Origin of the sequence: Mesorhizobium kowhaii (assembly GCF_042431665.1) — a bacterium.
Lineage (GTDB): Bacteria > Pseudomonadota > Alphaproteobacteria > Rhizobiales > Rhizobiaceae > Mesorhizobium > Mesorhizobium kowhaii.
The window spans coordinates 112,170-169,232 of record NZ_JBHLYT010000052.1; the positions used below are offsets into that span (position 1 = coordinate 112,170).

The 57,063-nt window shown below is 62.7% G+C and carries 52 protein-coding genes and 1 pseudogene (2 of these 53 running past the window's edge); 23 read left to right on the forward strand and 30 right to left on the reverse strand.

What is annotated here, in order from left to right; all coding sequences use genetic code 11:
* Window positions 1-107: the 5' portion of a bifunctional helix-turn-helix transcriptional regulator/GNAT family N-acetyltransferase gene (locus ACFFNA_RS26950; protein WP_378922969.1), read on the reverse strand. The gene continues 889 nt to the left of window position 1, outside the view; 107 of the gene's 996 nt are visible here — the first part of the coding sequence; the start codon lies at window positions 105-107; its stop codon lies off the left edge, out of view.
* Between the two features lie 167 nt (window positions 108-274).
* Between ACFFNA_RS26950 and ACFFNA_RS26955 the strand changes: the two genes are divergently transcribed.
* From ACFFNA_RS26955 to ACFFNA_RS26985, 7 genes are all read left to right on the forward strand, one after another.
* On the forward strand, window positions 275-559 hold the full coding sequence (locus ACFFNA_RS26955) for an acylphosphatase (protein WP_378922971.1): 285 nt from the start codon (window positions 275-277) through the stop codon (window positions 557-559).
* Between the two features lie 72 nt (window positions 560-631).
* Window positions 632-1,291 (forward strand): TetR/AcrR family transcriptional regulator, encoded by a 660-nt coding sequence (locus tag ACFFNA_RS26960; RefSeq protein WP_378922973.1) that lies wholly within the window; start codon window positions 632-634, stop codon window positions 1,289-1,291.
* A 63-nt stretch (window positions 1,292-1,354) separates the two neighbouring features.
* Complete coding sequence (locus tag ACFFNA_RS26965; RefSeq protein ID WP_378922975.1) at window positions 1,355-2,518, forward strand: isovaleryl-CoA dehydrogenase; 1,164 nt, start codon at window positions 1,355-1,357, stop codon at window positions 2,516-2,518.
* 1 nt (window position 2,519) lies between these two features.
* Window positions 2,520-4,127, forward strand: coding sequence for a carboxyl transferase domain-containing protein (locus ACFFNA_RS26970; RefSeq protein ID WP_378922977.1), 1,608 nt, complete (start codon window positions 2,520-2,522; stop codon window positions 4,125-4,127).
* Between the two features lies 1 nt (window position 4,128).
* Window positions 4,129-4,656 carry an O-acetyl-ADP-ribose deacetylase gene (locus ACFFNA_RS26975; RefSeq protein WP_378922979.1) on the forward strand — a complete coding sequence of 176 codons (528 nt, stop codon included), beginning with the start codon at window positions 4,129-4,131 and terminating at the stop codon, window positions 4,654-4,656.
* A 120-nt stretch (window positions 4,657-4,776) separates the two neighbouring features.
* The gene (locus tag ACFFNA_RS26980; protein ID WP_378922981.1) at window positions 4,777-5,154 is read left to right on the forward strand and encodes a hypothetical protein; all 378 of its coding nucleotides are present in this window, start codon (window positions 4,777-4,779) and stop codon (window positions 5,152-5,154) included.
* A 46-nt stretch (window positions 5,155-5,200) separates the two neighbouring features.
* On the forward strand, window positions 5,201-7,183 hold the full coding sequence (locus ACFFNA_RS26985) for an acetyl/propionyl/methylcrotonyl-CoA carboxylase subunit alpha (protein ID WP_378922983.1): 1,983 nt from the start codon (window positions 5,201-5,203) through the stop codon (window positions 7,181-7,183).
* A 231-nt stretch (window positions 7,184-7,414) separates the two neighbouring features.
* Here the strand turns inward: ACFFNA_RS26985 and ACFFNA_RS26990 are convergent, their stop codons facing one another.
* Both ACFFNA_RS26990 and ACFFNA_RS26995 read right to left on the reverse strand, forming a co-directional pair.
* Entirely contained in the window at window positions 7,415-7,837 is a 423-nt protein-coding gene (locus tag ACFFNA_RS26990) for a CBS domain-containing protein (RefSeq protein ID WP_111549151.1), read from the reverse strand.
* Between the two features lie 1,002 nt (window positions 7,838-8,839).
* The gene (locus ACFFNA_RS26995) at window positions 8,840-9,043 is read right to left on the reverse strand and encodes a hypothetical protein (protein WP_184871240.1); all 204 of its coding nucleotides are present in this window, start codon (window positions 9,041-9,043) and stop codon (window positions 8,840-8,842) included.
* A 474-nt stretch (window positions 9,044-9,517) separates the two neighbouring features.
* Here ACFFNA_RS26995 and ACFFNA_RS27000 point away from each other — a divergent pair, with 474 nt between their 5' ends.
* From ACFFNA_RS27000 to ACFFNA_RS27015, 4 genes are read left to right on the forward strand one after another with little or no spacing between them, the layout of a single operon-like run.
* Window positions 9,518-10,015, forward strand: coding sequence for a Csu type fimbrial protein (locus ACFFNA_RS27000; protein WP_111549147.1), 498 nt, complete (start codon window positions 9,518-9,520; stop codon window positions 10,013-10,015).
* Window positions 10,016-10,040: 25 nt separating this feature from the next.
* Entirely contained in the window at window positions 10,041-10,757 is a 717-nt protein-coding gene (locus ACFFNA_RS27005; protein ID WP_378922986.1) for a fimbrial biogenesis chaperone, read from the forward strand.
* Window positions 10,729-13,152: a fimbria/pilus outer membrane usher protein gene (locus ACFFNA_RS27010; RefSeq protein ID WP_378922988.1), complete on the forward strand. Its 2,424-nt coding sequence runs from the start codon at window positions 10,729-10,731 to the stop codon at window positions 13,150-13,152. Before ACFFNA_RS27005 ends, ACFFNA_RS27010 begins: the two co-directional genes overlap by 29 nt.
* Window positions 13,153-13,166: 14 nt before the next feature.
* Entirely contained in the window at window positions 13,167-14,108 is a 942-nt protein-coding gene (locus tag ACFFNA_RS27015) for a Csu type fimbrial protein (RefSeq protein ID WP_111549144.1), read from the forward strand.
* A gap of 76 nt (window positions 14,109-14,184) precedes the next feature.
* Here ACFFNA_RS27015 and ACFFNA_RS27020 read toward each other — a convergent pair whose 3' ends face one another.
* Entirely contained in the window at window positions 14,185-15,306 is a 1,122-nt protein-coding gene (locus ACFFNA_RS27020) for an ABC transporter substrate-binding protein (protein WP_378922990.1), read from the reverse strand.
* A gap of 444 nt (window positions 15,307-15,750) precedes the next feature.
* The gene (locus ACFFNA_RS27025) at window positions 15,751-16,017 is read right to left on the reverse strand and encodes a sel1 repeat family protein (RefSeq protein ID WP_111549142.1); all 267 of its coding nucleotides are present in this window, start codon (window positions 16,015-16,017) and stop codon (window positions 15,751-15,753) included.
* A gap of 450 nt (window positions 16,018-16,467) precedes the next feature.
* On the opposite strand from ACFFNA_RS27025, the gene ACFFNA_RS27030 reads away from it, so the two are divergent.
* The 6 genes from ACFFNA_RS27030 to ACFFNA_RS27055 all read left to right on the forward strand — a co-directional run bounded on the left by ACFFNA_RS27030 (window position 16,468) and on the right by ACFFNA_RS27055 (window position 20,994).
* Window positions 16,468-16,809, forward strand: a complete 342-nt coding sequence (locus tag ACFFNA_RS27030) for a DUF2147 domain-containing protein (protein ID WP_378922992.1) — start codon at window positions 16,468-16,470, stop codon at window positions 16,807-16,809.
* Between the two features lie 224 nt (window positions 16,810-17,033).
* Window positions 17,034-17,192: a hypothetical protein gene (locus ACFFNA_RS27035; protein ID WP_167458833.1), complete on the forward strand. Its 159-nt coding sequence runs from the start codon at window positions 17,034-17,036 to the stop codon at window positions 17,190-17,192.
* Between the two features lie 38 nt (window positions 17,193-17,230).
* Window positions 17,231-17,425 (forward strand): hypothetical protein, encoded by a 195-nt coding sequence (locus ACFFNA_RS27040; protein WP_111549141.1) that lies wholly within the window; start codon window positions 17,231-17,233, stop codon window positions 17,423-17,425.
* A gap of 116 nt (window positions 17,426-17,541) precedes the next feature.
* Window positions 17,542-19,005 (forward strand): AMP nucleosidase, encoded by a 1,464-nt coding sequence (locus tag ACFFNA_RS27045; RefSeq protein ID WP_245446392.1) that lies wholly within the window; start codon window positions 17,542-17,544, stop codon window positions 19,003-19,005.
* 282 nt (window positions 19,006-19,287) lie between these two features.
* Complete coding sequence (locus ACFFNA_RS27050; protein ID WP_378922995.1) at window positions 19,288-20,310, forward strand: endonuclease/exonuclease/phosphatase family protein; 1,023 nt, start codon at window positions 19,288-19,290, stop codon at window positions 20,308-20,310.
* A gap of 177 nt (window positions 20,311-20,487) precedes the next feature.
* Window positions 20,488-20,994 (forward strand): GNAT family N-acetyltransferase, encoded by a 507-nt coding sequence (locus ACFFNA_RS27055; protein WP_378922997.1) that lies wholly within the window; start codon window positions 20,488-20,490, stop codon window positions 20,992-20,994.
* A gap of 175 nt (window positions 20,995-21,169) precedes the next feature.
* Here ACFFNA_RS27055 and ACFFNA_RS27060 read toward each other — a convergent pair whose 3' ends face one another.
* Window positions 21,170-21,769, reverse strand: coding sequence for a DUF922 domain-containing protein (locus ACFFNA_RS27060; RefSeq protein WP_378922999.1), 600 nt, complete (start codon window positions 21,767-21,769; stop codon window positions 21,170-21,172).
* A gap of 57 nt (window positions 21,770-21,826) precedes the next feature.
* Complete coding sequence (locus ACFFNA_RS27065; protein WP_378923001.1) at window positions 21,827-23,506, reverse strand: electron transfer flavoprotein-ubiquinone oxidoreductase; 1,680 nt, start codon at window positions 23,504-23,506, stop codon at window positions 21,827-21,829.
* Window positions 23,507-23,725: 219 nt separating this feature from the next.
* Here ACFFNA_RS27065 and ACFFNA_RS27070 point away from each other — a divergent pair, with 219 nt between their 5' ends.
* Window positions 23,726-24,370, forward strand: a complete 645-nt coding sequence (locus ACFFNA_RS27070; RefSeq protein ID WP_378923003.1) for a hypothetical protein — start codon at window positions 23,726-23,728, stop codon at window positions 24,368-24,370.
* Window positions 24,371-24,383: 13 nt separating this feature from the next.
* Here ACFFNA_RS27070 and ACFFNA_RS27075 read toward each other — a convergent pair whose 3' ends face one another.
* The gene (locus ACFFNA_RS27075) at window positions 24,384-24,887 is read right to left on the reverse strand and encodes a hypothetical protein (RefSeq protein ID WP_378923005.1); all 504 of its coding nucleotides are present in this window, start codon (window positions 24,885-24,887) and stop codon (window positions 24,384-24,386) included.
* Window positions 24,888-25,031: 144 nt separating this feature from the next.
* Window positions 25,032-25,409, reverse strand: coding sequence for a hypothetical protein (locus ACFFNA_RS27080; protein WP_378923007.1), 378 nt, complete (start codon window positions 25,407-25,409; stop codon window positions 25,032-25,034).
* A 387-nt stretch (window positions 25,410-25,796) separates the two neighbouring features.
* Between ACFFNA_RS27080 and ACFFNA_RS27085 the strand changes: the two genes are divergently transcribed.
* Both ACFFNA_RS27085 and ACFFNA_RS27090 read left to right on the forward strand, forming a co-directional pair.
* Window positions 25,797-26,669, forward strand: coding sequence for a uracil-DNA glycosylase (locus ACFFNA_RS27085; RefSeq protein WP_378923009.1), 873 nt, complete (start codon window positions 25,797-25,799; stop codon window positions 26,667-26,669).
* 53 nt (window positions 26,670-26,722) lie between these two features.
* Window positions 26,723-27,535: a helix-turn-helix domain-containing protein gene (locus ACFFNA_RS27090; protein WP_378923011.1), complete on the forward strand. Its 813-nt coding sequence runs from the start codon at window positions 26,723-26,725 to the stop codon at window positions 27,533-27,535.
* Here the strand turns inward: ACFFNA_RS27090 and ACFFNA_RS27095 are convergent.
* Together ACFFNA_RS27095 and ACFFNA_RS27100 are read right to left on the reverse strand one after the other, a co-directional pair.
* Window positions 27,536-28,509, reverse strand: a pseudogene (locus ACFFNA_RS27095) (DMT family transporter).
* Window positions 28,506-30,812 (reverse strand): xanthine dehydrogenase family protein molybdopterin-binding subunit, encoded by a 2,307-nt coding sequence (locus ACFFNA_RS27100; RefSeq protein ID WP_378923013.1) that lies wholly within the window; start codon window positions 30,810-30,812, stop codon window positions 28,506-28,508. Before ACFFNA_RS27100 ends, ACFFNA_RS27095 begins: the two are co-directional and overlap by 4 nt.
* 156 nt (window positions 30,813-30,968) lie before the next feature.
* On the opposite strand from ACFFNA_RS27100, the gene pepN reads away from it, so the two are divergent.
* Together pepN and ACFFNA_RS27110 are read left to right on the forward strand one after the other, a co-directional pair.
* Window positions 30,969-33,614, forward strand: a complete 2,646-nt coding sequence (gene pepN, locus ACFFNA_RS27105; protein ID WP_378923014.1) for an aminopeptidase N — start codon at window positions 30,969-30,971, stop codon at window positions 33,612-33,614.
* Between the two features lie 170 nt (window positions 33,615-33,784).
* Entirely contained in the window at window positions 33,785-36,106 is a 2,322-nt protein-coding gene (locus tag ACFFNA_RS27110) for a PAS domain-containing sensor histidine kinase (protein WP_378923016.1), read from the forward strand.
* A gap of 48 nt (window positions 36,107-36,154) precedes the next feature.
* Here the strand turns inward: ACFFNA_RS27110 and ACFFNA_RS27115 are convergent, their stop codons facing one another.
* From ACFFNA_RS27115 to ACFFNA_RS27205, 19 genes are all read right to left on the reverse strand, one after another.
* Complete coding sequence (locus ACFFNA_RS27115; RefSeq protein ID WP_378923018.1) at window positions 36,155-36,634, reverse strand: EF-hand domain-containing protein; 480 nt, start codon at window positions 36,632-36,634, stop codon at window positions 36,155-36,157.
* A gap of 139 nt (window positions 36,635-36,773) precedes the next feature.
* Entirely contained in the window at window positions 36,774-39,806 is a 3,033-nt protein-coding gene (locus ACFFNA_RS27120) for a bifunctional [glutamine synthetase] adenylyltransferase/[glutamine synthetase]-adenylyl-L-tyrosine phosphorylase (protein WP_378923020.1), read from the reverse strand.
* Complete coding sequence (locus tag ACFFNA_RS27125; RefSeq protein WP_378923022.1) at window positions 39,803-41,281, reverse strand: sensor histidine kinase; 1,479 nt, start codon at window positions 41,279-41,281, stop codon at window positions 39,803-39,805. The genes ACFFNA_RS27120 and ACFFNA_RS27125 overlap by 4 nt, the downstream gene beginning before the upstream one ends.
* A 7-nt stretch (window positions 41,282-41,288) precedes the next feature.
* Entirely contained in the window at window positions 41,289-41,963 is a 675-nt protein-coding gene (locus tag ACFFNA_RS27130; protein ID WP_378923024.1) for a response regulator transcription factor, read from the reverse strand.
* Between the two features lie 358 nt (window positions 41,964-42,321).
* Window positions 42,322-43,875, reverse strand: a complete 1,554-nt coding sequence (locus tag ACFFNA_RS27135) for a Do family serine endopeptidase (protein ID WP_378923026.1) — start codon at window positions 43,873-43,875, stop codon at window positions 42,322-42,324.
* Window positions 43,876-44,006: 131 nt separating this feature from the next.
* Window positions 44,007-44,474, reverse strand: a complete 468-nt coding sequence (locus ACFFNA_RS27140; protein WP_378923028.1) for a cytochrome c-type biogenesis protein — start codon at window positions 44,472-44,474, stop codon at window positions 44,007-44,009.
* Window positions 44,471-46,462, reverse strand: a complete 1,992-nt coding sequence (locus tag ACFFNA_RS27145; RefSeq protein ID WP_378923030.1) for a heme lyase CcmF/NrfE family subunit — start codon at window positions 46,460-46,462, stop codon at window positions 44,471-44,473. The genes ACFFNA_RS27140 and ACFFNA_RS27145 overlap by 4 nt, the downstream gene beginning before the upstream one ends.
* Window positions 46,463-46,494: 32 nt before the next feature.
* Window positions 46,495-46,938: a cytochrome c maturation protein CcmE gene (ccmE, locus tag ACFFNA_RS27150; RefSeq protein ID WP_111549121.1), complete on the reverse strand. Its 444-nt coding sequence runs from the start codon at window positions 46,936-46,938 to the stop codon at window positions 46,495-46,497.
* Between the two features lie 8 nt (window positions 46,939-46,946).
* Window positions 46,947-48,086 carry a c-type cytochrome biogenesis protein CcmI gene (ccmI, locus tag ACFFNA_RS27155; protein WP_378923032.1) on the reverse strand — a complete coding sequence of 380 codons (1,140 nt, stop codon included), beginning with the start codon at window positions 48,084-48,086 and terminating at the stop codon, window positions 46,947-46,949.
* 126 nt (window positions 48,087-48,212) lie between these two features.
* Window positions 48,213-48,650 (reverse strand): RT0821/Lpp0805 family surface protein, encoded by a 438-nt coding sequence (locus tag ACFFNA_RS27160; protein WP_111549383.1) that lies wholly within the window; start codon window positions 48,648-48,650, stop codon window positions 48,213-48,215.
* Window positions 48,651-48,838: 188 nt separating this feature from the next.
* Entirely contained in the window at window positions 48,839-50,272 is a 1,434-nt protein-coding gene (locus ACFFNA_RS27165; protein WP_111549119.1) for an ATP-binding protein, read from the reverse strand.
* Window positions 50,256-50,921, reverse strand: coding sequence for a response regulator transcription factor (locus tag ACFFNA_RS27170; protein ID WP_023812809.1), 666 nt, complete (start codon window positions 50,919-50,921; stop codon window positions 50,256-50,258). Before ACFFNA_RS27170 ends, ACFFNA_RS27165 begins: the two co-directional genes overlap by 17 nt.
* A gap of 73 nt (window positions 50,922-50,994) precedes the next feature.
* Window positions 50,995-51,294 (reverse strand): hypothetical protein, encoded by a 300-nt coding sequence (locus ACFFNA_RS27175; protein WP_111549118.1) that lies wholly within the window; start codon window positions 51,292-51,294, stop codon window positions 50,995-50,997.
* A gap of 170 nt (window positions 51,295-51,464) precedes the next feature.
* The gene (locus tag ACFFNA_RS27180) at window positions 51,465-51,872 is read right to left on the reverse strand and encodes a DUF3168 domain-containing protein (protein ID WP_111549117.1); all 408 of its coding nucleotides are present in this window, start codon (window positions 51,870-51,872) and stop codon (window positions 51,465-51,467) included.
* Between the two features lie 82 nt (window positions 51,873-51,954).
* Complete coding sequence (locus ACFFNA_RS27185; RefSeq protein WP_378923037.1) at window positions 51,955-52,761, reverse strand: ABC transporter permease; 807 nt, start codon at window positions 52,759-52,761, stop codon at window positions 51,955-51,957.
* Window positions 52,761-53,594, reverse strand: a complete 834-nt coding sequence (locus tag ACFFNA_RS27190) for an ABC transporter permease (RefSeq protein ID WP_111549115.1) — start codon at window positions 53,592-53,594, stop codon at window positions 52,761-52,763. The genes ACFFNA_RS27185 and ACFFNA_RS27190 overlap by 1 nt, the downstream gene beginning before the upstream one ends.
* 24 nt (window positions 53,595-53,618) lie before the next feature.
* On the reverse strand, window positions 53,619-54,734 hold the full coding sequence (locus ACFFNA_RS27195) for an ABC transporter substrate-binding protein (RefSeq protein ID WP_111549114.1): 1,116 nt from the start codon (window positions 54,732-54,734) through the stop codon (window positions 53,619-53,621).
* Window positions 54,735-54,803: 69 nt separating this feature from the next.
* Window positions 54,804-55,898 carry an ABC transporter ATP-binding protein gene (locus ACFFNA_RS27200; RefSeq protein ID WP_111549113.1) on the reverse strand — a complete coding sequence of 365 codons (1,095 nt, stop codon included), beginning with the start codon at window positions 55,896-55,898 and terminating at the stop codon, window positions 54,804-54,806.
* 91 nt (window positions 55,899-55,989) lie between these two features.
* Window positions 55,990-56,916, reverse strand: coding sequence for a LysR substrate-binding domain-containing protein (locus ACFFNA_RS27205; RefSeq protein WP_111549112.1), 927 nt, complete (start codon window positions 56,914-56,916; stop codon window positions 55,990-55,992).
* Window positions 56,917-56,999: 83 nt separating this feature from the next.
* On the opposite strand from ACFFNA_RS27205, the gene ACFFNA_RS27210 reads away from it, so the two are divergent.
* Window positions 57,000-57,063 carry the 5' end (the start) of a zinc-binding metallopeptidase family protein gene (locus tag ACFFNA_RS27210; RefSeq protein WP_378923041.1) on the forward strand. It continues 1,535 nt past the right edge of the window, so 64 of the gene's 1,599 nt are visible here — the first part of the coding sequence; its start codon is at window positions 57,000-57,002; its stop codon lies beyond the right edge, outside the window.

Sequence of the window (57,063 nt, forward strand, 5' to 3'; positions counted from 1 at the left end):
GTGAACGCGCTCTGGGTCAAGGTCTCGTCGAGAAGGCCGACGGTGCGGGTATAGAATCGGTTGAAGTGGCGGATCTGCGCCACCAATGCGTTGCGTTCGTCCAACATTTGCATCCAACTCCCGACAAGGCAGCTCCATTTTCCAAAAATTAATGGACTGAGTCAATTAATTTTCAAAGGCCAGAGAGCCCAGCTATTGCATCGTTCGCTCAATTCTCAGGTTGCATTCCCTGCGCCATGCGCCAGATTCCAAGGAGACAGGCTTGGAGAGATTCATGGCTGGTCATCGCAGGGAAGTGCGGGCGCGCGTCTACGGCCATGTGCAAGGCGTCGGCTTCAGACTCTGGGCTCGGGGCGAAGCCACAAACCTTGGTCTTGCGGGCTGGGTTCGCAATGAAGCGGACGGGTCGGTAACGGCCCAGATTGCAGGCCTCGATGAAGCGGTCTCGACAATGATCGAGCGTCTCTGGAAAGGGCCGTCAGAGGCTTCGGTTTCCAGGGTCGACGTCGAGGAGTTGGCAGCCGGAAACGCTTTTGTTGGGTTCAGGATTGTTGCATGACGATGGATTTGGTTCGGGTGCCCTTGAATTAATTGAACGTTCGTTTTATTATAGTCCCGCGAAGGGGCTGACATGGCGCGTACGACCGGATCCGATGGCGAAAAGACCGAGGCAGCCGTTCGCGAGGCGGCAGTCAATCTGATCGCGCGTTTTGGCTACGAGGCGATGTCGATGCGTCAGCTCGCCGCCGAAGTCGGTGTGCAGGCAGCCGCGCTCTATCGCTATTTTCCGACCAAGGAAGAGCTTCTGTTCACGCTTATGCGCGAGCATATGGAAGGTCTGACCGACGCCTGGGAAACAGCCCGCCCTATCAGTGCGGATCCCGTGCAGCGGCTCTCCGCCTATGTCGAAAACCACATCGCTTTTCATATCGAGCGTCGACACGCCACGCATGTGTCGAACATGGAATTGCGTAGCCTGTCGCCCGAAAGGCTGACACAGATATTGCGGATGCGCACGGCTTACGAAAAGGAGCTGCGCGCCATCCTGCGCGATGGCGCCGAGGCATGCGTCTTCAGCATCGACGACACCGGACTGACGGCCATGGCGCTGATCCAGATGATGACCGGCGTCATCGTCTGGTTTCGCCCCGGCGAGCGACTGTCGATAACTGAGGTGACGGCGACATATCTTTCAATGACAATGCGTCTCGTTGGAGCAGGAACCGACGGCGAGACGACCCATGACAGCGCGCGCGCCCTCGGACGCGCAAGAGACGCCGCAGCACTTTGATTTCGCGTATGCTCCTTCGAAGATCGAGAGGGATCTTCGGGGTCATGCGGGCAGGAGGAAAGCATGTACACGAACACGCTCAGCTTCGGGCATGACGAGGATATCGAGGCGCTGCGCGATATGGTGCGGCGCTTCGCCCAGGACAGGATCGCGCCGATCGCCGCCGACATCGATCGCTCGAACGAATTCCCGGCGCATCTGTGGGGCGAACTCGGCGCACTTGGCTTGCTCGGCATCACCGCCGACCCCGATTTCGGCGGCAGCGGCATGGGCTATCTTGCGCATGTGATCGCGGTGGAAGAGATCTCTCGCGCCTCGGCGTCGGTCGGCCTCTCCTACGGCGCCCATTCCAACCTCTGCGTCAACCAGATCAACCGCTGGGCAACGCCGGCGCAGAAGGAGAAATATCTCCCTGCCCTGTGCTCGGGCGAGTGTGTCGGTGCGCTGGCGATGTCGGAATCCGGCGCCGGCTCGGACGTCGTGTCGCTCAAGCTGCGCGCCGAAAAGCGCAATGACCGCTATGTGCTCAACGGCACCAAGATGTGGATCACCAACGGGCCGGACGCCGAAACGCTGGTCGTCTATGCCAAGACCGATCCGGAACGGAAATCACGCGGCATCACCGCCTTCATCGTCGAGAAAGCGATGGCCGGTTTCTCCGTGGCGCAGAAACTCGACAAGCTCGGCATGCGCGGCTCCAACACCGGCGAACTGGTTTTTTCGGATGTCGAAGTGCCGTTCGAAAACGTGCTGCACGAGGAAGGCCGCGGCGTCGAAGTGCTGATGTCGGGCCTCGACTATGAGCGCACCGTGCTCGCCGGCGGCCCGATCGGCCTGATGGCGGCGTGCCTCGACGTGGTGATCCCCTATGTGCACGAGCGCAAGCAGTTCGGCCAGCCGATCGGCGAGTTCCAGCTGGTGCAAGGCAAGCTTGCCGACATGTACACGACGATGAACGCCGCGCGCGCCTACGTCTATGCCGTCGCCGCCGCCTGCGATCGCGGCCAGACGTCGCGCAAGGATGCCGCCGGCTGCGTGCTGTTCGCTGCAGAAAAGGCAACGCTGATGGCCCTCGACGCTCTCCAGTTGCTCGGCGGCAATGGCTATATCAACGACTATCCGACCGGCAGGCTGTTGCGCGACGCCAAGCTCTACGAAATCGGCGCCGGCACCAGCGAAATCCGCCGCTGGCTGATCGGACGCGAGATCATGGCGGAGGGGGTGTAGTATGGCCGTACTCCAGTCCCAGATCTCCCCCTCCTCCGACAGCTTTCGCGCCAATGCCGAGCGCATGCGAGCACTGGTCGCCGACATTGCGGACAAGGCGGCAAGCGTCGAGCGCGGTGGCTCGGACGAGGCGCGTGAGCGCCACGTTTCCCGCGGCAAACTCCTGCCGCGCGACCGCCTTGCGCAGTTGCTGGATGTCGGCTCGCCCTTCCTCGAGATAGGCCAGTTCGCCGCATGGTCGATGTATGGCGAGGAGATCTCGTCGGCCGGCATGATCGCCGGCGTCGGCCGCGTCGAAGGCACCGAGGTGATGGTCGTCGTCAACGACGCCACGGTGAAGGGCGGCACTTATTATCCGCTGACCGTGAAGAAGCATTTGCGGGCGCAGGAGATCGCGCTGCAGAACAATTTGCCTTGCATCTATCTGGTCGACAGCGGCGGCGCCAATCTGCCCAACCAGGACGAGGTGTTTCCCGATCGCGAGCATTTCGGCCGTATCTTCTACAACCAGGCCAACATGTCGGCGGCCGGCATCCCGCAGATCGCCTGCGTCATGGGTTCCTGCACGGCGGGCGGCGCCTATGTGCCGGCGATGTCCGACGAGACGATCATGGTGCGCAACCAGGCGACCATCTTCCTTGGTGGACCGCCGCTGGTGAAGGCCGCCACGGGTGAAGACGTCAGCGCCGAGGACCTCGGCGGCGCGGACGTGCACACGCGGCTTTCCGGCGTTGCCGACCACTATGCCCTGGACGACGACCATGCGCTCGCCATTTGTCGTCGCATCGTCAAAAACCTGAATCGGAACAAGACCGTAAGCCTTAACTTACAGAAACCGATTCCGCCGCTTCACGCTGCGGATGAGCTCTACGGCATCGTGTCGACGGACCTGCGCCAGCCCTATGACGCGCGCGAGGTGATTGCGCGCATCGTCGACGGCTCCGAATTCGACGAATTCAAGCAGAACTACGGCACCACGCTGATCACCGGCTTTGCCCATCTCCATGGCATGCCGGTCGGCATCATCGCCAACAACGGCGTGCTGTTTTCCGAAAGCGCATTGAAGGGCGCGCACTTCATCGAATTATGCTGCCAGCGCAAGATCCCGCTTGTTTTCCTGCAGAACATCACCGGCTTCATGGTCGGCAGAAAATACGAAGCGGGCGGCATCGCCAAGGATGGCGCCAAGCTGGTGATGGCGGTTGCCACCGCCAGGGTGCCGAAGGTGACTGTCATCATTGGCGGTTCGTTCGGCGCCGGCAATTACGGCATGTGCGGCCGCGCCTATTCACCGCGCTTCCTGTGGATGTGGCCGAACGCCCGCATCTCGGTGATGGGCGGCGAACAGGCGGCGACGGTGCTCGCCATGGTCAAGCGCGAAGGCATCGAGCGCAAGGGTGGCGAATGGAGCGCCGAAGAGGAAGCGAAATTCAAGAAGCCGATCCTGATGAAATACGAGCATGAGGGCCATCCGCTCTACTCGTCCGCCCGCCTTTGGGACGACGGCATCATCGACCCGGCGAAGACGCGCGAGGTGCTGGCGCTGAGCCTGTCCGCCGCGCTCAACGCCGAGATCGAGGAGACGCGCTTCGGCGTGTTCAGGATGTGACATGAACGACCGTGCGCGGATTGAGGTTCACACCGGCGACATCACCAAACTGGCCGTCGATGCCATCGTCAACGCCGCCAACACCTCGCTTCTCGGCGGTGGCGGGGTCGATGGCGCCATTCACCGCGCGGCCGGCGGCGAGCTCGAGTTCGAATGCCGCATGCTGAATGGATGCAAGGTCGGCGAAGCCAAGATCACCAAGGGCTATAAACTGCCTGCGCGATACATCATCCACACGGTCGGGCCGGTCTGGCAAGGCGGCGGCAAAGGCGAAGCCGAATTGCTGGCCTCCTGCTATTTCAGTTCGCTCGAACTCGCCGCCGCCAATGACTGCCGCACGGTGGCGTTTCCGGCGATCTCGACGGGTGTCTACCGCTACCCGAAAGATGAGGCGACGCAGATCGCTGTCGACACGGTCGGCGCGTTTATCGATGAGCGAACAATGCCGGAAACCGTCATTTTTTGCTGCTTCGACGACCAAATGGCGGAACTATACCGGCAGGCCGTTGCTGCCCTGCGAAAAAGCTGAACTGTATGGACCAACCGATTCACCAGCATAGGCAGCATCGAAACACCGCCAGAGAGCTGGCGGCGAGGCAAAATATTCGCTATCGCTCATCCTGCACAGTGCAATGGGGACAGGGCGGAAATGAAACTGAAATATTACCAGCGAACAACTGCTTCGATACTTGCGAGTTTGCTCATATTCGCAACACATGGCGCCGGCTCGGCGGAATCGCTGGCAGGCAAGATGGGCGACAAGCGGTTTTCTCCGACCTTGTCGCTCGATCCGAAGGAAGCCTGCTACAAATCCTACCTCGCCTATATCGCGGCGAGCGGCCATTCAGCCTACGCCACGACGTTCTATTCGCGCGTCGTCGATCTCCACATTTTCTGCAGCGTGAAGCTGAACGCACCTTCGCAGAAGGCTGCGGAGGAAACTGCGTTGCGCGCCTGTCAGAGCGGCTTCGCCAGGTGGAAGGTCAAGACCGCAAGCGGCGGCTGCGCGATCGCTGCGTCGAAGTAAGCCGGCGGCCAGACTGGCGCCGCCCGCGGCAAACCCGGGAGGCTCCATGTTCGCCAAGATCCTGATCGCCAATCGCGGCGAGATCGCTTGTCGGGTGATCCGCACGGCGCGCAAACTGGGCGTGCGCACCGTCGCCGTCTATTCGGATGCCGATGCGAAATCCCTGCATGTCGAGATGGCCGACGAGGCCGTGCACATCGGCGCCTCACCCGTTGGCGAGAGTTATCTGCGCGGCGACAAGATTGTCGCTGCGGCGCTGGCGACGGGCGCGCAAGCCATTCATCCCGGCTACGGCTTCCTGTCGGAAAACCCCGATTTCGTTGACCAGGTGGTGGCGGCGGGGCTCATCTTCATCGGCCCGTCGGCGGCCTCGATCCGTGCCATGGGACTGAAGGACGCCGCCAAGCGGCTGATGGAAAAGGCCGGCGTGCCGGTGGTGCCGGGCTACCATGGCGAGGCGCAAGAGATCGTGCTGCTGGCCTCCAAGGCGCGCGAGATCGGCTATCCCGTGCTGATCAAGGCGCGCGCCGGCGGCGGCGGCAAGGGCATGCGCCGGGTCGAGCATCCCGATGCGTTTTCCGAGGCACTGTCCGGCGCGCGACGCGAGGCAAAGGCTGCTTTCGGTGATGACCACGTGCTGGTCGAGAAATATGTCGACAAACCGCGACATATCGAAGTGCAGGTGTTCGGCGATAATTTCGGCAATGCGGTGCATCTTTATGAGCGCGACTGTTCGGCGCAGCGCCGCCACCAGAAGGTGATCGAGGAAGCGCCCGCCCCCGGCATGACGCCGGCACTGCGCAAGGCGATGACGGATGCGGCGGTGAAAGCCGCCAAGGCGATCAATTATTCCGGCGCCGGCACCATCGAGTTCATCGTCGACGCCTCGCAGGGCCTGAAGGCCGACCGCTTCTGGTTCATGGAAATGAACACCCGCTTGCAGGTCGAACACCCGGTCACCGAAATGGTGACCGGCACCGACCTGGTCGAGTGGCAGTTGCGGGTCGCCAGCGGCGAAAAGCTGCCGAAGACGCAGAGCGAGATAACGCTTGCCGGCCATGCCTTCGAAGCGCGCATCTATGCCGAGGATGCGGCAAAGGGGTTCCTGCCGGCGACTGGCACGCTGCATCACCTGAAGTTTCCGGACTCGAGCCCCGAAGGCGCCACGATGCGCATCGAGACCGGCGTGCGGGCCGGTGATGCCATCTCGCCCTATTACGACCCGATGATCGCCAAGCTGATCGTCCACGCAAAGGATAGGCAGGCGGCGCTGGAAGCGCTCGGCGCGGCACTGTCGCAAACCGAAATCGCCGGCTCGACCGTCAACACCGCCTTTCTTGCCGCTCTGGCCGCCGATCCGGACTTCGCCGCGGGCGATGTCGACACCGGCCTGATCGCCAGGCATCAACCGGCACTGACCGAAGTCGTGCCGCCGAGCGGCGAAACCGTTGCAGCAGCCGCGCTTGCGGCCTCAGGTGCCGGAGCATCGCCGCCATCCGACGATCCATGGTCGTCGCTTGCCGGCTATGCGCATTTCCACAGCGTGGCGCGGCGCACACGGCTGAAGTTCGGCGAAATCGATATCGCGGCAAGGGTTTCGATGCGGCTGGACGGGCGGTTCCAGGTGGCGCTGGACAAGCCTTATGATGACACCAACTCGCATGATCTTCGCGCCACACCACGCCTCGCCCGCTGGCCGGGCCACATCACCGTGTTCGAAGGCGCCGTTGGCTATACCTTCGCCGTGCCGGACCCGCTGGCGCGGGCCGATGAGGCGGCAGCAGGCGCCGGCAGCCTGCGCGCGCCGATGCCGGGGCTGGTCAAGCTGGTGCGTGCGGCAAAGGGCGATGCGGTGATCAAGGGCCAGCCGCTGCTGATCCTCGAAGCGATGAAGATGGAGCACACCATCGCCGCGCCGCATGACGGAGTGATCGCCGAGATCGCCACCGAAGGAGCGCAGGTCACCGACGGGACGGTGCTGGTGCGGTTCGTCGAGGACCAGAGCGCCCCGACCGCGGCCGCAAGCTGACAGCCGAAAGCGGACGATGGATTGCAAAGAAAAATGGCCGGGACGCCGGCGGGCATGGCGCTGGCCACAGGCGGGCACCAGGACGCGCGACGCGCCCCTGGGTCCCGCCAGCGCGCGTTTCGGTGAAGCGATGGCGGGACCGCGTAGCATGAAGTGTCGGCGTCGCCCTCGTTGACCGGACATCTCTGCCGCCGCTCTGGCTGCAGCGCGCCGGCACGGGCGAGCCGCCCTTCAGTGGTGATGGGCGGAAACGCTCTTGACGTATTCGGACACCATTTCCCTCGGTGCCGACTGACTGACGTCGCCGACGCTAAGGATGCCGACCATCCGCATATTCTTGTTGATCACCGGCAACCTGCGGATTTTCAGTTCTTCCATGTGCTGTACGGCCTTGGCCAGATCGTCGTCTTCGCGGCAGCAGTGAATGCCGGTCGTCATGACATCGCGCGCCGTTGCCGTGCGGCCGTCGAAACCATCGTCCGCAAGTCCTTTGCAGACAATATCGCGGTCGGTCACCATTCCGATCAGTCGGTCGTTCTCTCCAATGGGAATCGACCCGATATCCTGGGCTCGCATAATTTTCGCCAGTTCGGTGACATCGGTTTCGGGGCTGACCCAGTCGACACCCTTATGCATTGCGTCTTTGACTTTCATGGCGGACCTCCCTTGCTGGGTTGGTGAATGTCCCCCTGTCCCATTTTAACGCGGGCGGGGTTTGACTGCCAGAGGCCATCATCCGGACCCGCATTTTAGAATGGTTATCGGTGTCGCCGATGACCATTTTTTGCGGTTTGGTTGTCATGCGTCCATCTCCAGCCAACAGAGCCGCTTGGTGAGATCATGGCGTGGCGAGGAAGACCTCCGCCATGCTTCGCTGCAGGATTTTCGTGACGAAGGCTAGCGCACCGATTGTTTCTTGGCGTATGCGGCGACTGCGCAGAGGAACGCCAATGCGGCGGCATCGCACGCCGTCCGAGACGGGCCTTTGGCGAAAAGAACCGCGTCCGCAGCCGGTATCGTCAGGCCATGCTTTTTGGCGAAAGAGGTAACGTCGTAAGGCTGATCGTCAGATCGAATGGCGATCCCAAAATCATAATTCATGGACTACATCCTCCCAGTTCGCGGCCTTTTCCCCCTTTTGGCCTGACGCAGAAATTAAACTGCCGGCGCATCGCGCGAGTCCAGCAATTCAGGATTGTGTAAAACGATACACTCCGCAATCGCGCCTACATCTCGTTGTTTTCGATGATGCCGGCTTCGCCTCCTCGCCGATATATCTTTCAGCCGACGGAACGTTTGTACTCGCCCGGTGTTATCACCATGATCCCCGCATAGGGATCATAAAGGGCCTTGCCCCCTCCAGGCCCTGGTTTGAGTCCGCTGTCTCCCCGGCAGCGGACCCGACACATTCAGTGATCGCCGCCATCCCTCCAAACGCAAAATGCCTTACGACTTAGCTGCCTCCGGCTCGACTGAATACAACCGTGTCGTCGTCTTTGCGTATTTCGACCGCTACGATACCGTCATCCCGCTTCCGAGCAGGAAAGGTCGCAAAGACGTGGTCCCTCGCAGCCTTCTCGGCATCGAATGGCGTCTTTTCAACGACGCCCTGTTTCCCATACCAAATCACTGTGTAGGCCACCGCTGCGATGCTCCTTACTCCGCCGACCCATTGTCGGCAAAGGGTGAGGCGCTCGGGACGCACTGCAGTGACCAGCCGGCCGGTGTCGGCTGCTTCTGATATTCGGTGATGGCGGCGGTGCATTGTTCGCGCTTGTCGAAGGTGCTGGGCAGCACGACCATTCCGCCTTGCGGACCGGCGATTACTAGATACCAGATCAACGCTGCGGTCGAAGCCATGGGAAATTCCTTCTTCCGCCCGCTCGGGAGCCGCGGATGGGTCGGACGATGTCAATTAGACTTCGGCCGGGTGGCGAAAGCATGGCCGGCGCGCAAGCTTCGCCCTCGCAAGGGCGTGCTTGACGATTTCAGTAGGAGGAAGAAGGCCGGCGCCAGGAGGCGCCCGGCCAAAATGAGCATCGCCGCGACGAGGTGGCTTCTGGCGGCGTCTGGCCGCCAATAAAATATAAAGCGCAATCCCAGCTCATAATATCGAGATTATCATTTCTACCTTGATGATTATGCGATCCGCCGGAACAGAAAAACATATATATACACTTTTACTTAAAGACCCTTTTCCCGTCAATCTGCCTGAAATTTGCTTTAAGTTTATTTATAGCCTATTCTTTCTCCAGGGTTTGATATCTGCAAACAATGGGTTAGCGTTGACGGGATCGGGCGGATTTCCTTACGCGGCCTTTCGGGGGAAAACCCATGAAGACTTCAATCAAAGCGCTCGCTTTGACCGCCGCATTTCCGTTGCTGTGGTTCAGTCCCGCACAGGCAGCGACCGCTACCGGCAACATGACAGTCCGGATAACCATCCAGGCGGAGTGCAAGGTTCAGACCGCGACCGATATGGATTTCGGCACGAACGGTGTCATTGACGCCAATGTCGACCAGACGAGCACCATTTCAGTGCAATGCACCAGCAGTACGCCCTACAATGTGGGCCTGAGCGCCGGCGCCGGCGCCGGGGCGACGATCGCCGTCCGCAAGATGACTGGCCCAGCGGCCGCGGTCGTCAACTACTCGCTTTATCGTGACGTGGCGCGAGCCCAGCTATGGGGCACCACCATAGGCACCGACACGGTGGCTGGCACCGGCAATGGCGCCGCGCAACCGCTGACGGTCTATGGGCGCGTGCCGCCGCAAACAACGCCTGGCGCGGGTGTCTACACAGACACGGTTGCGATCACCGTCACCTATTAAGGTGCTCTCAAACAAGGAGGACGCCATGCGTTCCATGCTCAGAAGCATTGGCGCGATCGCGCTTTTACTGCTCGCGGCCGGTTCGGCGCAAGCAGCGTCGCTTCGGGTGGCGCCGACCAACATCGAGATGATAGCGCCGGACAGCGCGGCGGTCTTGACCCTGCGCAATGAGGCGAAGCAGCCCATCAACGTACAGATGAGAGTGTTTCGCTGGACGCAAGAGGGCGGCATCGAACGGCTTGAGCCGACCAGTGATGTTGTTGCCAGTCCCCCGGCTGCGAAGCTTGGCCCCGGCGCCAACTATACGGTGCGGGTTGTGCGGGTATCGAAATCGGCCGTTGCGGGCGAGGAAAGTTATCGTGTCATCATCGACGAACTTCCTGATCCGTCGAGAAAGAAGGCCGGAACCGTCAGTCTGGTACTGCGCTATTCAGTTCCGGTGTTCTTTCGCAATCCCGATGCGGCTGCTCCAAATGTTTCCTGGAGCCTCTCGGGCAAGGGTCGCAGGCTGGTCCTGACAGCAAGAAACACCGGCGAAAGTCGCTTGAGATTGTCCGATTTGATGCTGACTCAAAGCGGACGAAAACTCGGCAGCCGCAACGGTCTTGTCGGCTACGTGCTCGGCGGTGCGACCATGCAATGGCCGGTCGCGGGGAAGGCGCTTTCGGGCGGGGCAGTTTCGTTGTCGGCCCAGAGCGATTTTGGACCGTTCGATGCCAACGTTGCGATCAAAGGCCAGTAGGGTCGCGATCACCGCTGTCGTGGCCGCATTTCCCACCATGCAGGTCAAAGCCCAAGATATGTTGCCGTCCGCCTCGGTGACGGATTCCGCAGCGGCCCCGGCCGACGGCCGCGATCTGTATCTGGAAGTCTTCGTCAACGACGTCTCGACGGGGCTGATCGGCGCTTTCAAGCAGCTATCGGATGGCGGCCTGGCCTCCACGCCGGACGAATTGCAGCAGGTTGGGCTGGAGCCTGTCGAAAGTGCGATGGGTGGCGATCACCTGGTGCGGGTCGATCGGCTCCCGGACGTCTCCTATCGTATCGATGAAGCGACCCAACGTCTCTATGTGACGGCCACCAATGCGGCACGCTCCGCCCACGTCATCGACATTGCCCTGCAGGGCAAGCGGGACAGGATCGAGCCGCAATCCGGTTTTGGCGGTGTGCTGAACTACTCCCTGTTCGCCAGCACCAACGATCTGAAGGATCGCACCTCGCAGCTCTTTCGCGGCGTCTCAGGCGGTTTCGATGCGCGGCTTTTCAGCCCCTACGGAACGTTGAGCCAAGGCTTTATCGCCAGCCTGTCCGACGGCGAACTCGACGGCTTCACTCGGCTGAACACGACCTGGAGTTATTCCGATCCCGAGCGGTTGCTAACCTACAAAGCGGGTGACTTTGTCTCGGGTGGACTGGCGTGGACCAGGCCTGTGTATCTCGGCGGCTTTCAGATCCAGCGCAATTTTTCCCTGCGTTCCGATCTGGTCACCTTGCCGCTTCCAAGCTTTTCAGGAACCGCTGCTGTCCCCTCGACGCTCGAGGTCTACACACAGAATGCGCGGACCTATAGCAGCGACGTCCCGGCCGGGCCGTTTCAGGTGACAAACCTGCCAATATTCACCGGAGCTGGCCAAGCCCAAATTGTCCTGCGCGACAGCCTCGGCCGTGAAACCACCGTGACGTTGCCATTCTACAATTCCAACATGCTTCTGAAGCGGGGCCTGCTCGATTTCACCGCCGAGGTCGGCTCTCCACGGCGCAATTTCGGTGTCGAATCCTATGATTATGACGGGGCCATTTATGGCTCGGCAAGCACGCGCTACGGGCTGACCAACTGGCTGACACTGGAAGGCCACGTCGAGGGTGGCGAGGATCTTGTGAATGGCGGCGCCGGCATGGCGTTTCCGCTCGGCTATTTCGGCGCAGCCTCCATCGCGGCGGCAGGCAGCCATCACGAAGGCCAGACGGGTGCGCTCGTCAACGCCTCGCTTGAGCTGAGCCACGATGGATGGTCCCTCTATGGCCGCATACAACGCGCGTTCGGCGGCTACGAGGACATTGCATCGGTCACCGCCGACATCGACGCTGTCCCGGGCCCGGACGAATTCCCGATCTTCAGCGCCGGCGTTCCTCGCGCGCTCGACCAGGTGACGCTGAGCGTGCCGATGCCACTTGATTTTTCAAACCTCAACCTTTCCTACGCGCACATAAAGAGCGCCGAGGGAGAGAGCAGCCAGATCGTCGGCGTTTCGTACAGCCAGACAGTGTTCAAGGACAGCAGCTTCTATGCCACTGCCTTCACCGACCTTGACGACAAAAACAGTTTTGGCGTGTTTGCAGGCATCTCCATGCCGCTCGGCGATGATGTCACCGCCTCGACCGGGGTCGCAGACGGCCCTGATGGCGTGTCGGTGTTCGCCGACATCGCCAAATCCGAACGGCTGGAGAACGGCAGCATCGGCTGGCGCGCGAGGACGTCCGAGGGCGGCACGCCCAATCGGTCGGCTGCCGTCAGCTACCGTTCACCATGGGCACGAGTGGAGACCGGCATCCAGCAATTCGACAAGAGCGTTCGTGGAACCGCAGAGGTCGATGGGGCAATCGCCGTCGCCGGCGGCGGCATTTTTGCCACCAACCGTATCGACGACGCGTTTGCTGTTGTCGACGTCGGCGTTGCTGGCGTGGAAGTCCAGCACCAGAACAGGCCGGTCGGCGTCAGCAACCGGCAGGGAAAGATCCTGGTTCCCGATCTGAACTCCTACGAAGACAACACCATTTCCATCGATCCAAGGAACTTGACGGTCGATGCCGACGTGCCGGAGACGCGCAAAATCGTCGTGCCGGCCGATCGAAGTGGCGTCGTCCTTGATTTCGGCGTTTCAAAGGCCGCCGATGCGGCGCTTGTCTCCCTGGTCGACCGCAAAGGCACGCCGATCGCCGTCGGCGCCAAGGGCCGCGTCGAGGGCGCCGACGAGGAATTTGTGATCGGGTACGACGGCGAGGCCTATATCCGCACCCTTCATCGACAAAATGCCGTGGCCATTGAATTGCCGGATGGCAGCTCGTGTCGAGCTGAATTCGCCTATCGGGCAGTGCCCGGCCAACAGGTAATCATCAAGCAGGTCACCTGTTTTTGAGGCGAGGACGAACCATGCTCCGTTTCGCTATGCTGTCGGCCGCCCTGCTCTTGCCGACCGTTGCCTGGGCCCAAAGCTGCAGCTTTGGCGTATCGGCGATGAATTTCGGGCTGGTCGATACGCTTTCCGGTTCGTCAAGCAATTCAACAGCCGCACTCAGCGTAAACTGCACTGGATTGACGTTGCAGCGCATCCTCGTCTGCCCAAATCTGGGTACGGGCACCGGCGGCGCCACGGCTTCGGCCCGTCAAATGCTGAGCGGCGCCAATCATCTCGACTACCAGCTTTATTCGGATTCCGCGCGCTCGGCGGTGTGGGGCTCCTATGCGTGGCCGTATCCGCCTATGGCGCCGGCCTTTGCCCTGACGCTGAACGCGTTCGGCAGCGGTTCCAGCAGCCAGACGATCTATGGCGCCGTGTTGGGCGGACAGGCGATGACCGCGGTGCCGGCGACCTATCTCTCCACATTCTCCGGGAGCCACGTCGAGTTCCGCTATCGATACAGCCTGCTCAACGATTGCAGCACCAGCGCCGGCTCCGTCGACAGACCCACATTCACGATCAATGCGACCGTTCCGGCCAATTGTCTGCTGGCAATCCAGAACATCGATTTCGGATCAAACGGCATTCTGGGCGCCAATGTCGATGCGACCGGTGAAGTTTCCGTCAGATGCACTCCGGGCACGCCTTACACAGTGTCGCTTAACGGCGGAACGAGCGGTTCGCCCCCGACCTCGCGCAAGATGTCCAAGGGCGCGGAAACCGTAACCTACGGCCTCTACAAGGATGTCGCACGCAGCCAGCCATGGGGCGATGCGTCGACGCCAGGAAGTACCGTGGCGGGAAGCGGCGACGGTGCGGCGCATGATCTCACCGTCTACGGCCGTGTTCCCCCGCAGACGACACCCTCGGCCGGCGTCTATACCGATACTGTTGTCGTTACCGTGACGTATTAGGTCGTTGCATCAAAGCGCCGCGCATCCAGAAGAACGCGCGGCGCTGCAATGCCTTGCCTCCAGGCGACGTCAGCGATTACTGCGCGATCGGCGCGTACTTGCCGTCATGCCACTGGTTGATGTCATAGCTGGCATTCTTGAGGTCGCCCTTTTCGTCGAAGGTGACGTCGCCGACAACGGTGCTGATCGGCGTGCCGTTCTTCAACGCTTCGGCGACCTTGCCCGGGTCATCGCTGCCGGCGCGCTTGACGCCTTCGGCGAAGGCCTGGACCACCGCGTAGGAGAACAGCGTGAAGCCTTCCGGTACAAAGCCGCCCGCCTTGATCTTCTCGACCGCGGCCTTGGCTTCAGGCTTTGCCTGCGGATCCGACGGGAAGACGAACATGGTGCCCTCGCCGGCCGGGCCGGCAACCTGCCAGAACTCCGGCGAAGCGATGGAGTCCGGCATGATCAGCTGGAACTTGAGGTTCTGTTCCGCCGACTGGCGCAGGATCAGACCGGCTTCAGGATGGTAACCGCCGAAATAGACGACGTCGGCCTTCAAGTCCTTTAGCTTGGTGACGAGAGCCGAATAGTCCTTCTCGCCGGCATTGATGCCGTCATAATACACTTCCTTGAGGCCGCCGGCATTCATGGTCGCCCTGACGGCGTCGGCCACGCCCTGTCCGTAGGCGCTCTTGTCGTGCAGGACGACGACATTCTTGCCGGCAAACTTCTTGGCGATCCATGGGCCGATGAAGGCGCCCTGCGCATCGTCACGCGTATAAAGGCGCATGATCGTCGGCCAACCGGCCTTGGCGGCCGCGTCGGTCAGCACCGGGTTGGACGAGGCCGGGCTCATCATCAGGGCGCCGGCTTCGGCATAGACGGCAGAGGCCGGAATGCTCGAACCCGAGCAGGCGTGGCCATCGATGAACTTGACGCCATCGGCGACGATCCGGTTGGCGACCGACACGGCCTGCTTGGGATCGCACTGGTCGTCCTGGATACTCAACTTGATCTGGCGACCGTCGACACCACCCGCCGCGTTGATCGCGTCAGCAGCGGCCTGTGCGCCCTGCTTGAACTGATCGCCGATGGTGGCGAGCTGTCCGGTCATCGGACCGACCACCGCAAAGGTGATGTCGTCGGCGAATGCGACCGGCGCACTCATCATCAGGCCAAAAACGGCCGCGCTCAAAATACTCATTTTTTTCATGGTGATAGAACTCCTCCACTCACGCGCGGTCGTCCGGCCGCGCTTCTTCCAGAGAGGCGGGACAATTTCATCCTTCACTGGGCCTGTCTAGGCGCATCGGCGGCACTCGATTGGGCCTGCAAGACCTCTTCCACGCAAAAAGCCACGCCAGCCTTGTTCCGGCTGGTCGTGGCTTTTTGCTCGTCAAGCGGTCCCCAAGCGCCCCCGCGCCCCGAAATCCAACTCGCCTTCCCCGCATCGCGCGACTGAGCCTAGCTGGCCTGTCGCGTTCTTTTTATCTCTTTGTTTGAGCCTGATTCCGAAAACCGGATTCCATTTTTCGGGATCATGCTCTAGGTCGTCGACCGTCTTGCGCGGCCTTCTATTTCACCGGGTCTGGCCGTCTGTGCGGTCTTGATCCCGAGCTTCCCTGTCTTCGATAGGTCTATCCGCGGTTGGCAGATCTCAGTGCATGGTCATCCATTCGCGGGCTTCGCGAAGCGCCTTGGCGATCTCGACCTTGGACATCGCTGCCGACAGTTCCGAGCGCAGTTCCGCAGCGCGGGCCGACCCCTTGATCGCGGCGATGTTGAACCATTTGTGGGCGGCAATGACATCGGTCTCGCAATCGCGGCCGGTCGCATACATCATGCCCAGTTCGAAAAGGATGTCGGCCTGGGCAGTTGCCCCCATGGCGCCGAAGCCTGCTTCAAGCATTTCAAAACGTGCCATTTCAAATCCCCTGTTTCTGGCCCCTGTCAGGCTCCCGAGAGCTGCCTTCTTTCGTCCTTGCGGGCTGCTCTTCCGATGCTTTCGAGAATGCCGTGGAGGCTTGAATCCGTCGTTAAGTGGCGTGCTTAATTTGAGGAAAACAAAGCTAAAACAAGAGGTAAACGCCGAAATTCGTTAAGGATACAAAGCCAGCAATCGCGCCGGTTTTCCTCAAATTCGACGAAAATTTTCGCGGCGGGAATCAACACTCCGCTAACCACGGGAAACAAACACGATCCGCCGATGCTTTCTTTCCTTGCCCGCACGGCCCGCATTGGCGCCTTTCAAAATCCCAAAGTCTTCCGCTGCGGCACCGCTTTTGTTTTGCCAGGAGCTGGATTAGCTTACGTTTGCGTAAGCGGCAGACCGGCGAGGCGGAGCATCCGGCCGGATATCCAAAGGGAGAAGACCATGTTTCGAAAAGTGAGCCTGGCCCTGGCGGCCACATTGATCATGGCGGGTGCGGCGTGGGCCGATCCGATCGAGGGCGACTGGAAGACGCAGGCCGGCGATACCGCAGCCATCGCTGGCGGCGGCACGTTTTCCATCACGCTCAAGTCCGGCAAATATGCCGGCAAGACCATCGGTTCGCTCAAGGCCGCCGGCGACAACAAATATGCCGGCAACATCACCGATCCGGCAAACGACAAGACCTATTCGGGCAAGGCGACGTTGTCGGGCGCCTCGCTCAAAATGAGCGGCTGCGTGCTCGGCGGACTGATCTGCAAGAGCCAAACCTGGCACAAGCTCTGATCGACCGCATCCTTGTGACTTGATGGCGGGGCCTCGACGGGCCCCGTTTTCGTTTTGTTGAGGGCACGTGCCCTCGCCTCGCCGCCTCCTGCTGGAACCTGTCGAAGCTGACACCGGCGCCGTCAAAACTCGTCAATCAATTTGAACCGCAGATGAACGCCGGCATCAGAGCCGGTTCAGTCGCGCTCGGGCATTCTCCAGCGTGTTGAAGGAGACACGACCCAATGCTTGCTCGCCGCTTCACCATCGTCTGCCTGCTGATGAGCCTGTTTGGAATGTTCTTCGCCATCCTCGTCGCCGAAACGGGGCGCCCGGCCCGCGCCTGGGACGAAGCCAGTTCCCGGACCTGCCGCCTCGCCTGCCCCACCCATCTTCGCAACTGAACAAAGAAACCAGACCTCGAAAAGAAAAGCAGAACACCATGAACCGCATCGCCGCCAACGCTCTCAAGACCCTCCGGCTTCTGCCGCGGGCGGCGCTTATCCTGATGGTTCTGGCCGCTCCGGTTCTGGCCGTGCCGATGATGCGCGCCGATGCCGGCTCGACGATCGAAGCGCCAGCTTTGAGGAAGTCCGGCGTCGGCTTTGTGCTCCTGGTCAGCCTGCAGCGCGGTTAAAGAAAAACGACGCTTTGGCCGCCTTCGGTCGTGACACCCCTCCCAAGTGCCGATCCAAGTCTCTATATTGAGCCATGGAAAAGCGAATCTACCCACAAGCCATCGAATCTGTCGTCATGCCCGAGCCTTTTGGCCGGCAAAGCTTTAACAGCGCCGAAAAGGCCGTGGCGGCGCTGCAGACGCTGTACAACCGCAACACCAAGTTCCTGCGCGACTCCTTTGCGGCACTGGCGGCAGCGGGCGGCGATAACAGCAAGCGCTACCGCGCCTTCTACCCGGAGATCGGCGTCACCACCAACTCGTTCACCCAGATCGACTCGCGCCAGGCCTATGGCCATATGCCAACGCCGGGGCATTTTTCGACCACGATCACCCAGCCGGGCCTGTTCGAGAGCTATTTGGTCGCGCAGCTGCGCCTGATCATGCGCAATCATGGTGTCGCGGTCACCGTGTCGGAATCGACCACCCCCATACCGCTGCATTTCGCCTTTCTCGAAGGTACCCATGTCGACGGCGCGGCCGCCGAGCGCATCAAGCGGCCGATCCGCGACCTGTTCGACGTCCCGGACCTCGATGGCACCGACGACCAGATTGCCAACGGCACTTTCGAAGTGGCCTTCGGCGAACCACGGCCGTTGGCGCCGTTCACGGCGCAGCGCATCGACTATTCGCTGCACCGCCTGTCGCACTACACGGCGACCACGCCGCAGCAGTTCCAGAACTTCGTGCTGTTCACCAACTACCAGTTCTACATCGACGAGTTCGTCGCCCGTGCGCGTGACCTGATGGCCAATGGCGGCGGCGGTTATGCCGAGTTCGTCGAGCCAGGCAATGTCATCACCAAGGTTGGACAAAGCGCGCCCAGCGAAGGGGTCGCACCGCCACGCCTGCCACAGATGCCGGCCTATCATCTGAAGAAACCGAACCATGGCGGCATCACCATGGTCAATATCGGCGTCGGGCCTTCCAACGCCAAGACGATCACCGACCATATCGCGGTGCTGAGGCCGCATGCCTGGGTCATGCTTGGCCACTGCGCCGGGCTGCGCAACACCCAGGCGCTCGGCGACTATGTGCTGGCGCATGCCTATGTGCGCGAGGATCACGTTCTGGACGACGATCTGCCGGTCTGGGTGCCGATCCCGCCGCTGGCCGAGATTCAGGTGGCGCTGCAGGAAGCTGTCGCAGAGGTCACCGGCCTGTCCGGCTATGACCTCAAGCGCATCATGCGCACGGGTACTGTCGCCACCATCGACAACCGCAACTGGGAACTGCGCGACCAGCGCGGGCCGGTGCAGCGTCTGTCACAGTCGCGCGCCATCGCACTCGACATGGAATCGGCGACGATCGCCGCCAACGGCTTCCGCTTCCGCGTGCCCTACGGCACGCTGCTGTGCGTTTCGGACAAACCCCTGCATGGCGAGCTGAAGCTGCCCGGCATGGCGACCGAGTTCTACAAGCGCCAGGTGGCGCAGCACCTGACCATCGGCATCCGAGCGATGGAGAAGCTTGCGGAAATGCCGATGGAGCGACTGCATTCGCGCAAGCTGAGAAGTTTTTCGGAGACGGCGTTCCAATAGGCCGGATTGACGCATCGCCTAAAGCGTATCGCGTTGAAACGGATACACGCGACCCGCTTTAGGTCTTTGTCTTTTGCATGTCGTTGCCCCAGAACCGCTGCGCACTTTTGGGCGACATGCATTTGTTTTATGCATGTCGTTGCCCCAAAACCGCTGGGCACTTTTGGGCGACATGCATTGGGCATTTCGTCATCTTGATTGAGCCGCATTTTTGCCGATAACCGTGCCAGCACCACCTTTGGCAACCCGTGCAGACCTGACCCGATGAGACGCAGTCGAGACATGGCAGCTTCACTGGCATTCATCGCGATGATGATGTTCTCGGTTGCCCTGGTCGCCGGGTTCTTCGGCGCCTTGCATCCCGCCTTCGATTCCTTCTCGCATTTCCGCGTCCATCTCGCCGTGCTGATGGCGCTTTGCGCGCTGCCGCTGCTGGCCACGACATTTCGCCTGCAAGCAGCCGCGGCGCTGCTTTTTGCCGTGGCGGCCTTTGCCACGACAATGAGCGCGCTGCCGCAACTGTGGCCGGTACAAGCGGTCGCCAGACCCGCTGGCCAGATGGTCTACAAGCTGCTGCAGATGAACCTGCGCTACGACAATCCAACCCCGAAGAAGGTGCTGTCGCTGATCGGCCGGACCAATCCCGACGTCATCACCCTCGACGAGGTGTCGGCGATGTGGACGACCGAGCTTGGCTATATTACCAGAGCCTATCCATACCGGATCCTCTGTCCCTACCCCAACGGCATATTCGGCGTCGCGCTGCTCTCGCGGCGACCCTTTGCCGCCGGCACCGAGCCGCGTTGCGAGCGGCGCGGCGCCATGGCGACAGCGACCGTCGATTTCGGCGGCATTGGCGTCGATGTCGCCGCGATCCATCTCAGCTGGCCGTGGCCACGCGAGCAGCACTGGCAGATCGGTGAGCTTACCGAATCGCTCTCCTCGCTCGGCGAGACGGCCATCATGGCGGGCGACTGCAACGCCGTGCCATGGAGTGCCGCAGTGCACCGCGTCGCCGCGCTCGGCGGGCTGACCGTCATGCCATCAGCCGGACCGACCTGGATACACATCAAGCTGCCGGATTTCCTGCGGCGTTTCGCCGGCCTGCCGATCGACCAGGTTTTCAGCAAGGGCGGGGTGACCATTCATTCCGCGACACGGCTGGAGGAAACCGGCTCGGACCATCTGCCGGTGCTGGTGGAGTTCTCGCTCAGGCTGAACGAGCAAAAGCCGACTGACGAACACGAGACCGCGACCGTGTCGCTGACATCGGCCGGAAAGACGCGAAACGGTTATAGAGGTTAGAGCCTGTTCGTTTGAACATGATCTTTCCGAAAAACCGGATTCCACTTTTCAGGATCATGCTCCAGGGTCAAAAACCCATCCCGCCGAATGACCGAGTTCGGACCCTTGGCGTGTTCTATTTGACATGGCCGGGTGGTCCACCGAAGATCGACCCGCTCAACACACGGGGCGCTGTGCATGTCCCCCACCTTCACCGTCAGACGCGCCACGCCAGAGGACGAGTCTGGGGTAAGCGAGTTGCTTCTCGCTTCCTACCCGGGCCTGATGCGCACAGTATACGATCAGACCATTCTTGAAGCCGCGCTGCCCTTGATCACCCGCGCAAACCCTGCGCTGCTTTCTGCTGGCACCTATTATCTCGCGGTAGATCAAAATGGCTTTGCTGTCGGCTGCGGCGGTTGGTCCCGCGAACGGCCGGGAAGCTCCGAGGTGACGCTCGAACTCGCGCATATCCGACATTTCGCCACTCGTCCCGAGTGGTTGGGCCGCGGGATCGGGCGCCAGCTTTACCGGCGTTGCGAAGAAGATGCACGGTCGTCGGGTGTGCGCCGTTTCGAATGCCAGGCGAGTCTCAACGCAGAGGGGTTCTATGCGGCCTTGGGCTTCAGGTCGGTGGGGCGGATCGAAGTGCGCATCGGCCCTGGGCCGATGTTGCCCTCCGTCCTGATGGAACGCACCATTTGATGTCAAGCCGCGCCGTGCTGTGACGCCCCGACAACCGTTCGGCGGTGAAAAGCGGTCGTTCGCTCGAAGCAAACCAAACGTCCGAGACTGGCGCTCTGTGCTCGTCCCGCCGGACGGGTTCAAATGGTTCACTCGTCTCGACCATTGACTGCAGCCAGCTGATTGAGTTTTGACCCTATAGCTGCTCCAGCGCATCGACGAGATACTCTACGTGACCGCCTTCGCGATGTTCACGCGCGTCGAAGGCGTTCTGCCTGGCCTCGTATTCGTCAAAGATAGCGTCGATCCGCCGCCGCGTCTCGCGCAGTATCTTGGAACATTGCGCGTCATCGGGGACTGTCAGGCCCCTAAGCGATTTCTCGGTCGCTCTCATCATCTCCTCGGCAATGCGGCCATGCGTTTCCTCATGCGCGGTGACGCCGGCAAAAAACCGCTTCCAGCGTCTGTCGAGGGCCGGCGGGAGGGTGGACGCGACACGGGGGTAGGTGAAATTCAGGTTGAGCGTTCCGTTGGCCTGGCTGACGCGGCAAGTGCCCTTGACCTGAACAAGGTCGAAGTCCCAAGCCTTTGTATAGCTGGTCTGTGCGATGGCGCGAGTCATGAAGCCATGCCTCGGCCCGTTGCGGTCCATGGACTCGATCAGAGCCTCTCCAGTCTTGCCGGAGATGTCGTATGTCTGCGTCTTGACCAGGACTTTGACGCCGGCCGACGCGGCGGGTGCGAAACCGCACAAGGCGCCGATGATCGCCAGACTTGAAAGCGTGAGCAAGCGCATATCCGCTTCCTTTCAACGACGAGAGGACCGGCGGCAGGGTGCCGCCGGCTCGGTCACTCACATACCCTGATAGACTGGGCCCTCGCCGCCCTGCGGCGGCACCCAGTTGATGTTCTGGTTCGGATCCTTGATGTCGCATGTCTTGCAGTGGACGCAGTTCTGCGCGTTGATGACGAAGCGCACGTCCTTCGCAGCTGGATCGGCGGCGGCATTGCCGTCCTTGTCGACCCACTCATAGACCCCGGCCGGACAGTAACGCGTCGAAGGCCCGGCAAAAACATCGTGCTCGGAGCGCTTCTGCAGCTCCATGTCACCGACAAGCAGGTGGACCGGCTCGTTTTCCTCGTGGTTGGTGTTGGACAGGAACACCGAAGACAGCCGGTCGAAGGTCAAAACGCCATCAGGCTTCGGATATACGATCTTGTTGTGCTGGGCGGCAGGCTCGAGCGTTGCATAGTCCGCCTTGCCATGTTTCAGCGTGCCGAAAGGTGAGAAGCCGAACAGCGTGTTCATCCACATGTCGAGCCCGCCAATGCCGACACCAATGATGGTGCCGAAGCGCGACCATAGCGGCTTGACGTTGCGCACCTTCTTGAGGTCCTTGCCGATGTCGGTCGCCCGCCATGCCGCCTCATAGGAGGAAAGCTCGTCATTGGCGCGGCCTGCGCCGACTGCCTCGGCGACATGTTCGGCCGCCAGCATGCCGGACAGCACGGCGTTGTGCGAGCCCTTGATGCGCGGCACGTTGACGAAACCGGCCGCGCAGCCCATCAGCGCGCCGCCGGGGAAGGACAGTTTCGGCACCGACTGCCAGCCGCCCTCGGTGATGGCACGGGCGCCGTAGCCCAGGCGCTTGGCGCCCTCGAAGGTGCCTCTGATTGCCGGATGGGTCTTGAAGCGCTGGAATTCCTCGAACGGCGACAGCCAGGGGTTCTTGTAATTGAGGTGGAGGACGAAGCCGACCGCCACCTGATTGTCCTCGAGATGGTAGAGGAACGAGCCGCCGCCGGTCTTCATGTCGAGCGGCCAGCCGAAGGAATGCTGGACCAGGCCCGGCCGGTGGTTCTCCGGCTTGACCTGCCAGAGTTCCTTGAGGCCGATGCCGTATTTGCCGGGCTCGCGGCCATCGGAAAGCTTGTATTTGGCGATCAATTGCTTGGCGAGCGAGCCGCGCGCGCCCTCGCCGATCAGTACATATTTGCCCATCAGCGCCATGCCGGGCGCAAAGCCCGGGCCGTGCGTGCCGTCCTTCTCGACGCCCATGTCGCCGGTGACGACGCCGGTGACGGCGCCTTCCTCATTGTAGAGCAAGCCGGCCGCGGCAAAGCCCGGATAGATCTCGACGCCAAGCGCCTCGGCCTTGGTCGCCAGCCAGCGGCAGACATTGCCCAGCGAGACGATGTAGTTGCCGTGATTGTTCATCAGCGGCGGCATCAGGATATTGGGCAGACGGAACGAACCGGCAGGGCCAAGCACAAGGAAATGGTCCGCGGTGACCGGCGTCTTGAAAGGATGGCCTTCCTCGTCGCGCCAGCCCGGCAGCAGCCGGTCGATGCCGATCGGATCGACGACGGCGCCGGAGAGGATGTGGGCGCCGACCTCGCCGCCCTTTTCAAGGACGACAACCGAGAGTTCGGGATTGACCTGTTTGAGGCGGATGGCGGCGGCGAGGCCGGCCGGGCCGGCGCCGACGATAACCACGTCGAATTCCATGCTTTCGCGTTCGATGTCGCTCATCTACCCCTCCGCACTGGCTTATCCCATTCGGGTATCTTGCTGGCTCCTGCGCTGCATAGCGCATCAATTGGCGACAGGAAACCGGCGCATACGTGACAATGCCGTTTTGGCCAAAAAGTCGCGCATCGCGAGGGCTGGGCGGCTGTTTTCGCCTGGCAGGGCCTCGGCGCTCACGTTTTTAATTGTTCGACGGCTCGCTTATCGGCCATACTTCACACTATGCGCATTCCTGGGCCAGCCGGCTTTTCATCGACGCGCTTTCCATCGACGCCCGGCCGGGTCTGCCGGGCGCTTCTTTTGGCCCTTCTGATGCTGGCACCGGGTTACGCCGCCGCGGACGAGGTGAAAGTCTGGGCGACGGGCGCTTACTCCTTCTCCGACGAGCTTGGCGGCTTCCGCATCACCGGCGCTTCGGGCATCGGAACGAAGGACGACCCGCTGGTCATCACCGAAGAGCTGAATTCGTCAACGCCGGTGACGCTAACCATCCGCACGACAAAGCCGATCCAGGCATTCGGTCCGTCTGGCGAATTCGCCAATGGCATCATGTATATGCGCATCGATGTGCTCAACAACAGCGGCCAGGCCTGGATCGAATTCCAGTTTGAGTTGCAGGAGATCCTGAACCAGCCGAGCGTGTTCGGCGACGGACTTTCGTTCGACCAGCGCAACAAGACACCGGACAATATCTGGTCGAGCAATTTCGCCGATTTCGATCGCGATTTCGAACCCTATGACCGGCTGTTGTTCAGGAATGGCAAGGTCGATCCGATGAAAACCGCCAGGTTCGAATTCCTGATGACCGATTACACGCCGCGCTGGACCTTCTATCTGGTGCAGGATCCGCGCATACCGACGGGCTGAAATACGCCGACATTCAGGCGATCCCGGCCTGCAAACGACGGCGCCCTGCGCTTCCGGCCGCGGCAAAGATGCTGGCGCCGCTGCGCGAATATTCGACCGCGATCGCAAGCCAGTTGGACATGTCCGGATCGACGCCGAGCGAGGCGAATCCCTGGGCAAGCAGATTGTGGTCGGCGGCGTCGAGGTCGATCAAATCCGAATGCCCCTGCAGTCGCGTCACGACAGTCAGACCGCCGGCCACGCAGGAGACAGGCTCGAAATTCAGCGGCAGCCCGATGTCCGGCCCGGCGCTGGAGAGCCGCGCGGCCAGCACATTGGTCAGCCCTTCGGCGAGCAGGCCGAGCCGCTCACTTTCGGCCTCGTTCGACGCGATTTTCAGACGCGTCCAGGCGGTCAGGGCGAAGGTCGAGGTGACGGCGGAGACAATGAGGAGGAAGATGAGCACGGCGGCGAGGGCGAGGCGGGAGGATTGGTGCTCCTGAAAGGCCGATAGATCAGGGAGCTTTGCTTTAGCCACAGTCCATCCTCAGGAATAAAAGTGCACTGTCGCCGTAATTCCTCCCGCATCTCGTTGGCGAAGGCCGTGGCCAGGCGTGGGCCGAAGGGTGTGGTTCCGATCCATTCGGTGAGATAGACTCCCGTGGCGGTAGGGGGTGGGCAATTACATGTCGGCTATTTCAAGAGTTTTAAACATAAACCTAATACTGCCACGATCTCGTCCCCAGCTAGAGCTGCCACCCCCAAGATTAAGATTAATATTTGCCAAAATCGAGTCGCCTATGATATTTGCGCTTATGTCTCCTATTCTTACTCCTTCTAAATCAATAACATCTATGAAATACGCGGTCGTCCCTCCAAATATTAAGCTGCACGGTCTCTTAACATATCCGTAGCTGCCTTCGTAATTCCAATTCATGTCCGGTGTAACCAGCTTCGCAGTCTGACTATCGAAATCGATATTTATTCGGTCGAAACTAACATCGTGGAATGAAAAAGAATTTATGAAATCCTCTGGTTTGTCGATTTTCTCCGTCGCCATTACAATATCCGATCTCTGTAAGTGCAGACACCCGCACACCTGTCTTTTACTCCGAATCTCAGCCTACCACCAGCGCGCCGCCCAGAATGAACAATGGGTATGCGGTGACAGTGCACTATTTCTTTTGACCGCTGTCCAGCAATTCCGTTGTTCGACTCATGTTTGGAACGCATACATTCGGTGAAGGTGCGCCATTCCGGGTTCCACTCTTGATGCATGGACGCGTGGGATAAAAGTACACTGTCACCGTATTACTCGCCACCATCAGCTTCGAATTCCTGATGACCCGACCACACCTTATCTGGTGCAGGACCCGCGCATACCGACGGGGGTGAAGAAGGCGGCAACAGTCTTGCAAATTATCGTCTTGCGGACGAATGTGCCGCAATGACCGCCGCTTCCCCACTCAGCCGATCGGACCTTGCCGACCTGCTGGCCTTTTATGCCAGCGCCGGTGTCGACGACGCGCTTGAAGACCAGCCGGTGAACCGGTTCGCCGAGGCGCCCAAACCGGTAGAGCGGGCGGTGGTGCCGTCCGCCGACACCGTTGCGCCACACCGCTCGACGAGCGCGTCGCGCCCCGAGCCGGCCGACAGAGCAAATGTGCCACCCGTTGCACGCGCACCGTCCACAACCGCTACGGTTCCCGACGAAGCGCAGGCGGCACTGGCGCGCCAATTGGCAACGACGGCAACGACCCTGGACGAGCTTCGCCAGCACATGGCGGCCTTCGACGGCTGCAATCTCAAGGCCACGGCCAAGAACCTGGTGTTCGCCGACGGCAACCCGGAGGCCGCCGTCATGCTGGTTGGCGAAGCGCCCGGCCGCGACGAGGACATCGAGGGCCTGCCTTTCGTCGGCCGCTCGGGCCGGTTGCTCGACCGCATGCTGGCCGCGATCGGGCTCGACCGGACATCGGTCTACATCGCCAATGTCATTCCGTGGCGGCCACCGGGCAATCGCACGCCGACGCCGCACGAGACCGAGATCTGCCGGCCGTTCATCGAGCGGCAGATCGAGCTGGTCAATCCGAAGGTGCTGATCAATCTCGGCGGCCCGTCAGCCAAGACCTTGCTCAACACCTCGGAAGGCATCCTGCGGCTGCGCGGCAACTGGCGCGTCCACACAACCGCTTCCGGCATCACCATTCCCGCCATGCCGACGCTGCATCCTGCCTATCTCTTGCGGACGCCTGCGCACAAGAAGCTGGCTTGGCGGGATTTTCTCGAAGTGAAGGCGAAGCTGCGGGCGCTCACCTAGCGATTACCTCGCAGGTAATTGAAATGCGCCTCACGGCGGCCTAGTCATGCCCCATGACAACAGCCCAAAATTCCGCCGGCAGCCTCATCCGGGAATGGCGCACCCGCCGCCGCATGAGCCAGCTCGACCTCGCCATGGAAGCCGAAATCTCGCAGCGGCATCTGAGCTTCGTCGAGAGCGGTCGTGCTGCGCCGTCGCGCGACATGGTGCTGCATCTGGCCGAACAGCTGTCGATCCCGCTCCGGCAGCGCAACCAGTTGCTGCTCGCCGCGGGCTTTGCCCCGAGCTTCGGCGAACGCTCGCTCAGCGACGCGACGCTGGCGCCGGCGCTGGCAGCGGTCGAGATCGTGCTCAAGGGACACGAGCCCTTCCCGGCGCTCGCTGTCGACCGGCACTGGAACCTGGTTTCGGCCAACACCGCCATCGCTCCCTTCCTTGCCGATGTCAGTGAGGCTTCGCTGTTGACGCCGCCGGTCAACGTGCTTCGCCTCAGCCTGCACCCCGGCGGCATCGCTCCGCGCATCGTCAATCTTGGGGAATGGCGGACGCATCTGCTTGAGCGTCTCAAGCACCAGAACGACGCGAGCGGCGACCCGGTGCTGATCGAACTGGAGCGCGAACTGCGGACTTATCCGTCCGGCTTGACAGGCAGCCGGCCCGCGTCGGTCGAGCCGAATGCCATCGTGCACCCACTCAGGCTGGCGCATGGCGATCAGGTGCTGTCGTTCATCAGCACCATCACCGTGTTCGGCACACCGCTCGACGTGACGCTGTCGGAACTGGCGATCGAATCGTTTTTCCCGGCCGATGAGCAGACAAGGACGGTGCTGGTGCGGCTGGCAAAGGAGCGGGCCGAACGATCGTAATCACCCTTGAGGCAGAGTCGCCTTCCGCGTGCGGGTGCGCTCCAGGCCAAGCTGGCGCTCGCGCCAGATGATGAAGATGCCGGCGGCAACGACGATCAGGCCGCCGACCAGCATGTTGAGCGTGGCAACGTCGCCAAAGACGAGATAACCGACGACGACACCAAGGATCATCGAGGTGTATTCGAAGGCGCCACGACCGAGGCTTCGGCATGGCGATAGGCCGAAGTCATCAGGATCTGGCCGAGGCCGCCGCAGAAGCCGGACGCAACCAGAAGAGCCGCCTGCAGCGGCGTCAGCGCCTGCCAGCCGAACGGCAGCGACAGCAGCGCCATGACGCTTGCCGTCACCGAGAACCACAGCACGATGGTCGCGGTGCGCTCGCTCTGCACGAGGTTGCGCACCAGCAGCATGGCGACGGCCGAGATCGCCGCCGCGACAAGAGCGGCGATGACGCCAAGCACTTCCTGGTCGTCGAGCGCTTCGTCGGAACTCAGCAGCGTCAGCTCCGGCCAGGAGATGATCAGTACGCCGACAAGGCCGACGGCGACCGCGCTCCAGCGATAGACGCGGATGGCTTCGCCGAGGAAGATCGAACTGAACACCACCACCAGCAGCGGCTGCGCATAGTTCAGCGTGATTGCCTCCGGCAGCGGCAGCCGCGTCAGCGCGAAAAAGCCAAGCCCCATGGCGCAGACGCCGACGACACCACGCGCAATGTGATTGAGCGGACGCTTGGTCGAAAACGCGGTGCCGAGTTTTCCCTTGAAGGCGAGAAAGGCAATGATCGGAAAGATGGCAAAGAAGGAGCGGAAGAAGACGATCTGGCCCGCCGGCACGGTGCCTGCCGCCTTGATGCAGGTCGACATACCGACGAAGACCGCCACCGACACGATCTTGAGCGTGATGCCGGTGAGCGTGTTGTGCCCGACGGCATGGTCACTGGCTGCGACGGCCTGACCTGGTTTTGCTGTCACGCTCCAGCCGCTTCCCGGATCGTTGCCCAAATGCGCGCGGGCGTCGCCGGCATGTCGATGTGTTTGACACCGTAGGCGCGCCAGAGCGCGTCAGTCACCGCGTTGAGTGCCGCCGGCGTCGAACCGATAGTGCCGGCCTCGCCTGCCCCCTTGATGCCGAGCGCATTGGTGGTCGAAGGCACGTTGCGGGTCTCGAAATGGAAGAACGGGAAATTGTCGGCGCGCGGCATGGCGTAATCCATGAAGCTCGCCGTCAGGAGCTGTCCATCCTCGCCATAGATCGTGTCTTCGGTCAGCGCCTGGCCAATGCCTTGCACAACGCCGCCATGCACCTGGCCGGCGAGCAGGATCGGATTCACGGTGACGCCGAAATCGTCGACGATGGTGTAGCGGACGATGTCGGTGGTGCCGGTATCGGGGTCGATCTCGACCTCGCAGATATGGGTGCCGTTGGGATAAGTGCACTCGTCCTGCACGAACTCGCCGAACCCCTTGAGATCATCCGGCGTCTTGGCGGCCTTGGCGATACTCGAAAAATCGATCGCGCGATCGGTGCCGACGATGCGGGCAACGCCGTTCGACAATTCAATGTCGCCGGCCGAGGCCTCCAGCTCGTCGGCGGCGATACGCTTGATCTTGTTGGCCAGGTCCTCACCGGCGCGTGACGCCGAAACGCCGCCGAGCGGAATGGAGCGCGAGCCACCAGTGCCGCCGCCAGCTTTCAATTCGTCGGTATCACCCTGGCGGACATGGATCTTGTCGATGTCGAGATTGAGCTTTTCCGACAGGAACTGCGCGTAGGCGGTGGCATGCCCCTGCCCGTTGGTCTGGGTGCCGATCTTCAGCGTCACCGTGCCGTCGCCGTTGAGTTCGACAAAGGCCGGTTCCGAACCCGGAAAGGCGCAGGCCTCGATATAGGTCGCCATGCCGAGGCCGCGGATCTTTCCGCCTGCCTTCGACTGTTCGAGCCGCTGTGGAAACGCCTTCCATTCCGCCTGTTCGATGGCTCGGTTCATGTGGCCTTCGAACTCGCCATTGTCGTAGAGGCGGCCGGTTTGGGTACGGTAGGGAAACTGCTCGGGCCGGATGAAGTTGCGGCGCCGGATTTCTTCGACGGGCAGGCCGAGATCGTGGGCGCAGGCGTCGACAAGCTTTTCCAGCAGGAACGCCGCTTCCGGGCGGCCGGCGCCGCGATAGGCATCGACCGGGCAGGTGTTGGTGTAGAGGCCGGTGACCGAGACGTCGAGCGCCTGGATGTCGTAGACGCCGGTCGACATGGTGACGCCGATATAGGGAATGTAGGGACCGTATTGCGAGACATAGGCGCCCATATTGGCGAGCAGGTCCACCTTCATGCCAAGGAAGCGGCCGTCCTTGTCCAGCGCCATCTCGGCCTTCACGACATTGTCGCGGCCTTGCGCGTCGGTCAGGAAGTGTTCGGTGCGGTCGCCCGCCCATTTCACCGGACGGCCAAGCCGCTTCGCCGCTTCGAGCACAAGCGGATATTCGCGATAGACGAAACTCTTCGGCCCGAAACCACCGCCGACATCCGGCGTGATGACGCGCAGCCGATCCTTCTTGATCTTGAACAGGCTGGCCAGGATGTACTGCATGGAATGGGCACCCTGCGACCCCGTGGTCAGCACGAAGCGGTTCTCCTCAACGTTCCACTCGCCGATCGCCGAGCGCGGCTCCATGTAGTTGCAGACCAGCCGGTTGTTGACGAATTCGATGCGGGTGACATGGGCGGCCTTGGCGAAAGCCGCGTCGGTCTTTTTCTTGTCACCCATGTGGTAGGAGAAGGCCCGGTTGGAGCCGAGTTCCGGCCAGACCAGCGGCGTGCCTTCGGCAAGCGCCGTCGCCGTTCCGGACGCCGCGTCTTCGCTGTCATAGTCGACGTCGATCAGTTCGGCGGCATCCTGCGCCAAAGCGCGGCTGTCGGCGACGACGAAAACAACGGCGTCTCCGACATAGTTGACGCGGTCACGGCACAGGATCGGAATGTCGCGGGTCGGCGCCTTGGTGCCATCCGGCTGTTCCTGCATGACGCCGGACTTGAGATCGCCGAGATGGGCAAGGTCCTTGCCGGTCAGCACCAGATGCACGCCGGGTGCTGCCTTCGCCGCCTCGGTCGAACCGATGGTGAAGCTGGCCTTGGCGACCGGCGAGCGCAAGACATAGCCATGCAGGACGCCAGCCGGCTGGATGTCGTCGGTGTAGCGGCCCTGCCCCTGGATGAAGGCAGCATCCTCGCGTCGCAGCACGGATGCGCCCATCCCGAATTTCGGCGTGACGACGGTCATGGATGCCTCGTGATGATGACTGGAGGAGGAACGCCTGAAATAGGCGTTGTCTCAGTTTTGTCGAGGGACCGTTTCGTGTAAAGAGCGCGGACTTCAAATTTCTTGGACCAGCGGAAACAATCCGCCGCCAACGCAATCGACAGGAAAACCCACGGAATGCGCACGGACACCGGCCAGGTCTTCAAGCTCGAGGACTTCCGCCCCAACGATTACCTCATTCCGCAAACCGACCTCACCTTCCGCCTTTCGCCAGACGCAACGCGCGTCACCGCCGTGCTCACGGTCGAGCGCCGTGACGGCGTATCCGCCTCTGCTCCGCTGGTGCTCGACGGCGACGGGCTGACGCTCAAGCGCATCGAGATCGGCGACAAGAAAGCGAAACCAGCCGATATTCTGGTGACATCAGACCAGCTGACCATCCTCAAGCCGCCGGCCGCGCGGCGCTTCCAACTGCTCATCGAGACCGAATTGGCGCCGGCGGGCAACGAAGCCCTGATGGGCCTCTACCGTTCCAGCAATGTCTACTGCACGCAATGCGAGGCCGAGGGCTTTCGCCGCATCACCTATTTCCTCGATCGCCCCGACATCCTGTCTGTCTACACGGTGCGCATCGAGGCCCTGCGCGAGGAGGCACCGCTGCTTCTGTCCAACGGCAACCCGGTCGACAAGGGCGACCTCGGCGACGGCTGGCACTATGCTAGATGGCACGACCCCTTCCCCAAGTCGTCCTACCTGTTCGCGCTGGTGGCCGGCAATCTCGGCCAGCTCGCCGACAGTTTCGTCACCCTGACCGGCCGCACGGTCGAGCTCGGCATCTATGTCGAGCCCGGCAAGGAGAAGCTGGCCGGCTATGCGATGGATGCCCTGAAGCGGTCGATGAAATGGGACGAGGAGGCGTTCGGCCGCGAATACGACCTCGACGTCTTCAACATCGTCGCCGTGTCCGACTTCAACATGGGCGCGATGGAGAACAAGGGCCTCAACATCTTCAACGACAAATATGTTCTGGCCGATCAGGAGACAGCGACGGACGCCGATTTCGCCAATATCGAGGCGATCATCGCGCATGAGTATTTCCACAATTGGACAGGCAACAGAATCACTTGCCGCGACTGGTTCCAGCTCTGCCTGAAGGAAGGGCTGACGGTTTTCCGCGACCACGAATTCTCTGCCGACCAGCGCTCGCGCGCGGTCAAGCGCATCGCCGAAGTGCGCACGCTGCGCGCCCACCAGTTTCCCGAGGACCAGGGCCCGCTGGCGCATCCGGTGCGGCCGCGCCGCTACCGCGAGATCAACAATTTCTACACGGCGACGGTCTACGAGAAAGGCTCCGAAGTGGTGCGCATGATCCGCACCATTCTCGGGCCAGATGCCTTTCGCGCCGGCATGGACCTCTATTTCGAGCGGCACGACGGCGACGCGGCGACGATCGAGGATTTCATCAAGGTGTTCGAGGATGCGTCCGGCCGCGACCTGTCGCAGTTCGCGCTCTGGTACCACCAGGCGGGCACGCCCAACCTGACCATCAGTTCGACGCACAATCCGGCGTCGCAGGAGTTCATGCTCGAAATCGAGCAGTCGGTGCCGCCGACGCCCTCCGAAAGCCGCAAGCGGCTGATGCACATCCCGCTCGCCTTCGGCCTGATCGGCGCCGGCGGCCAGCCGGTCGACTATAGCGGCGTCGAGGGCGCCAGCGTCGAGGACGGCGTCATCCATGTCCGCAAGCGCCGCCACATGGTGCGGTTCTCAGGTGTTGCCGAACGCCCGGCGGTGTCGCTCAACCGCGGCTTTTCGGCGCCGGTGACGCTGTCGGTCGAGCAGAAAGCCGACGACCAATTCTTTCTCGCCCGCCATGACAGCGACGCCTTCTCGCGCTGGCAGGCCTTCAACACGCTCTTGACCGACGCGCTGATTGCCGCCTTCCGCGAGATCCTCGGCGGCAAGCAGCCGGTTTTCGCGACGCGGCTGACCGAACTCGCTGGCGGCATCGCCGGCGACGAGGCGCTGGAGCCGGCCTACCGGGCTCTGGCGCTGGCGCTGCCTGGCGAAGCCGACATTGCCCGCGATATCGGTAGCAACATCGATCCCGACGCCATCTACGCTGCCCGCGAGGCGCTTGCCCTGGCGATCGGCACGGCCAACCCTGACAATTTTGCCGGCCTCTACGACCGCCTTGCCGACAAGGCCGCGTTCAGCCCGGATGCGGCGAGCGCCGGACGACGCGCCTTGCGCAACACCCTGCTGGACTATCTCTCGCTGCAGCCGGGCGGAGCGGCACTTGCCGTCAGGCATTTCCAGTCGGCGACCAACATGACCGACCGCGCGGCGGCACTTGCCGTGCTTGCCTATCGCCACCACGGTTCGCCCGAGGCCATCCAGGCGCTGGCGGCTTTCGAGACGACTTATGGGTCCGACCCGCTGGTCATGGACAAATGGTTCCAGATCCAGGCCAGCGTGCCCGGTCCGCAGGCCGTCGACACGGTGCGCGCGCTGACCGCTCATCCCGCATTCTCAATGAGCAATCCGAACCGGGTGCGCTCGTTGATCGGCACCTTCTCCAGCGCCAACCAGACCGGCTTTCACCGCGCCGATGGCGAGGGCTACCGGTTCTTCTCGCAGACCGTGCTCGCGGTCGAAACGCGCAACCCGCAATTGGCGGCAAGGCTGGCGACGGCGCTCAGATCGTGGCGCTCGCTGGAACCTGGCCGGCAAGCCAAGGCCAGGGAAGCGCTGCTTTCGATCGCCAAAGCCGAAAACCTGTCAGCGGATCTGCGCGATATTGTCGAGCGCACGCTGGCTTAGGCGTGCGCTGTTGTCCGGGAGCGGACGTTTCGGCACTATTTTAGTCGATTTTTAATCTTTTTTCGCCGGACCACTGGACAAGGCGAATCACCTTTGATTCTTTACTGACGATTCGGATGTGCGGCGTTTGCCGGATCAAGCAGCATAGGCAAATTCGGGGAGTGCCATTTATGGCGAAGGCGGACGCGTGGGGCGCGCCCGGAGGGAAGGCTTTTGCGCATCGCGAGACGCGAAGCGACGGCCTTGCCGGGAACGCGCGGCTCATCGCCGAACCGGCCTATCGGCGGCTTCTGGCCGCCGAGCCGCTGCTGCGCCGATCGATACCGGCGCTCATCATCACCTTCCTGATCGTCATCGCGGCGCTGCGGGTCCTGTCGCTGATGAACGAGCGCGACGATGTGGAGCGCAACGCCAAGGCGATCCTCACGCTGGCGGCGGGTCAGCTGGCGAGTTCGCTCGCCACCACTTCGGACACAGTGCCAGGCGCCATCCAGGATCTGCTGGAGACCACCAGCCGTCAGGGCGCGATGGGCCGCAGCCATGTGCTCGTCATCACCGACAGCGCTTTCAAGATCGTCGCGGTGTCACCGCGCTCGATGCCATGGCAAAGCCATTCGCTCGACGGTCTCGTCCAGGGCGGCCAGCCATTGTTCATGTTCGGCGACCGCGCAGGCGTCATGGAGGTCAATATCGGCGGACGGGACTGGTACGCGGCGGTCAGCCTGGCGAATGGGCGAAAGGGTGCCGCGGCGGCACTGGTACCGCAGGACGCGGTTTTCGACGCCTGGCGCAAGACGGTCTCGCTGAACGTTACCCTGTTCGTGCTGACGGCCGGCGTGCTGATCATCATCCTTTACGCCTATTTCGGCCAGGCGGCACGCGCGCAAGCCGCCGATCGCATCTATCTCGAAGCGCATCAGCGCATCGACATGGCGCTGGTTCGCGGCCGCTGCGGCCTGTGGGACTGGGACATGGTGCGCGGCAAGATGTACTGGTCGCGCTCGATGTACGACATGCTCGGCTACAAGCCCTGCGACACGATGCTGTCCTTCGGCGAGGTCGACGAGATCATCCATCCCGAGGACGGCGACCTGTTCGATCTCGCCAACAGAATTGTCGCCCGCGAGATCGACCATATCGACCAGGTGTTCCGCATGCGGCATGCCGACGGCCAGTGGGTGTGGATGCGCGCCCGGGCACAGGTCATCGATTCGGAAGCGCCGGAGATCCAGCTGATCGGCATCGCCGTCGACGTCACCGAACAGCGCCATCTGGCGCTGCGTTCCGAGGCGGCCGACCTTCGCCTCAGAACGGCGATCGAAAACATCAACGAATCCTTCGTGCTGTGGGATTCGGCCCAGCGCCTGATCATGTGCAATTCCAAATACCAGCAGGACAATGGGCTTTCGGACCGCGACGTGATGCCGGGCACCGCGCGCGCGGTGCTGGAAGAACGGATGCTGGCCTTTGCTTCCGAACGGCGGCTTGCCAACACCAGCGGACTGCAGGGCGGCGCCACCTTCGAGCGGCAGCTGGCCGACGGCCGCTGGCTGCAGGTCAACGAACTCAAGACCCGGGACGGCGGCATCGTCTCGGTCGGCTCCGACATCACCCAGATCAAGCTGCACCAGGAGAAGCTGGTCGACAGCGAGCGCCGGCTGATGGCGACGATCCATGATCTCAGCCTCGCCCGCCGGGCCGAAGAGGAGCGCTCGCGCGAACTGGTCGACCTCAACCGCAAATACATGAAGGAAACCGAACGCGCCGAAGCGGCGAACCGGGCGAAGTCAGAATTCCTCGCCAATATGTCTCACGAATTGCGCACGCCGCTGAACGCCATCATCGGCTTCTCCGAACTGATGGAACAGGGCCTGTTCGGTCCGCTGGGGTCGGAGCGCTACGAGGAATATGCCACCGACATCAACAGCAGCGGCAAATATCTGCTGGGGGTCATCAACGACATTCTCGACATGTCCAAGATCGAGGCTGGCCAATTCTCGCTGGACCAGGAACAGATCGACCTCGGTCCGCTGATCAGCGAGACGGTTCGCGTCGTCTCGCTGCAGGCGGCGCAAAAGGCGATCACCGTGGAAACACGCATCGCCGACGCGCTCACACTGTTCGCCGATCGCCGGGCGATCAAGCAGATCGTCATCAACCTCTTGTCCAACGCGGTGAAATTTACCGGCCAGGGCGGCCACATATCGGTCAGGGCCCGCAACACCTCCGGCGCACTGGTGCTAACCATCGAGGACAATGGTTGCGGCATCCCGAAAGACGCGCTCGGCAAGCTCGGCCGTCCCTTCGAACAGGTGCAGAACCAGTTCTCCAAGAGCCATGCCGGGTCCGGCCTTGGCCTCGCCATCTCGCGCTCGCTGGCCGAGCTCCAGGGTGGCGCGCTGAAAATCCGTTCGACCGAAGGTGTCGGCACAATCGTGTCGGTGCGCATTCCGGTGAAGAAGAGCGCGCCGGCGATCAAGGTCGCGGCCTGAGCGACCACAGGCTCCGACTGACGTCGTCGGAGCCTGCATCGGACAGCCTCACTGCATGTCGCCTTCGTTGCCGTCGCCATCCCATTGGCGATGACGGCCAAAGCGTCCGCCCTTCGGCAGTTCGCTCTTCTCGATCTTGCCGTCATTGTTCCTGTCGAGCATGGCAAAGACCTTCTTCTCGCGACTGGTGATGTCGTCTGATGTCAGCGTGCCATCGCCCTTGGTGTCGTAGCGGGCGATAATGCGCTTGGCCATCTGCTCGAAACGCGCCTTCTCCAGCGCGTCGGCGAGCTGGGCGACGGTCAGCTTGCCGCCATTGTCGGCGACGAGCTTCTTCAGCCGCGCGTTCATGGCGTCGGAAAACTGGTCGAAGCTGATGGTGCCGTTGGAATCGCTCATCGCCCTGTTGAGGCGCATCATCGTGCCCTCGCGCATCTTTTCGCTGGCATTGTTTTCGGCATAGGCCGTGGTGCCGACGGCGCCGGCCAAGGCTACGAAGGCAAGGGCAAGTTTGGTCGTCGTTCTCATGGTCTTCTCCTGTTGCATCGTCACCCCCGATGCGGGAGCGGCGGATCTTCGATCCTGTTGCCGCTCTATCTCCTTGTTCGAGCATCGGATTTTCCCAAAACCGGTTTCCACTTTTGGGTCCCATGCTCCGACAACCGCTTCACGGTCGTCCGGCACGAAGCAAAAGATCAAAGTCCTTCCTGACCTTTTGCGACGTCTCCTTGAGGTGTGCTTCCAGCACACCGAAATCCGGCAGGTCGGTGACCGCCAGAAGCAGATCCGAAAGCCCCGGCGGAACATCGTCGCGCTCGAACGCTCCGGTGAGGCACAGCCGCGTCATCTGGGTCAGCGCCAGATAGAGCGCATAGGCATCGCCAAGCTCCTGCCTGACCTCGGCATCGGCAAAGCCCGGCGCCAGACGCGACAGGATTTCGGCCGTGCCGGTGGCACGTGCAATTGGCACGGCCGGGGCATGTGCAATTGGCACGGCCGGGGCACGTGCAATTGGCACGGCCGGGGCACTCGGCCCGGCTTCGACCTGCCCGGTGAGTACGGCCACCTGGGCGATGAATTCGAGATCGATCAGGCCGCCGGGGATCAGCTTGATGTCCCACACATCGCGCGGCGGCTTTTCCTTTTCGATCATGGCGCGCATATCCGAGGCCCCGGCCATCACTTTTGCCGCGTCGCGCGGCTGGCCAAGCACTGCCGCCACTTCCGCCTCAACCTCGCTGCACAGGCCGGCGTCGCCGGCAATGGCACGCGCCCGCGACAGCGCCATGTGCTCCCATGTCCAGGCCTCCTGGCGCTGGTACTTCTTGAAGGCATCGATGTGGGTGGCGACCGGACCCTTGTTACCAGATGGCCGCAGGCGCAGGTCGAGTTCGTAGAGCACGCCTTCCGCGGTCGGCGCAGACACGGCCGCGATCAGCCGCTGCGTCATGCGGGTGTAGTAATGCGAAGGCGCCAGCGGCTTGTCGCCATCGGATTCCTCGGCATCCGGCGCATGGTCGTAGAGCAGAATGAGGTCGACGTCCGAACCCGCGGTCAGCTCGCGGCTGCCGAGTTTGCCCATGCCGAGCAGCGAAACCACGCCGCCGGCAATCGTGCCGTGGCGTACCTCGAATTCGGCCGTCACCGCCTGCAATGCCGCCTCGATGGTGAGATCCGCCAGATCGGAAAAGGCGCGGCCGGCCCGAGCCGAATCGATCGAGCCGGCCAGCAGCCGGACGCCGATCAGGAACTTTTGCTCGGAGGCGAAAATGCGCAGCCGGTCGAGCACGTCCTCATAAAGCCGGTCGCCCTCGACAAAGGCGGAAAGCCGCGCCGACAGATAGGCGCGGTCCGGCAATTCGGTCAGCAAGGCCGGGTCGAGCAAGCCATCGAAGACATGTGGCCGGCGCGTGATGATCGCCGCCAGCCGGGGTGCGGCACCCATGATCGTCGCCATGAGCTTCAACAGGGCCGGATTGGACTGGAGCAAGGAAAACAGCTGGATGCCGGCAGGCAGGCCGGCGAGAAACTCGTCGAAGCGCATCAAGGCTTCGTCGGCCCGGCGCGTCTGGCCGAAGGACCGCAGCAGCGCCGGCGTCAGTTCCGTCAGCCGCTCGCGCGCTTCCGCCGACTGGGTGACGCGATAGCGGCCGAAATGCCAGCCGCGGATGACGCGGCAGATGTCGCTGGGCCGCTGAAAGCCGAGGCCGTGCAAGGTCTGCAGCGTGTCGGGATCGTCGACATCACCGGTGAAGACCAGATTGCCAATGCCGGTCGAAAGCACCGGCGCGGTTTCGAACAGTGCTGCGTAATGGCGTTCGACCTGTTGCAACGAGGCGCGGAACGCCTGGGAAAAGGCGGCGGCATCGGCAAAGCCGAGCATGCGGGCGATGCGCTCCAGCCCTTCATCGTCTTCCGGCAGCGTGTGCGTCTGCTCGTCGGCAACCATCTGCACGGCATGTTCGACACGCCGCAGGAACCAGTACTGACGAGCCAGCGCGTCGCGCGCGTCTGATGTGATCCAGCTGCGCGCCGCAAGCTGGCCAAGCATCGGCACGGTCTCTCGCCCGCGCAGTTCCGGGAAACGGCCGCCGGCGATGAGCTGCTGCGTCTGGACGAAGAACTCGATCTCGCGGATGCCGCCGCGCCCGAGCTTGACGTTGTGGCCCTTCACGGCGATCTCGCCATGGCCCTTGTGGGCGTGGATCTGGCGCTTGATCGAATGGACATCGGCAATCGCCGCGTAGTCCATGTATTTGCGCCAGATATAGGGCTGCAACTCCTTGAGGAAGGCGGCGCCCGCGGCGATGTCGCCGGCGACTGGACGCGCCTTGATCATAGCGGCGCGTTCCCAGTTCTGGCCGCGCGCCTCATAATAGCGCAGCGCTGCCTCGACCGGGATCGCCAGCGGTGTCGAACCGGGATCGGGGCGCAACCTCAGATCGGTGCGGAAGACATAACCATGCTCGGTGCGGTCCTGCAGGATGCGCACCAGGCGGCGCGTCAGGCGCGAAAACAGCTCGGTGGCATCGAGCGGATCGACGACAGCGGGCGCTTCCGGATCGAAGAAGACGACAAGATCGATGTCGGAGGAGAAATTCAACTCGTGCGCGCCAAGCTTGCCCATGCCGAGCAGGATCCAGCCCGATTGCTTCGACGGATTGTCGAGATCCGGCAGTTTGAGCTTGCCCTGGCCATGCGCGTCGCGCAGCAGGAAGTCGACGGCGGCGCGGGTGCAAGCGTCAGCCAGGTCGCTCAACCGCCGCACCGTCAGCGCCGTATCGGCTTCGCCGGCAAGATCGGCCAACGCGATCAGGAAATGCGCCTCGGCCTTCCATTGGCGCAGTTCCATCATCAGGCCGGATTCCGAGACCTCCTCGGCCAAATGCGCCTGATCGATGGCGGCGCCGATCGCCTTCAGCCGCGCTTCGACCGTCTGCTCGAACAGGCCGTCGAGGATCCGCGGCCGGCGACGTGCCGTATGGCGCAGGAACGGCGACAGATCGAAGACGGCGGCCAGGAAATCCTGGCCTGGCCCCTTGCCGGCCAGGAATTTGGCCAACCGAGTCAGCCCTTCTTCGCGTGCCGCGGAAGCGATTTCGGTCAGCTCTTGCCGCGCCCGGTTTTCGTCGAGCGGAGCAAGGCTGGCGGCCGGCTTCAGCAGCCAATCCGTCTCCACCTGCTTCGCAGCGGCGCTCATCCGTAATCCTCCCGTGAGGGGAAACTCATGACCACGGATAATCCGGGATTGCCAGGCAAGAGATCAAGCCGGCCATTGTGGAATGTCATGACCGCCTTGGCGAGGCTCAGGCCAAGACCGGAACCCGGCTGCGAACGGCTCTTCTCCAGTCGCACGAAACGCTCCGTCGCGCGGGCACGGTCGCCATCGTCAGGAATGCCGTGGCCATTGTCGACGACCGACAGCCGAACTTCGGTGCCGACCCGCGTAACAGCCACGCGCACGGCCGGTTGGGCAGTGGCGTCGGTCGAATATTTGATGGCGTTGTCAACGATGTTCGACAGTGCCTGGCCGATCAATTCGCGGTTGCCGTTGACGAAGGCCGCCTCCCGCAGTTCTGTCTCGAGCGAGACGCCTGCCTCCTCCGCCACCGGTTCATAGAGTTCAACGACATCGCGCACGGCTTCCGCCAGATCGACGCGGTTGGTGTTCTCGGAGGAGTAGCCCGCCTCCAGCCGTGAGATCATCAGGATGGCATTGAAGGTCTTTATGAGCTGGTCGGACTCGGCAATGGTGCCTTCCAGCGCCTGTCGGTAGTCGGTGGTCTTGTGCTTGCCCGAAAGCGTCGCCTCGGCCCGGTTGCGCAGCCGGGTCAACGGCGTCTTCAGATCATGCGCGATGTTATCGGAAACCTGTTTCAGGCCTTCGTTGAGCTTGGCGATCCTGGCCAGCATAGTATTGAGATTTTCGGACAGCCGGTCGAACTCGTCACCGGCCCCGGTCACCGGCAGCCGGCCGGAAAGATCGCCACCCATGATGCGGCGGCTGGCTTCCGACACGCTGTCGATGCGCTTCAGCGCCGCGCGTCCGACAAAGAACCAAATCAGCAGTCCGCCCAGCCCCATCATGCCGAGCGCCAGCATCAAAGCGCGGCGGATGACGGCGCGGAACCGTTCTGGCTCGCCAAGGTCGCGGCCGACCAGCATGATCATCTGGTTCGGCAACCGAAGCACCAGCGCAATGGCGTTGTGGCCCTTTTCGCCCTGCGCCTGCGCTTCGTTCTGCTCGGATTGGGTGGTGCTCTGGTCCGCCGGCAGATTGCGCTGCCGCTCGAGCTCTCCCTCGCCAAAGCGCTGATAGGAGAATGGGCTGTTGGTCCAGCCTTCGGTTTCGAGTACGCCCGGCTCCAGGCTCTGGACGTTGCCGGTCAGGATCTGGCCGTTGGCGTCGGCGATCAGATAGAGGTTGGCGCCCGGCTGGCGTGAGCGCGCCTCAACCACACGGACCAGCACCGGCAGACCGCCGCGTTGATAGGCGCGAGCCAGACCGAGCACCTCGTCATTGATGGTGTCCTGGGTCTGCGCGGTCAGCATGCGCGCCGACAGCGAGGTCATGTAGAAGACGAGCGCCACGGCGCAGAGCGCGAAGAGCAGGAGGTAGAGCGCCGAAAGCCGCGCTGCCGTCGTCTTCATGATGGCTGGCACGGAAAGAGCCATGCTGCCGCTAGCCGCTCTTCAGCATATAGCCGGCGCCGCGAACCGTATGCAGGATGGGCTTGTCGAAGCCCTTCTCGATCTTGCCGCGCAGCCGCGAAATATGGACGTCGATGACATTGGTCTGCGGATCGAAATGGTAGTCCCAGACATTTTCGAGCAGCATGGTGCGCGTCACCACCTGGCCGGCATGGCGCATCAGATACTCCAGCAGGCGGAATTCGCGCGGCTGCAGCGTGATTTCGCGCGCCGCGCGACGGACCGAATGCGACAGCCTGTCGAGTTCGAGATCGCCGACGCGGTAGACGGTTTCCGCTTCCTTGGCGCTGGCGCGGCGGTTCAGCACCTCGACACGAGCCAGAAGTTCCGAGAAGGCATAGGGCTTGGTCAGATAATCGTCGCCGCCAGCGCGCAGGCCGGTGACCCGGTCGTCGACCTCGCCGAGTGCCGACAGGATCAGCACCGGCGTCGTGTTGCCCCGCGACCTCAGGCCGGCAATGACCGACAGGCCGTCGCGGCGCGGCATCATCCGGTCGATGACCATCACGTCGTAGTCGCCGGCGTCGGCGAGCGCGAAGCCGGTTTCGCCGTCACCGGCAACATGCGCAGTGTGACCGGCTTCGGTGAAGGCTTTCTGCAAGTAATCCGCAGCCTCGCGATCGTCTTCTATGACGAGAATCTTCATGGGGCTGTTATACGCGATTTCGCTGGAAGGTTGAGTGGCAGACATCTGCATTGTGGCCTTTGCCAAAGCGCATCGCGATCAAGATCATCCGAAGCCGTGCGCGATAAATATCCTTGTCCCCGACGTCGTTGCGCCAAGACCGCTTAAACGCTTTTTGACGACATGCGTGGGGGTGCGGCAGCGGGCGATGGGAAGCCCGCTGCCGCCGGGGAGAGCGCGATGACTGACTAACGCGCGCTCCTCCATGCTTTCCCGTACGGCGGCTCGGGGGTGTTGAAACCGCCGCACTGGAAAAGTCGAACCTGCTGCCGAAGCGTCCTCATCCGACTGGAGAGGCAAGAACGCTTCGGGCCGTGCCTCAGCCCTTGGCAACGGGCAGCGCGACGAAACGATTGTTGTCGTCGCGGGTGATCTGCATCAGCACCGCCTTGCGGCCGGACTTGACCGCCTCGGTCATCGCCTTGGTGATGTCGTCGGTGGCGTTCACTTCGGTCGAATTCACCGATGTGATGATGTCGCCCGGCTGGATGCCGCGGTCGGCGGCATCGCTGTCGGGATCGACATCGGTCACCACCAGTCCTTTGCCGTTTTCGGACTTGGTGACGGTCAGGCCGAGATCGGCCAGCGAGTCGGGCTTGGCCGGAGCGGCCGGCTGCTGCTGGTCGACTGATGCCTGCTTGTCGCTCGAGGGCAGTTTGCCAAGATCGACCTTGACCGTCTGGCTCTTGCCATCACGCCAGACCGTGACATCGACCGACTTGCCAGGCGAGTAGGCGCCGATCAGCCGGGCCAGTTCCTTCGGCGAAGCAACGTCCTTGCCGTCAACCTGGGTGATCACGTCACCAGCAACGATGCCGGCCTTCTTGCCGGGACCATCGTCCTGGGCGCTGGAAACCAAGGCCCCATTCTGCGACTTCAGGCCCAGCGATTCGGCGATGTCGGAGGTGACCGGCTGGATTTCGACACCGAGCCAGCCACGCTGCACGGAACCGCTCTTCATCAGGTCCTGAACGACCTGCTTGGCGGTCGAAGCGGGAATGTCGAAGGCGATGCCGACGCTGCCACCTGACGGCGAGAAGATCGCGGTGTTGATGCCGACGACCTGACCGTTGAGGTTGAAGGTCGGGCCGCCTGAATTGCCGCGATTGACCGAAGCGTCGATCTGGAGGAAGTCGTCATAGGGACCAGCGCCAATATCGCGGCCACGGGCCGAGACGATGCCTGCGGTGACCGTACCGCCGAGGCCGAACGGATTGCCGACGGCCACCACCCAGTCGCCGACGCGAACCTTGGAGTCGTCTGCGAAGTCGACATAGGTGAACTTGCCGACGCCATCGACCTTGAGCACGGCGAGATCGGTGCGCGGGTCGGTGCCGATCAGCTTGGCGTCGAGTTCCTTGCCGTCATTCATCACCACGGTGAACGCCGAGCCTTCCTCGACGACGTGGTTGTTGGTGACGAGATAGCCGTCATCGGAGATGAAGAAGCCCGAGCCCTGCGCCACCGGCCGCGGCTGGTCGTTGTTGTGATCGCGGTGGCTGAAGCGACGATTACCGCCACCCTGGCCGTTCTGATCGCCAAAGCCACGGAATTCCTTGAAGAAGCGGCGCAGCTGCGGATTGTCGGGCAGGTTGTTCATGCCGTCCGGATCGTCGGACTGGTCGGAACCGTCATCGGCCGCTGGACTGATCTTGGCCTTGACCTTGACGCTGACCACGGCGGGAGAAACGCGCTCGACGACATCGGCGAAGCCCGGCACCTGCGGTGCCTCGACACGCACCGCATCGGCCAGAACGGGCCCTGTTCCAGTCGTCAGCGCACCGATGCCGATCGCGCCGGCAACGGCGATGGACGCGACGGCAGCCAGGAGACGCTTACGGGTGACGGAATATGAATTGGGGGCAATATTCATGGGGACTCGTATCCTCTTTCAAATGGACGCCCTCGATCGGCATCCTCGGGAAAGAGAATTAGAGAGGCGCACATTACAGCGCCATTTCCGACACATGAAACTTTGGTAATGTTTGAGGGTGACTGCGGCCGTCAGTCGCGGCGCAAAATGGTGTCCAACGATGCCTGCTCTTCGGCGGACAGGGATTTTGTTGCCAGCGTGCGACGCGACCGCGCGGTCATCACTATGAAAATGCCGCCAACGAGCAGCAGGATGACCGGCGTCCCCCACAGCAACGCATTGCGCAGCTCGAAGCGCGGCTTCAGCAGCACGAACTCGCCGTAACGCGACACCACATAGTCCATCACTTGCTGATCGGTATCGCCGGCAACGAGGCGTTGGCGCACAAGGATGCGCAGGTCACGGGCGAGATCGGCGTCGGATTCGTCGATCGACTGGTTCTGGCAGACCATGCAGCGCAGGCCTTCGGACAGCGCCCGGGCCCTCGCCTCGAGCGCCGGATCGGCCAGCATCTCGTCTGGCTTCACCGCCTGTGCCGCGCCGGCGAAGAGCAGCGCCAGGAGCAGGACGATCGAGGTCAGCGAAAGCCGTGCGCTCATGGCAGGCCCGCGGTCGGCACGGCGCTCGCCTGCTTGCGCCGGCGCGACGGCGCGCCGACACGCAGGCGCCTGTCCATCAGCGACATGGCCGCGCCCGCCATCATCACCAGTCCACCGCCCCAGATCAGCGTCACCAGTGGCTTCCACCACAGACGCACCACGACCGAGCCGTCATTGCCCTCGTCGCCGAGCGAGATGTAAAGCTGAGAGAGGCCCATCGTCCTGATGCCGGACTCCGTCGTCGTCATCTGCCGTACCGGGTAGAAACGCTTGGCGGAGCTGATTTCGCCAATTGCGCTGCCGCTGACGCCGATCAGCTCGAAGCGGCCGCGATCCTCGCTGTAGTTCGGACCCTGGGCCGGATAAAGCCCGACGAAACGCAGCGTGTGGCCGGACAATTCGACCGTCTCGCCGGCATGCATCGACAGGATCTTTTCAGTGCCGAAGCAAAGCGTGCCGACGATGCCGAGCGTGGTCAGGCCAAGGCCAAGATGAGCAAAGGCGGTGCCGAAGACCGAGCGCGGCAAGCCGAGCAGGCGCCTGACCATGATCCCCGCTGCAACATTGCCGAAGCCTGACTTGACCGCGAGATCGGTGAGCGCGCCAAGGATCAGCCAGACGGCGAGGCCAACGCCAAGGGCCGCGAATACCGATGCGCCGTCGATGAACAGAGCGGTGACCAGCGTCGCCAGAAGGGCTGCGGCAAAGGCCGCCATCAGGCGCTGGGCGACGGCGAAGACATCGCCGCGCTTCCAGGCCAGCAGCGGCCCGAACGGAACGATCACCAGCAGCGGCACCATCAGCGGGCCGAAGGTCAGATTGAAGAACGGCGCGCCGACCGAGATCTTGTCGGCTGAAAAGGCCTCTACGGCGAGCGGATAGAGCGTGCCGACAAGTACGGTCGCGGTTGCCGTGGTCAGGAACAGATTGTTGAGGACGAGCGCACCTTCGCGCGAAATCGGGTGAAACAGGCCGCCGGCCGTCAGCCGGGAGGCGCGCAAGGCGAACAGCGCCAGCGAACCGCCGATGAACAGCGTCAGGATGCACAGGATGAAGACGCCGCGTGTCGGGTCGGTGGCGAAGGCATGGACGGAGGTCAGCACGCCCGAGCGCACCAGGAAGGTGCCGAGCAGCGACAGCGAAAAGGTCAGGATGGCGAGCAGCAGCGTCCAGATCTTCAGCGCCGAGCGCTTCTCCATGACGATGGCCGAATGCAGCAGTGCGGTGCCCGCCAGCCACGGCATGAAGGAGGCGTTCTCGACCGGGTCCCAGAACCAGAAACCGCCCCAGCCGAGCTCGTAATAGGCCCAGTACGATCCCATGGCGATGCCGCCGGTCAGGAACATCCAGGCGACCAGCGTCCACGGCCGCACCCAGCGCGCCCAGGACGCGTCGATGCGCCCTTCGATGAGGGCGGCGACCGAGAAGGAAAAGCAGATCGAGAAGCCGACATAGCCGAGATAGAGAAACGGCGGGTGAATGGCGAGGCCGAGATCCTGCAGGATCGGGTTGAGATCGCGGCCTTCGATCGGCGCCGGATTGAGCCGGATGAACGGATTGGACGTCGCCAGGATGAACAGGAAGAAGGCGGCGCCGATCGCGCCCTGCACGGCAAGCACATTGGCGCGCAGCGTCGCCGGCAGGTTTGACCCGAAAGCGGCGACAAGCGCACCGAAGAAGGTCAGGATCAGCACCCAGAGCAGCATCGAGCCTTCGTGATTGCCCCAGGTTCCGGTGATCTTGTAGATCAGCGGCTGCAGCGAATGCGAGTTTTCCCACACGCTCGCCACCGAGAAGTCGGAACTTGCATAAGCGCTTGCGAGCGCCACGAAGGACAGCGCCGTCAAGGCAAAGCCGGTCACCGCGACCGGGCCGCCGACAGCCATCAGGCGCTGGTTGTTCAGGCGCGCGCCGAACAGCGGCACGATCGTCTGCACCAGCGAAAGCGCAAACGCCAGGACCAGGGCGAAATGTCCGGTCTCAACCATGCCCGCAATCCACGCTTCCTCTGCTGCCAGAGTTATTCACTCTTGCTCTCCTGCCAGACGCCCTTGGCCTTCAATCCGTCGGCCACTTCCTTGGGCATGTAGCGCTCATCATGCTTGGCCAGTACGCTGTCGGCAACAAAGGTGCCGTCCGGGCCGAAGGTGCCCTCGGTGATGACGCCCTGCTCCTCGCGGAAAAGATCGGGCAGGATGCCGGTGTAAGTGACCTTGACCGATTTGTGCGTGTCGGTGACCGAAAAGGCGACCGTCGCCCCCTGCCCGCGCTGGATGGTGCCTTTTTCGACCAGCCCGCCCAGCCTGATGCGCTGGCCGGGCTGGACGCTGGCGGTGGTGAGGTCGGCCGGCATGTAGAAATAGGACGCCTTCTGGCCAAGCGCATAGAAGGTCAGTCCGGTGGCCGCGCCCAGGAAGGCCAGCCCGCCCGCGATCACCGACAGTCGTTTCTGCTTGCGCGTCATATCTGGTTCTACTCCGTCGTCGTCAGGCCAAGCGAGGCGGCAAAGGCGGTGAATTTTTTCGCTTCGTCACTGTCGGCTCCAAAGACGGCAATAGCGCGACCCAGCGCGTCACGCGCCTGGTCGGCCTTGCCGAGCACGACATAGGAACGAACGAGCCGCATCCACCCTTCCGGGTCGCGCGGATTTTGCCGCAGTTTGTCGTCGAGACCGGCGACCATGGTGTTGATCATGGCCTCCCTGTCCGCGGGAGACATGGAGGATGCGGCGTCGACATCGCCGGCATTGGGGCCGTTGGTGGCGCCGCCGGAAGCGACTTCGGGGCCGCCGGATTTGGCCAATGCCTGCTCGACCGCGCCGCGCCATGGCGAATCCGGCGGCAGGCTGCCAAGCATCGCCTGCCAGGCCGCGACCGCCTCCTTGGCGCGCCCCTCCTGCGCCAGCGCCATGGCCAGGTAGAAGCTGGCTTTGGCATTGGCCGGATCGAGCTTCAGCGCGGCTTCGAAAGCGTCCTGGGCATCGGCCGAGACAATGCCGCCTGCCGCATTGGCGATCGCCTCGCCAAGACCGGCCCGGCGGACAGCACTGTCACCATCGAGGCGAATGGCATTGCGATAGGCCGCCGCCGCATCGGAAAAGCGCTGCATGCGCAAATAGACGGGGGCGAGCACGTCCCATCCCCTGCCATCGGAAGGGTTGGCGGCAAGATGGGCTTCGGCCCGCGCCACCAACTCGTCCACCGAACTGTCGGCCGGATTCTTGGCCAACCGCTCACTGAGTGGTTGCGACGGCAGGTCGGGAGAGCCGAGCTGGCTGTAGAGACCCCAGCTGACAAGCGGGACCGCCAGCACGGCCGCGGTCGCCACCAGCCTTGCCGCGACCGACGCCTGCCTGACGGATGCCTTGCCGGCCGCTGCCGCATTGTCGAGGCGAAGGATGCGGCGGGCGATCTCGGCCCGCGCCTCAGTCGCTTCCGCCGGCTGGATCAAGCCACGCGCGGCGTCGCGGTCGAGCTCGGACAACTGATCGCGATAGACTTCCAGATCGTGATCGCCGGTCGACGACGCACTCTTCGAACTGGCGGCCAGCGGCAGCAGCACCGCCAGGCTTGCACCCAGCGTGAGAATTGCAGCTATGACCCAGAACAGCATGTTTCTTCCAATACCGGCAGACATCTGCCGTGCCAACACAGGTGTCCTGCGACGCTTTGACGGCAGGCGCGCCGCATGTCCTTGATCGACATCAACCGGCCGAATACCAGCCGGACCGGTTGATTGTCAGGTCAGCGGCGTCCAGCTGCCGTCGGCGTTGCGGCAAGCAGTACCGCGCGCCGTCACTCCGGCTCCGCCGGTAAACACCGTCTGCGTATACTGGCGACAGTCCTGCGAGCCGACGCGATAGGGCTGGGCCGGAACCACCTCGCCATAATGCGAAGCCTGGTCGCCCTTCCATGCCACCTTCTGGCCACTCGTCGTATATTCGAGCGCCTTGTATTCAGCCTCGAGCGCACTGCGCTTCTCGGCATCGCTAAGGCCGTTTCCAATCGAGCCGCCGACGAGACCACCGCCCATTGCGGAAATGATCGTCGTGGTGACCTTGCCGCTGGAAGGAGGTGTCGAGGCCGGTGTCGGCGGAACGGTCGGACCCTTGCCGCTCAAGGTGGTGCAGCCGGAAACGGCCAGCAATGCGGAAACGAGCGCGACGCGAATCTTCATGCCAACAACCGGTTTTCTTGAGTTGGAGCCTGTCATGGATGAGCCGGGGGCCGCGTCATCGGAGAAGTGGGCGTGGCCATAGTATTGATATTTGTCGGAAATTTGGCCGCTGCCGGCCGCTCCGGGATCAATCGACATTCCGCCATGACACGCCCCGTCCACCAATGTCGATTGGCCCTGGATATACATCACTGAAGGCTCCGCAATCGCACCACCGCCTTCAGTCCGCCCATGCCGGACCGTTCGAGCGCCAGGACGCCTCCATACTCGTTGACGAGGTCGGCGACAATGGCCAGCCCCAGACCTGTTCCGGGCTTTGTCTCGTCCAGACGCCGTCCGCGTTTCATCGCCTCGCGCGCCTTGTCCTCGGGAATGCCCGGGCCGTCATCCTCGATGCTGATCTCAAACAGGCTGGCCGCGTCGTCCTTGCCGGTCAAAGGCACGACCGAGACCAACACCGCGCTCCTTGCCCATTTCATCGCGTTTTCGAGCAAATTGCCCAGCAATTCCTCAAGGTCTTCGCGCTCGCCGGCGAAGACGATCTCAGTGGCCGGCAGCGCCAGCGACAGGTTGGTTTGCGGGTTGAGTTTCTGCAAAACCCGCACCATGCGCTGCACCAGCGGCGCCACCGGCGTGCGGTAGACGACGCTGTCGCGTTGCGCCGCGACACGGGCGCGCTGCAGATAGTGCTCGACCTGCTTCTGCATGGAAGCGGCCTGTTCGGCAATCAGCTGCCCCTTGGCGCCGCCAAGAGCCCGGCCCTCGTTGAGCAGCACCGCCAGCGGTGTCTTCAGCGAATGGGCGAGATTGCCGACCTGGGTTCGCGACCGCTCGACGATGCGCCTGTTGTTTTCGATCAACGCATTGGTTTCGTTGGCAAGCGGTTCGATCTCGACCGGGAACTGGCCGTCGAGCCTGTGCGCGGTGCCCTCGCGCACCATGGCAAGCGCATTCCTGACCCGGCGCAGCGGCTGCAGGCCGAGCAGGATGGCGATCGCGTTGATGGCGATCATGCCGACGCCGAACAGGCTGAGATAAGTCAGCAGGCGGTGCTGGAAGGTCGAGATCTCCTGTTCGAGTTCGCTCTGGTTGCCCATGACGCGGAAGCGCGCGGCGCGGTTCTTGGAGTCGAGAACGAATTCGCTCTCGAACACTTCGAGTTGCTCGCCATCGATGCCTTCGGCCGCATAGCTGCGCTGGAAACTGGAATTGAAAGGCTCATCGGCGACACTAGGCGATGGGATCGTCTTGGTCATCGACGACGAATGAAGATCGCCGTGCACGCCTTCCGAAGCGGGTTCAACCGACCAGTACCAGCCCGAATTCGGCTCCGAGAACCGGAGGTCGCCAAGGTCGGGCGCGCCGGTGAGCGCACCGCTGTCGGAGATGCCGATGGAACCGATCAGGTTGAACAGATGCGCCGAAAGCAGGCTGTCGAAGCCGCGCTCGCTGGCCTGGCGATAGAGTGTGGTGATCAGGGTGAAGATGACGACAAGGGTCACGATCGCCCACACCGTGGAAAAGGCGATCACGCGGAACGTCAGCGAACGCGGCCACAAACGCAGCGAAAGCGGCGTCCTTGCGGTTTGTTTGAGCGGTTCCGAGTTACGCCTCCGGCTCACGCATGCGGTAGCCCATGCCGCGCACGGTTTCGATCATGTCGATGCCCATCTTCTTGCGCAGCCGCCCGACAAAGACCTCGATGGTGTTGGAATCGCGGTCGAAATCCTGGTCGTAGAGATGTTCGACCAGTTCGGTCCGCGAAACCACCTCGCCCATATGGTGCATCAAATAGGCAAGCAGGCGAAATTCATGCGAGGTCAGTTTCAGCGGCACGCCGTCGACATCGGCCTTCGAGGCCTTGGTGTCGAGGCGCAGCGGCCCGCAGGTCAGTTCGGACGAGGCATGGCCGGCGGCGCGCCGGATCAGTGCCCTGAGCCTCGCCAGCACCTCCTCGATGTGGAACGGCTTGGTGACATAATCGTCGGCGCCGGCGTCGATGCCGGAGACCTTGTCGCTCCAGCGGTCGCGCGCCGTCAGGATCAGCACCGGCATCTTGCGGCCGCCGCGACGCCAGCGCTCGACGACGCTGATGCCGTCCATCTGCGGCAGGCCAATGTCGAGCACGACGGCGTCGTAAGGCTCGGTGTCGCCGAGGAAATGACCCTCCTCGCCATCGAAGGCGCGGTCAACGACATAGCCGGCATCGACCAGCGCGTCCGATATCTGCCGGTTGAGATCCTTGTCATCCTCGACGACGAGTACGCGCATGCGAAAATCGATACCTGTTGAAGAGCTAGGGGCAGATATAGGCCGATTCCGACGGCCTGGGAAACCGCAGGGGTCAGTTCTGTGGAACGACGATTTCGGAACGGCGCGGACGCTGCCCGTCCTTGCCCGGGACGAGCACGACGATGACGCAGACCGGCTGGCCGCCGCGTGTCGATTGCGAGGCCTTGGCCAGCGTTCCGCCATTCTGCTCGGCCACTTGCTGGCCGATGGCGTAGCAATCGGACGCCGCCAATACGATCGGGCCGCCCTCGTCAGGTGCGATGACCGGTGTCGCCATCGCCTGCGACGCAAACAGCCCGGCAGCACAGAGCGCCAGTGTCGCGGTTCGGAAGTGGGAGCGAAGCGTTTTCATGGTCGGCGTTGTAACGCATCGGTGCTGAACGTGAAATGAACAGTGAACGCCACCGAGACCATGTCCGCTACACCCCTGAAACGCGAGACAACCGATCGGATTTCACCGCCCACCCGGCGAAATCCCGGAAGCATCAGTCTAAACCCCGTTTGGACCATATTGAAAGCGCATCAGTCATTTTCCTGCGTTATAGCGCGAAAACGCAGCAACCCGTGATGCACCAGCAGGTCCTCGTCATAGCGGGACTCGGCGAATTCCTGCACGAGGCGTGTCTGTCCACGCGGGCCGATGATCAGCACCGCGTCGGCGAGGCGCGCCTTAATGCTGTCCATGATGGCACGCGTTTCGGCCTCGTCGTGGGTCTTCGACCAGACATGCAGCGTGACCAGCTGATCGGCGTCGTTCTGGACGCCAGTGTCCCAGTCGAAGGCGCTGGTCTGGCCGCAGGTTACGTGGGGAAAGGCGGCATTGTCGGTTGCCTGCTCAAGCAGTCCGGCGCCGCCCAGCAGTGCCGACAGCGATGCATCGCTTCTCAGTCTCTGGAACAATGCCTGCTGCAAATCGCCGGACGCGGTCATCGTTTTCCCTCACCGTAGCGGCTTGCGGATCATGTGCCAGGACTACCCCTCAAGGGTATCCGGATTCTGCCCGGCTTGCCAATCAGCGGGCGCCGCGCAGCCTAACCACGAAACTGCGAAGCGCAAGCACCAGCACCGTGATGATGATCAGGATCACCGAGAGGGCGGCGATCGCCGGATCGATGTTGTCGCGCAGGCCCATCCACATCAGCCTGGGCAGCGTGATGGCGTTGACCGAGGTGATGAACAGCGTGACGCCGATTTCTTCCCAGGACAGCACAAAGGAGAGAAGTGCCGCGGTGATGATGCCGAACTTGATGTTGGGCATGATGATCCGGGTGGCGCGCTCCCAGACCGAGGCGCCAAGGCCACGCGCGGCAAGGTCGATGCGCCGGTCGAGCTGGCTGAGCGAGACCAGCATCAGCACGGTGGCGAAGGGCACCGTCATCACCGAATGCGCCATGGCGACACCCAGCCAGGTGTCATAGCCGAAGAACGAGCTGAAGCCGGAGATCGAGGTGAGCAGAAAGTAGATCGTGATGGCCGAGACCACCGGCGGCACGACCATGGGCAGCAGCACAAAACCGACGAGTGCCGCGGTGAAGCGCGGCTGAAACATCCACACGCCGAGGCTGAAGCACAGCGCCAGCACGGTGGAAAAGGCGCTGCTGACGAAGCCGATGCGGATGCTGAGCAGGATCGAGTCGATCCAGCGCGGATCCTCGATCAGCGCCCTGTAGTGGCGCAGCGACAGTTCGCCGGATGGCATCGCCAGCATACGGCTCGGCGTCAGCGACACCGGGATGACGGCGAGCAACGGCATCAGCAGGAACAGCGCCACGAAGGCTGCGATGATCAGGGAGACGGGACCGGGGCGGTAGGTCGGCATCAGATCAATTGCTTCGGTCTGACATAGCGGAACAAGAGCGCCATCAGCGCGCCGACGAACAGCACCAGCACGACGCTGATCGCCGCGCCCAGCCCCCAGTCCGGGCTCTGGAAGATCCTGAGATAGATCAGCTCGGCGACCATGACGCTGCGGCCGCCGCCGAGGATCGCCGGCGTCACGAAGAAGCCCAGCGAAAACACGAAGACGATGAGGGCAGCACCGATGATCCCTGAGCGCGTCATCGGCACGAAGACCGACCAGAAGGTGCGCATGCGGCTGGAGCCGAGCCCGCGCGCGGCCAGCAGCACGCGGTCGTCAAGGCTGCGCATGGAAGACGCCAGCGGAAAGACGGCAAAAGGAATGAGGAAATGCGTCATGCCGACGATGACGCCGAATTCGTTGCGCACCAGCGCCAGCGGTTCGGAAATAAAGCCGATCGCCTGCAACCAGGTGTTGATCAGGCCGCGATTGGACAATAGCGCCACCCAGCCGAAGGCACGGGTCAGCACCGAGATCCAGAACGGCACCAGGATGCAGAATTCGGCGATCACCCGTTGCACCGGGGTTCCGCGCACCCAGACGACGGTGATGGCATAGGCAGCGGCCACCGAAACCACGGTGACGACCGCCGCGATGCGCAGCGTGCGGATGAACACCGACTGCACCAGATCGTCCGTGAGCAGCGCCTCATACTGGCCGAGCCCGGGCGTCGGCAGCGTAAAGCTCCATTTGACGACGCCGAGGAACGGCCAGGCATAGGCCAGGACAAGAAACAGGAGCAGCGGCGCCATCAACAGCGCCGCGCCCATCCTGTCGGAGAGATATGCCCTCATTCGGTTCGATTATCCCTGCCTCGGTCAGGCGGAGATGATCTTGGTGTATTCGTCGAGCGCGGCCCCGTAGTTCTTGGCGTACCAGTCCATATCGAGCGCGATCTGCTTTTTCATGTTCTCGGGATCGACCGGATTGATGCGCTTCTTGTCGGCGGGGATCAGCGCGTCGGCGGCCGGGTTTGCGGGGCCCTGGCCGAGCTTGTCGAACATGACCAGCTGCTTTTGCGGATCCTGGGCACTGGCGATGAACTTCATGGCCGCGTCCTTGCCGCCGGGATTGCCCTTGAGCACGGCGAGCGCTCCGGGCGAAATCAGTCCCTGGTCCCAGATGAACTTGATCTTGCCGCCGGAATCCTGCTCGATCAGCGAAGCGCGGGTCGACCAGACGATCGCCATCGAGGCCTCGCCATTGAGCAGCACGCTCTGGCTCTCGGCACCGCCGCCCCAATAGGCAACGACGTTCTCCTTGAAGGCGGCGATCTTGTCATGCGCGCGCTTCAGATCGAGCGGATAGAGCGAGGCGGGCGCGATGCCATCGGCCAGAAGGGCTGCCTCCCAGCTCGACACGCCCCATTTGTAGAGCGAGCGCTTGCCGGGGAATTTCTTCACGTCGAAGAAATCAGCCATGCCGGTCGGCGCGTCCTTGCCGTATTTCTCGGAATCATAGGCGATGACATAGGAGAAGAAATACGTCGAGGCGGCATACTCCCAGCCAAAGCCTTCGCGCATCTTCTTCTTGTCGACGACCGAATAGTCGATCGGCTCGAGCGCGCCTTGCGCGCCGAGCGTGATGGCCGAGAACGGGTCGACGTCGACGAGATCCCAGGTCGGCGCGCCGCTCTTGAACTGCGCGGCGATCGCGCCTTCGGTAGGTCCGGAGCCGTCCATCTTGACGGTGATGCCGGTGTCCTTGGTGAAGGCCTGGCCATAGGCGGCATCATAGGCGGTGATGGCGTCGCCGCCCCAGTTGACCAGCACCAGTTCCTTCGCCGCGGCAAAGGCTCCGGTCGAGCGCAGCAGCATCGGCGTGCCGGCCAGCACGATTGCCGCCAGCTGCGCGAATTGCCGGCGCGAGATCTCGCCGCGACCTGCCCTGGTGGACAGGCCTTCGATGGCTTGTTTTTTGGTGTCATTTGTCATGTCAGTTCCCCTTTTTTGTCGTTGATAGTACCGGAAAGCGGTGGCGCTGATATCTCGCCGCACCGTTCGTCATTGTCCTCCATGCGGAAGGAGGAATCCCTTTTCCGCTGGCCAGGTGAGCCAGACGGAGTTGCCCTTGCTGAGAGCGGCGGCGGCTATCTCGTTCGGCACCGAGACCGTGACCTTCGCGCCTTGCCGCGTCGTCAGGTCAAGCCGCGTTGCCGCGCCGAGATAGGTGGAGTTGGTCGCGGTCGCGGCGATGCCGTTCTCGCCGGCTGCCGCCTCGCCTGATATCGACATGTATTCAGGTCGGATCGCCAGGATTGCATCGCCGCGCACCGTCTCAGCCTTGCAGCGCATGCTGACCGCACGGTCTTCGCAGAGGCCGGTCGAGCCATTGTCGGCCGGGCGCACCCCCTTCAGCGGCAGCATGTTGATCTCGCCGAGGAACTCGGCGACGAAGCGGTTGTCCGGCCTGTCGTAGACCTCGTCGGGCGCTCCGACCTGCAGCAGTTTGCCATGATTAAAGATGGCGACGCGCGACGACAGCGCCAGCGCCTCGCTCTGGTCGTGAGTGACGAAGACGAAGGTGGTGCCGGTCTCCTGGTGCAGCCGCTTCATCTCGGCCTGCATCTGGCCGCGCAGACCCTTGTCGAGCGCGGAAAACGGCTCGTCGAGCAACAGCACGCCCGGCTCGAACACCAGCGCGCGGGCAAGCGCCACGCGCTGCTGCTGACCGCCTGATAGCTGCGCCGGCAGTTTTTTCTCGTGGCCCTTGAGGCCTACGCGTTCGATCATCTCGCCGACACGGCGCTTGATGTCGGCCGCCGACTTCTTGCGCACCTTGAGTGGGAAGGCGATGTTGGCTTCGACGCTCATATGCGGGAACAGCGCGTAACCCTGGAACACCATGCCGGCCGCGCGCTGTTCGGCCGGTCGTTCGGTGATGTCGACGCCATCGCTGAACAGCCGGCCCTCGGTCGGCTGCACGAAGCCGGCCAGGATCATCAGGAAGGTGGTCTTGCCCGAACCAGACGGCCCAAGCAGGGTCAGGAACTCGCCACGGCCAATATCGAGCGTCAGATTGTCCAGCGCACGGAACGAGCCGAAGCTCTTGCCGATTCCGATTGCCTTGATCTCTGCGGCCCGGCCGGGTTGCTGCATCCTGCCTGTTTCCTCAATTCCAGGAGAAATCGTAGGGCAGCGTGCGGCCTCACCGCAACCAAATAGTTTTCGCCGGATCGGCAAATTCCATTCATCTGTCCAATCGGTGGCGTCCGTGGTCGGCCATGCCCTTGGCATTGCTCTCCGCGAGTTTCGATCGCAGCCATCCGGCAAACGCGTCAAGCACCGGATGCGTCGCCTTGGCGTGTTCGGAGACGAGGAAGTAGGAGCGCGGCGATTTGATCGCGATGTCGAAGGGACGCACGAGCCTGCCTTCGGCCAGTGCCTTGCCGCTGGTCAGTTCGTCGCCCATGGCCATGCCCTGGCCGGCGATCGCGGCCGAGAAGACAAGATTCATGTCGGAAAAGAAGATACCGCCTTCCGGGTCGGGGTTCTCGACCTTGGACAGCGCCAGCCAGCGGGCCCAGTCCTCGGTGTCGCCGAGATGCAGGAGATTGGCGCGCAGCACATCGGCGGGCTTGGAGAATCCGCCGACCTTGTTGAGGAGCGTCGGACTGCAGAGCGGTGTAAAGGAAATCTCGCACAACAGTTCGGCGGCCCGGTTCGGCCAATTGCCAACGCCAAAGGCGATGAAGGCATCGGCGTCGGCGTTGCTGACATCATCCAGCCGCCGCGGCGTCAGGATGCGCAGCGCGACGTCCGGGTACATCTGCCTGAACTCGCCGATATGGGTGCACAGGAACAGCGAGGCAAAGCCCGGCGTGCAGCTGATGCTGAACGAGCCGCCGACACCGGTGCCGGCATGGCGCGTCACCGCATCGCCCAGCACGGTCAGCGCCTTGCGCACGTCGCTGGCGTAGCGCTGGCCCCGTGGCGTCAGTGCCACGCCCTTGCCGATGCGTTCGAGCAGATCGAAGCCAAGGTCGCGTTCAAGCAGGCGCAGTTGATGGCTCACCGCGCTCCGGGTCAGGTGCAGTTCGTCGGCGGCGCGCCAGACGCTGCCGTGGCGAGCGAAGCTGTCGAGCGCGCGCAGCGCTTGGGTGGATGGTATGCGCAAGAGGCCTCAGGTGAACCGAATTTGCATGAGCCGGGAAAACATATCACTTTTTGGCGAACCGCTTCACTGCTTTGTTCTCGTCCATGGAGAAACCGGTGGCCACCTCGGCGCAAGCAACCGCCCTTGCCTGTCTCGACGACATCCAGC

Coding starts and splice junctions, on each gene's coding strand:
- ACFFNA_RS26955 (WP_378922971.1), top strand. CDS start 275: ATGGCTGGTCATCGCAGGGAAGTGCGGGCGCGCGTCTACGGCCATGTG.
- ACFFNA_RS26960 (WP_378922973.1), top strand. CDS start 632: ATGGCGCGTACGACCGGATCCGATGGCGAAAAGACCGAGGCAGCCGTT.
- ACFFNA_RS26965 (WP_378922975.1), top strand. CDS start 1,355: ATGTACACGAACACGCTCAGCTTCGGGCATGACGAGGATATCGAGGCG.
- ACFFNA_RS26970 (WP_378922977.1), top strand. CDS start 2,520: ATGGCCGTACTCCAGTCCCAGATCTCCCCCTCCTCCGACAGCTTTCGC.
- ACFFNA_RS26975 (WP_378922979.1), top strand. CDS start 4,129: ATGAACGACCGTGCGCGGATTGAGGTTCACACCGGCGACATCACCAAA.
- ACFFNA_RS26980 (WP_378922981.1), top strand. CDS start 4,777: ATGAAACTGAAATATTACCAGCGAACAACTGCTTCGATACTTGCGAGT.
- ACFFNA_RS26985 (WP_378922983.1), top strand. CDS start 5,201: ATGTTCGCCAAGATCCTGATCGCCAATCGCGGCGAGATCGCTTGTCGG.
- ACFFNA_RS26990 (WP_111549151.1), bottom strand. CDS start 7,837: ATGAAAGTCAAAGACGCAATGCATAAGGGTGTCGACTGGGTCAGCCCC.
- ACFFNA_RS26995 (WP_184871240.1), bottom strand. CDS start 9,043: ATGGCTTCGACCGCAGCGTTGATCTGGTATCTAGTAATCGCCGGTCCG.
- ACFFNA_RS27000 (WP_111549147.1), top strand. CDS start 9,518: ATGAAGACTTCAATCAAAGCGCTCGCTTTGACCGCCGCATTTCCGTTG.
- ACFFNA_RS27005 (WP_378922986.1), top strand. CDS start 10,041: ATGCGTTCCATGCTCAGAAGCATTGGCGCGATCGCGCTTTTACTGCTC.
- ACFFNA_RS27010 (WP_378922988.1), top strand. CDS start 10,729: ATGCCAACGTTGCGATCAAAGGCCAGTAGGGTCGCGATCACCGCTGTC.
- ACFFNA_RS27015 (WP_111549144.1), top strand. CDS start 13,167: ATGCTCCGTTTCGCTATGCTGTCGGCCGCCCTGCTCTTGCCGACCGTT.
- ACFFNA_RS27020 (WP_378922990.1), bottom strand. CDS start 15,306: ATGAAAAAAATGAGTATTTTGAGCGCGGCCGTTTTTGGCCTGATGATG.
- ACFFNA_RS27025 (WP_111549142.1), bottom strand. CDS start 16,017: ATGGCACGTTTTGAAATGCTTGAAGCAGGCTTCGGCGCCATGGGGGCA.
- ACFFNA_RS27030 (WP_378922992.1), top strand. CDS start 16,468: ATGTTTCGAAAAGTGAGCCTGGCCCTGGCGGCCACATTGATCATGGCG.
- ACFFNA_RS27035 (WP_167458833.1), top strand. CDS start 17,034: ATGCTTGCTCGCCGCTTCACCATCGTCTGCCTGCTGATGAGCCTGTTT.
- ACFFNA_RS27040 (WP_111549141.1), top strand. CDS start 17,231: ATGAACCGCATCGCCGCCAACGCTCTCAAGACCCTCCGGCTTCTGCCG.
- ACFFNA_RS27045 (WP_245446392.1), top strand. CDS start 17,542: ATGCCCGAGCCTTTTGGCCGGCAAAGCTTTAACAGCGCCGAAAAGGCC.
- ACFFNA_RS27050 (WP_378922995.1), top strand. CDS start 19,288: ATGGCAGCTTCACTGGCATTCATCGCGATGATGATGTTCTCGGTTGCC.
- ACFFNA_RS27055 (WP_378922997.1), top strand. CDS start 20,488: ATGTCCCCCACCTTCACCGTCAGACGCGCCACGCCAGAGGACGAGTCT.
- ACFFNA_RS27060 (WP_378922999.1), bottom strand. CDS start 21,769: ATGCGCTTGCTCACGCTTTCAAGTCTGGCGATCATCGGCGCCTTGTGC.
- ACFFNA_RS27065 (WP_378923001.1), bottom strand. CDS start 23,506: ATGAGCGACATCGAACGCGAAAGCATGGAATTCGACGTGGTTATCGTC.
- ACFFNA_RS27070 (WP_378923003.1), top strand. CDS start 23,726: ATGCGCATTCCTGGGCCAGCCGGCTTTTCATCGACGCGCTTTCCATCG.
- ACFFNA_RS27080 (WP_378923007.1), bottom strand. CDS start 25,409: ATGGCGACGGAGAAAATCGACAAACCAGAGGATTTCATAAATTCTTTT.
- ACFFNA_RS27085 (WP_378923009.1), top strand. CDS start 25,797: ATGACCGCCGCTTCCCCACTCAGCCGATCGGACCTTGCCGACCTGCTG.
- ACFFNA_RS27090 (WP_378923011.1), top strand. CDS start 26,723: ATGACAACAGCCCAAAATTCCGCCGGCAGCCTCATCCGGGAATGGCGC.
- ACFFNA_RS27100 (WP_378923013.1), bottom strand. CDS start 30,812: ATGACCGTCGTCACGCCGAAATTCGGGATGGGCGCATCCGTGCTGCGA.
- pepN (WP_378923014.1), top strand. CDS start 30,969: ATGCGCACGGACACCGGCCAGGTCTTCAAGCTCGAGGACTTCCGCCCC.
- ACFFNA_RS27110 (WP_378923016.1), top strand. CDS start 33,785: ATGGCGAAGGCGGACGCGTGGGGCGCGCCCGGAGGGAAGGCTTTTGCG.
- ACFFNA_RS27115 (WP_378923018.1), bottom strand. CDS start 36,634: ATGAGAACGACGACCAAACTTGCCCTTGCCTTCGTAGCCTTGGCCGGC.
- ACFFNA_RS27120 (WP_378923020.1), bottom strand. CDS start 39,806: ATGAGCGCCGCTGCGAAGCAGGTGGAGACGGATTGGCTGCTGAAGCCG.
- ACFFNA_RS27125 (WP_378923022.1), bottom strand. CDS start 41,281: ATGGCTCTTTCCGTGCCAGCCATCATGAAGACGACGGCAGCGCGGCTT.
- ACFFNA_RS27130 (WP_378923024.1), bottom strand. CDS start 41,963: ATGAAGATTCTCGTCATAGAAGACGATCGCGAGGCTGCGGATTACTTG.
- ACFFNA_RS27135 (WP_378923026.1), bottom strand. CDS start 43,875: ATGAATATTGCCCCCAATTCATATTCCGTCACCCGTAAGCGTCTCCTG.
- ACFFNA_RS27140 (WP_378923028.1), bottom strand. CDS start 44,474: ATGAGCGCACGGCTTTCGCTGACCTCGATCGTCCTGCTCCTGGCGCTG.
- ACFFNA_RS27145 (WP_378923030.1), bottom strand. CDS start 46,462: ATGGTTGAGACCGGACATTTCGCCCTGGTCCTGGCGTTTGCGCTTTCG.
- ccmE (WP_111549121.1), bottom strand. CDS start 46,938: ATGACGCGCAAGCAGAAACGACTGTCGGTGATCGCGGGCGGGCTGGCC.
- ccmI (WP_378923032.1), bottom strand. CDS start 48,086: ATGCTGTTCTGGGTCATAGCTGCAATTCTCACGCTGGGTGCAAGCCTG.
- ACFFNA_RS27160 (WP_111549383.1), bottom strand. CDS start 48,650: ATGAAGATTCGCGTCGCGCTCGTTTCCGCATTGCTGGCCGTTTCCGGC.
- ACFFNA_RS27170 (WP_023812809.1), bottom strand. CDS start 50,921: ATGCGCGTACTCGTCGTCGAGGATGACAAGGATCTCAACCGGCAGATA.
- ACFFNA_RS27175 (WP_111549118.1), bottom strand. CDS start 51,294: ATGAAAACGCTTCGCTCCCACTTCCGAACCGCGACACTGGCGCTCTGT.
- ACFFNA_RS27180 (WP_111549117.1), bottom strand. CDS start 51,872: ATGACCGCGTCCGGCGATTTGCAGCAGGCATTGTTCCAGAGACTGAGA.
- ACFFNA_RS27185 (WP_378923037.1), bottom strand. CDS start 52,761: ATGCCGACCTACCGCCCCGGTCCCGTCTCCCTGATCATCGCAGCCTTC.
- ACFFNA_RS27190 (WP_111549115.1), bottom strand. CDS start 53,594: ATGAGGGCATATCTCTCCGACAGGATGGGCGCGGCGCTGTTGATGGCG.
- ACFFNA_RS27195 (WP_111549114.1), bottom strand. CDS start 54,734: ATGACAAATGACACCAAAAAACAAGCCATCGAAGGCCTGTCCACCAGG.
- ACFFNA_RS27200 (WP_111549113.1), bottom strand. CDS start 55,898: ATGCAGCAACCCGGCCGGGCCGCAGAGATCAAGGCAATCGGAATCGGC.